Genomic DNA, 50266 nt, shown 5'->3' with positions numbered 1-50266 from the left:
CCGCTACGAAGCGACCGTGCTGGTCGCAGCCATCAACGAGTGGCTGTGACCAGCACTTTCACAACAGACCCTAGCGGACACCGCTACCAGCGCGCCTACGCCCAGGCCCTCGGCGAGCAGGCCCTGCACGACCTCGTCACCGCCCTCTACCAGCCCCTTTTCACGGCCCTGTCCAGGCGCCTGGGCATCCCACACCGCATCGAGACGTACGCCCAGCAGCAGGCCGGCGAGCACTACCGCCGCACCTGGCTCCGCCTGCTCCCCCGCGTTGACGCCGCCCGCTGGTGGCTCGCCCCCTCCACCGGCACCCCGCACCTCCGCGTCCCCTGCCCGCACCCCGACTGCGGCTGGGCCGAGAAACACGCCGAACGCACCCGGGTCCACCTCACCGCCCCCGAGTCGGCGGTGGTCTCTGCCGTCTGCCTCCACCACGGCCCGTACGAGGCCACCATCACGCCCACCGTCGGCGCGTACCTGGACCTGGCCACCCTGTACCGCAACCTGGTCAAGGAACTCGCCCTGACCAGTCCCCAGGGCACCCTGCACGTCATGGTCAAGGGCGGCGACTGGGTCTTCGGCTCCCACCTCGTCGACGAGGCCCTCCAGGCCGTGGGTCTGGCCCGAGCCCAGCTCCCGGCCCGCCTGTTCTGCCCCCAGGTCGTCACCGACACCGGCGCCAAGCTGTCGAAATCCCTCATACGAGAAGGCCGTGCCCCCTTGCCCGAGGGCACCGCCCCTTGGATGCTCGACACCCGGCAATGGCCCGGCACCGTCACCGAGTACGCCGACCGGCTGCTCGCCATGACCGAGACTCTGCTCTCCGACCCCCGCCACTTCTTCCGCTCGTACTCGGCCGCCGAGATCGGCCGCCTGATCATCGCACCGTCCCCCAGGAGCGTTCCCTCCCGATGACCGACCGCACCGCCCGCGTCCGCGAGCTCAACCTCTACCGCCAGTACTTCGAGCTCGTCGCCGCGGGCACCAAGACCATCGAGGTGCGGGTCAAGTACCCGCACCTCGCGGACCTCGCCGCCGGCGACACCATCCGCTTCCGCATCAAGAACACGGACGAGACCTGCGACGTCGAAGTCCTCCGAGTCACTGAGTATCCCGACTTCGAGGCCCTCCTCGACGGCGAAGGCCCCTCCAACGTCAACCCGACCGCCACCCGCGACCAGCAGCTCGCCAACATCCGCACGATCTACGGCCCCGAGAAGGAAGCCCTCGGCGCACTCGCCATTCAGGTCCACCAGGTCTCGACACCAAACTCGCGACGCGAGAGCGCGAGAACGGAAACCAGGTAAACCCATTGCCGCAACCAGCGGGCACACCTAATATGCGCCAATGGACTTGCGGCAAGAAGAGATGCTTGGGCGTTTCACCTCCATGGAGCAGGGCTCGTGGACAACTGTGTATGAAAGTTGGCACGAGCGGAACGAAAATGGTGGAATCTATTGCGCTTTCGCCCCGACCGCGATGCGCACGAGAATCCTCGAGTCTCCGTCCTGGGACGTGAGCATGGGCGATTTCCGCCCCGGTTTCTCGCAGCACCGAGAGAACGGTGAGATCGTAACCAGGTACTTCCGCAGCAGCACCGAGGACGGCATTGAGCCACTGGTTCTATGCCGGGAATACCATGGCGCAGTACCGTCAACCCGAGAGCTAACCGAACACTTTCGGCTGTACCATAATCTCTACTGGGATGAGCTCGGCACACAGTTCATGCAGCCTCTGGATGACGGCACCTCATTGGCTGCCGTCAAGGTGACCGCCAGCAGGATCGAGGTCCGCACAAAACTGCTGCGCCAATTCCAGGCCGCCCAAGGGTACGACCTGATCCTCTACATGGATTCCGTCCGCATCGGCGAGAAGGACGACACTCTCCCCGAAGCCCTCGATCTAACCACGGACACCGCGCGAATCTCCCTTTACCCAGGCGACCGCATCGGAACCGGAAAATTCACCCGCCTCCTCGGCACCCGAGTAGTTCCACCGCCACCGATCGAGAAGAGTGGGATCTGGCCGTTCGAGGAGGAAGACTCGCACTACCCGGATTTCATTATCGCGACGAGACCCGATGGCGACGAGATCCGGTACAGCTGTAACCCTGATTCTCTCAGTAACTATTTCGGAGCGAACCCCGACGCTCCGAACTATCTCACGCCCGTATACTTCCGCCGGGAAGTTCTGCAGAAGTACTACGAGAAACCCGAACTCTATACCGTATCGGATGGATATCTCAATTGCGCATCGCTATGGAGTCTGCGTCTGGATAACAGCGCCCAGGATTACATCATCGTCTTCCTCGGAGACCTTGGTCGCGATCTGCCTCGACAGGAGCGAGACTCCTGGCGGAGTTTCAACGTCGCAGAAGACGGCCCACCTAGCGAGACTCTGATTCGCCGAGCATTCCTGGGGCAGCCTTCCGAGCCGACCGCCGAGGACCTACTCACCCGCTCCAATTACGTGACCTTCAGGCGTACATGGGAGGAGGTCTACGGGTGGGAACTATTCCGGAAGCCCGAGGAGGCCGATACAGGGCTTCTACAGCGCCTACGCCTCCCCTTGAATGATTCACAGGCAGAATTCGAGTCTGCAATTCGCATCATGACACAGCTTTTCGTTGACGCTCTCAACGAACGGGAGATCCAGAAGCGCCTGCCAGACCGCATCGATAACGAGAAGGGCATCTCGAAACTCAAGCGCTGGCTGGATCAGGAAGGTTACCCACACGCCGATCGGGACACCCAGTTCTTGCGAAATCTCCAGGAGATCCGCTCGAAGGCAACGGCCCACCGCAAGAGCAGCGACTACGAGAAGACACTCACCAAGGTCTTCGGCGACTTGCGAGGACCGGCAGCCGTCAAGACCTTCTTCACGTCAGCTCTGTCCATGCTGACCGGCTTGAGCGAATGGGCGAGCGAACCCAAGCCCCAGCAAGAGTAGGGCTGTCTTGGTGGGCAACCACCGGTCAGGGCTAGGGCGTTGCCTGCCAGTCCGCACACAGTCCGCAGGACACCCGATCAGGACCGTCGCGCCCCATCGCCAGCCAACACCAAAAGGCCAGCTCAGCGACCTGCGGCACCCATCACCGCAGGTCACCGACCCGCCCCATTACTAGGAGACGAAGAAGGCCTGACCCAGGCCTCCCCTCTCCCCCTGCCCCACCGCAGGCCGGAGGACGACGGAACGGCCCGCCCGGGCACCCCGGCGCGGGCCGTTCCCGTTCCCGGGGGCGTCCGGAAAGAAAGACAAGAGGCGGTGTCAGGCGGGCGTGAGGCACGGGGGTGCCGTGCCGCCGGCGGCCAGCCAGGCGCGGTACGGGGGTGCGCGGTGGGCGGCCTCGCGGTAGGCGTCGGCGAGGGTGGCGTGGAGGGGGGCCAGGGGGGTGGTGGGGCGGGCGTAGAGGAGGAGGCGGACGGCGAGGGGGTCGCCGCGGAGGGGGCGGACCGCCAGGTCCTCGCGGGGGACCGAGGTCGGCTGGCAGGGGGCCACCGCCTCGCCGAGCGCGATGAGGGAGGCGGCCGTGTGGTAGTCGCCGTGGAGGAGCGGCGGGTCGATCCCGGCGGCCGTCAGGACGCGGCGCAGCCCGTCCCATTCGCCGTCCACCGCCGGGTCGACCATCCAGTGGTCGCGGGCCAGGTCCGCGAGGTCCACCACGGGGTGGGCGGCGGCCGGGTGGGCCGGGGAGAGGGAGACGAACTGCGGCTCGCGGGCGACGAGGACGCGGTGGTCCAGGCCCTCGGGCACGGGGAGGGGGCTGCCCTCCACCTCGTGGACGAAGGCCACGTCCAGGCGGCCGGCCACCACCTCGCGCAGCAGTGTCCGCGCGGAGACGTCGACGCGCAGACCGACGTCCGTGCCGGGGAAGCGGGCGCGCAGCCGCCGCAGCCAGCCCGGGAGGGCCCGGCTCGCGGTGGAGCCGACGCGGAGCCGGGGTCCGTCGGCGCGGGCCGCCTCGGCGCGGGTCTCGGTGACGAGCGCCGCCATGCCGTCGACCAGGGGGCGGGCCCGGCTGAGGACGGAGCGGCCGAGCGCGGTGGGGCGGCAGCCGGTGCGGCCGCGGGCGAAGAGCTCGGCGCCGAGCGCGTTCTCGATGCGGCGCAGCTGGGTGGTCAAGGAGGGCTGGCTCACGCCGAGTTGGCGCGCGGCCTTGTGCAGGCTTCCGGTGTCCGCGATGGCACAGAGCGCGCGCAGGTGTCTCACCTCCAGCTCCATGGAGCCGAGCGTAGGACGGGGTTCCGGCCCCGCACCAGACGGCCGGATCCGCTCAACTCCCATGAAAGTGGAGTCAATTGGAGAGAGGGCAGGGGTGGTGATGAGGTCGTGTTATCGGGGAGTGGCATTCTTCCCGGCGGGCCCGCGCGCACCGAGACTCTCTCCCGACCCCGATCAGGAGGAGCCCCCCATGCGTCACCCCAAGGTCCTCACCCGTACCCTGACCGCCGCCCTCGGGCTCGGTCTCGCGGTCTCGCTCGGCGCCGCGGCGCCGGCCGGCGCCGCGCCCGACGCCACCGCGCGCACGAACACCCCCGCCGCCCAGGCCGCTTACGCCGCTTACGCCGGTTCGGCCGAGGAGGCCAAGGCCAACCAGGCGTTCTTCGACGCCGTCATGAAGTCGGTGGCGAAGAAGCGGGCCGCGAACCCGAGCACCACCGCGGCCGTCACCGTCGTCTACAGCGCCGCCAACGCTCCCAGCTTCCGCACCCAGATCGCCCGTTCCACGCAGATATGGAACAGCTCGGTGGTGAACGTGCGGCTCGTCGAGGGGTCCAACCCGGACTTCCGCTACTACGAGGGGAACGACTCCCGTGGCTCGTACGCGAGCACCGACGGGCACGGCAGCGGCTACATCTTCCTCGACTACCGGCAGAACCAGCAGTACAACTCCACCCGCGTGACGGCCCACGAGACCGGGCACGTGCTCGGGCTCCCGGACCACTACAGCGGGCCGTGCAGCGAGCTGATGTCGGGCGGCGGCCCCGGCACCTCCTGCCAGAACGCCACACCGAACGCCCAGGAGCGGGCCCGCGTCGACCAGTTGTGGCGCTACGGGCTCGCTTCCGCCTTCAAGGGCTGACCGGTCGGCGCCCCGGAGGCCGCCCGGCCCCGGGGCGCCGCCGTCGTCACGCGACCGACAGGACGCGTCGGCCGAAGTCGGCGCCCTCCGGGAGCTGGCCGCGCAGCCGGGCCAGCGCCCCCTCGAAGTCGCCGCCGGCGACGACCGCTTCGAGGGCGGTGCCGCCGTAGTGCAGGGTCAGGCTGAGGTCGGCGCGCTCGCCGAGGGTGAGCAGGCAGCCGAGCGTGGCCTCCTGGGTGGTGCCGCCGGCGACGACGGGGAGGGGCAGGTCCCACTCCAGGACGCAGCCGGTGAGGACCTCCCCGCCCTCGCCCGCGGCGGTGAGCGCGGCGAATCCCGCGCCCGTGTACTCGATTCCCCTGACGCGGACGGTGACGTGCCCGCCGTCGGCCGTGATGACGATCGCTTCCGCGCCACGGCGGTCCCGGTACCAACCGGTCCAGACTTCTGTCGACTCCGATGACATGCGCGGACTGTAGCGGTATGACCGGCTCCGGCGCGCGGCCGGTCACCCTGTGGCCGGACTTCTCCCGTTCTCGCCGTTCTTGCCGGTGACCTGCGTGGTAGTGGCTTCCGTGCCGCCGGGATCCACCGGTTCGCGGAGTGGGCACCGGGCGTTCCGGCAGGGCCGCACCTCCCGCTCGGACACCCGGACCCCGAGGGCCCTGTGCCGAGTGGCGGCGGTGGCCCGGGGGCGTCCGCAGGCCGGGCGCTTCGGCGCGGCCGGCGGGCCCCGGGTCGTACGGGGCGTCTCGTCACCCGTGCCTCCGGGGCAGGCCGCCCCGCCGCGGTGCGTCCGCTACCGCTTCCTGGTGTACGTGCGGACCAGCACGCCGTTGTCGAAGGCGCGGACGGAGCCGAGCGTGAAGTCGCGGGGTTCGAAGCCGGCGCCGAACATCGGCATGCCGGAGCCGTACACCTGCGGGTACGTCTTGATGACCAGCTCGTCGATCTCGTCGACGAGGGCGCCGGCGACGGTGGAGCCGCCGCAGAGCCAGATGCCGAGCCCGCCCTCCTCGGCCTTGAGCTCCCGGACGCGGCCGACGAGGTCGTCGGCGATGAGCTCGACGTTCGGGTCGGGCGACTCGGTGAGCGAGCGGGTCGCGACGAGTTCGCGGAGGTGGCCGAACGGGCTGGTGACGCCGGCGTCCAGGGCGATGCGGTACGAGGCGAGGCCCTGCACCACGGTGTCGAAGTGCTTGTTGTCCGCGTCGATCCCGACCGCCTCCCGCATGTGGGTGGGGACGGTCTCGGGGTATTCGGCGTTCATCCACGCCTGGTACTCCTCGTTCACGAAGGAGTACATGGACGAGGCGTCGCCCTGCGGGTCACCGATGAAGCCGTCGATGGAGCAGGCGATGTAGTACGTCAGCTTGCGCAAACCGGGTCCTGGTTCTGTCGGGGGCGTGACCGCGAGCGCGACCACGACAGACATAGTGCTTCATCTGTAGTGGTCGCGCAACCCCTCGCGGCGCTCTCGTCAACGGGACCCCGTCGGCGGGTGAGCGGCGACGTCTCCCCGTCAGCGGCTCCTGCGGGTCACGAACTCGGCGAGGGCCAGCAGGTCCCCTGCCGCCGAGAGGTCCGGCACGGCCCGCGCCAGGTGCTCGACGGCGCGGCCCATCCGCTCGGCCGCCTGGGCCTGCGCCCAGTCCCGGCCGCCGGCCCGCTCGACGGCCGCGGCCGCGGCCCGCACGGCCCGTTCGTCCAGGGTCGTACGGGAGTACAGCTCGGCCAGCTCCTCGCCGGCGGCGGTGCCGGAGGCGAGGGCGGCGACGACCGGCAGCGACTTCTTGCGCGCGACCAGGTCGGCGCCGGCCGGTTTGCCGGTCCGGTCGGGGTCGCCCCAGATGCCGATGAGGTCGTCGATCAGCTGGAAGGCGAGCCCGGCCTCGCGGCCGAAGGAGTCGAGGGCCGTGACCTCCTCCTCCCCCGCGCCCGCGTAGAGCGCGCCGAGCGCGCAGGAACAGCCGAGCAGGGCACCGGTCTTGGCCGTGGCCATGGCGAGGCACTCGTCGAGGGAGACCTCGCGGGGGCCGCGCGCCTCGAAGGCGCAGTCGGCCTGCTGGCCCGCGCAGAGCTCGATGACGCAGGCGGCGAGGCGGGCGGTGGCCGCGGCGGAGGCGGGGTGCGGGTCCTCGACGAGCAGCCGGAGCGCCAGGGCGTTCATGGCGTCGCCGGCCATCAGGGCGTCGGGGATGCCGAAGACGGTCCAGGCGGTCGGCCGGTGACGGCGGGTCGGGTCCTCGTCGACGATGTCGTCGTGGAGCAGCGTGAAGTTGTGCGCCAGCTCGACGGCGGCGGCGGCCTTCACGGCCCGGCTCTCCTCGGCGCCGAGCGCGCGGGCGGCGGCGAGGACCAGGGCGGGGCGGATCGCCTTGCCCGCCTGGCCGGCGGCGGGGGTGCCGTCGGCGTCCTCCCAGCCGAAGTGGTACATCGCCACACGGCGTATCGAGCCCGGCAGGGTCTCGACGGTGGAGCGGATCTGGGGGTCGACGGCGGTCCTCGTCCGGTCGAGGAGCTCCACGGCGCCCGGCCCGTCGGTGACGGGGGCCGCGCTCGTCAAGGTCACGTCTGGTCGTCCTTCTCCACAGCCGACCGCGTCCACGGCGGCCGGGCGTCAGGCTGGTCATTTCCTCGGCGCCCCGCTTCGGGCGTGCCGCCCTTGCGGGGGGGGCACGGCTCGGCCGGGTGCTCGGCGGGGGCCGGGCGGGCCGGGGGTGGGGCCCCGGCCCGCCCGGGGTTCAGCGGCGGCGGCTGATCTCGACGTTCTCCAGGACGCCGAGGGCGTCGGGCACGAGGACCGCGGCGGAGTAGTAGGCCGTGACCAGGTAGGAGGTGATCGCCTGCTCGTCGATGCCCATGAAGCGGACGGACAGGCCGGGCTCCACCTCGTCGGGGAGGCCGGTCTGGTGCAGGCCGATGACGCCCTGGTCGGACTCGCCGGTGCGCATGCAGATGATCGAGCTGGTGCCGGCGGAGGTCACCGGGATCTTGTCGCAGGGATAGATCGGGACCCCGCGCCAGGTCGGGATCCGGGTGCCGGCCACGTCGAGGGTCTCGGGCACCAGGCCCCGGCGGTTGAGCTCGCGGCCGATCGCGGCGATGGCCTTCGGGTGGGCCAGGAAGAGCTTGGAGCCGCGGCGGCGGGAGAGCAGCTCGTCGAGGTCGTCGGGGCCGGGGACGCCGTCGTGCGGCTGGATCCGCTGCCCGTAGTCGCAGTTGGCGAGGAGACCGAACTCCCGGTTGTTGACCAGCTCGTGCTCCTGGCGCTCGCGCAGGGCCTCGACGGTGAGCCGCAGCTGGTGCTCGGTCTGGTCCATCGGGTGGTTGTAGAGGTCCGCCACGCGCGTGTGGACCTTGAGCACGGTCTGGGCGAGGCTCAGCTCGTACTCGCGCGGGGCGGGCTCGTAGTCCACGAAGGTGTGCGGGACGACGGCCTCGCCGACGTGCCCGGCCGAGAGGTCGATGGCGGCCTCGCCGTAGGCGTTGACGGCCCGCTCCGGGCGGTCCGCGACGCCCGCGAGGTGCGAGGCGAGGGAGCCGGCACGGGCGGCGAGCGCGGTCAGGTCGGCGCGGGTGAGCTCCAGGACCGTGCAGGCGGTGGCGGCGCGGGCGGTCCAGTCCCAGGTGGCGGCCTCGTCGAGGAGGGCGGCGTCGCCGAAGTAGGAGCCGTCGGCGAGGACGCCGAGCACCGCCTCGTCGCCGTAGGGGCCCTCGCCGAGCTGCTCGACGCGGCCGTGCGCGAGGAGGTAGGCGCGGTCGGCCGGGGTGCCGGCGGCCGCGATGACCTCGCCGGCGGCGATGTCGCGCTGGACGCAGCGGGCGGCGAGCTCCGCGAGGGCCGCCTCGTCCTCGTATCCGCGCAGGGCCGGCAGCTCGCCGAGCTCGGCGGGGATCACGGCGACCCGGTCGCCGGTCTGGACGAAGGTGACGCGGCCGTCGCCCACCGAGTGGCTGAGCCGCCGGTTGACCCGGTAGGCGCCGCCCTTGGCATCGACCCAGGGCAGCGTCCGCAGCAGCCAGCGGGAGGTGATCTCCTGCATCTGCGGGGCCGACTTGGTGGTCGAGGCGAGGTTCCGCGCGGCGGCGGTGCCGAGACTCTGCCGCGGGGCCCGCTCCGCGAGGACCTCGTCGCCAACCGAACCAACGGACATGGAACTCCCTCTCGTGCGTCTGGTTTGCGAAAGGAAGCCTTTCAGCACGGAGCGTGTCGACGCCATTACACAATCGGGTGGGACTGTTCGGGGACCTTCGGGGCATGTCGCCCGTTTTCCGGCCGACCGGCGGGCGTGCGACCCGGCCGGGTTGTCCGGTTCGGCTCGCACGGGGCTCGAACGGATGGCGGCGGAGGAACGGAGTCCGGTACTCCGGAAGTTCGTCCTCCCTCTGGAAGGAGCACGTCATGGCCGTTCCGCTGTCCGCGCGCAGGGTCCTCTCCGCACTGCGCGGCGAGGGCCTCTCGGTCGTCGAGGTCGGAGACTGGACCACCCACAACAGGAACCACAAGGGCCCCTGGGGGCCGGTGCACGGAGTGATGATCCACCACACCGTCACCCGGGGCACCGCGCACACCGTCCGCATCTGCCGGGACGGGTACGCGGGGCTGCCGGGCCCGCTGTGCCACGGCGTCATCGCCAAGGACGGCACGGTCCACCTGGTCGGCCACGGGCGCGCCAACCACGCCGGGCTCGGCGACGACGAGGTGCTGCGGGCCGTGATCGCCGAGCGGAGGCTGCCGGTGGACGACGAGGCCACCACCGACGGCAACCGCCACTTCTACGGCTTCGAGTGCGAGAACCTCGGCGACGGCGAGGACCCCTGGCCCAAGGTGCAGCTGGACGCGATCGCCAAGGCGTCGGCGGCGATCTGCCGGGCGCACGGCTGGACCCACCGCTCGGTGATCGGCCACCGCGAGTGGCAGCCGGGGAAGGTGGACCCGCGCGGCTTCGGCATGGCCTCGATGCGCGAGCGGATCGCCGACCTGCTGCGCTGAGCCCCGCCCCGGGCACGGCTCCCGGGCCACGCGCGCGTACGGCGGAAGGCACCGGTACGCGCGTGTGCGGGCGGGGAGCGTACGGCGGAGAGATCCGGCACGCTCACGGACGGACGGACGAACGAACGGAGCCGGCGCCCGACCCTTCCCCGCGCGCGTGACCCGGGAGAATGGCCGGGTGGACACGTACGACCTCTCCGCCCTGCGGCCCCGGCTCCCGTCCCCCCTGGAGCCGGTGGCGGACGAGCGGTTCACCCGGCGCGGGCTGACGCTGCTGCTGAAGCGGGACGACCTCATCCATCCCGACCTCCCCGGCAACAAGTGGCGCAAGCTCGCGCTCAACCTGCGGGCGGCGGACGGACGGCCGGTGCTGACCTTCGGGGGCGCGTACTCCAACCACCTGCGGGCCACCGCGGCCGCCGGCCGCCTCCTCGGCTTCCCCACGATCGGGGTCGTGCGCGGCGACGAGCTGGCCGGACGTCCGCTGAACCCCTCGCTCGCGCGGTGCGCGGCGGACGGGATGCGCCTCGCGTTCGTGGACCGCGCCACGTACCGGGCGAAGCACGAGCCGGAGGTGCTCGCCGGGCTCCTGGAGCGGGCCCCCGAGGGGGCGTACGTGGTCCCCGAGGGCGGCAGCAACGCGCTCGCGGTGGAAGGGTGCGCGGCGCTCGGCCGGGAGCTGGCCGGGCAGGCGGACGTGGCGGCGGTGGCCTGCGGCACGGGCGGCACCCTGGCGGGCCTGGCGGCCGGTTTCGACGGCCGGACGCTGGGCGTACCGGTGCTGAAGGGCGGCTTCCTCGGCGACGAGGTCCGGCGCCTCCAGGAGGCGGCCTTCGGCGGCCCGCGCGGCGACTGGTGGCTGGACGAGCGCTTCCACTGCGGCGGCTACGGCCGGACGTCCCCGGAACTCGACGCGTTCGCACAGGACTTCGAGGCGCGGCATGAACTCGCCATCGAGCGGCTGTATGTCGCCAAAATGCTCTTCGCACTGGTGTCCCTCGCCGAGGAGGGCGCCTTTCCGCCCGGGAGCAGGATCGCGGCGGTGGTCACGGGAGCCACCGGGCCCGCGGATCAGCCGAGCTCCTCCCGGTAGGCGGCGGCCTCCTCCAGGTCGAGGCGGCGCAGCAGGGTGCGCATCATCTCGTCGTCGATCCGGCGCTCGTCGCGGAGCCGGACGAAGACCTCCCGCTCGGCCTCGATCATCTCGCGCGAGAGGCGGCGGTAGGTGTCGTCGGCGGTCTCGCCGGTGAGTTCGCTGACCGCGCCGAGCCGCTCCCAGACGCTGTTGCGGCGGCGCTCCAGGACCGCGCGGAGGCGGTCGGCGAGGGGGCCGGGCAGCGTGTTGCGCTCGTCGGCGAGGAGTTCGTCGAGGCGGGCCTCGGCGGCGCGGGAGGCCTCGCTCTGGGCCTGGGCCTCGGCCAGCGTCTCCTGGTGGCGGTCGCGGCCGGGGAGCTTCAGGGCCCGGATCAGCGGGGGCAGGGTGAGGCCCTGGACGACGAGGGTGGAGATGACGGTGGTGAAGGTGAGGAAGAGGACGAGGTTGCGGGCGGGGAACTCGACGCCGTCGGTGACGACCGGGATGGAGAAGGCGATGGCGAGGGAGACCACGCCGCGCATGCCGGCCCAGCCGACCACCACCGGCGCCCTCCAGTCGACGCCGGGCTCGCGCTCCCGGACCCCGGCGGAGAGCCGGCGGGGCAGGAAGGTGGCGGGGAAGACCCAGACGAAGCGGACCACGACCACGAAGACGAAGACCCCGAAGGCGTACCAGAGCGCCTCCCCGACGCCGTACGGGCCGAGTCCCTGGACGACGTAGGGCAGCTGGAGGCCGATGAGGGCGAAGACGGCGGACTCCAGGACGAAGGCGACCATCTTCCACACGGCCTCCTCCTGGAGCCGGGTGGCGAAGTCGACCTTCCACGCCTTGTGCCCGAGGAAGAGGCCGACCACGACGACGGCGAGCACCCCGGAGGCGTGCGCCTCCTCGGCCGCCGCGTAGGCGATGAAGGGGATGAGCAGGGAGAGGGTGTTCTGGAGCAGCGGTTCGGTGAGCCGGGTCCGCAGCCAGTGGATGGGCACCATGAGGACCAGGCCGACGCCGACGCCGCCGACCGCGGCGAGGGCGAACTCGCCGAGGCCGCCGGCCCAGCTGACGCCCTCGCCGACGGCGGCGGCGAGGGCGACCTTGAAGGCGGTGATGGCGGTGGCGTCGTTCACCAGGGACTCGCCCTGGAGGATCGTGGTGATCCGGTGGGGCAGGCCGAGCCGGCGGGCGATGGCGGTGGCGGCCACCGCGTCCGGCGGGGCGATCACCGCGCCGAGGACGAGCGCGGCGGTGAGCGGCAGGTCGGGGACGAGGACGTGGGCGAGCCAGCCGACGGCCACGGTGGCGAAGAGGACGTACCCGACGGAGAGCAGCGCGACCGGCCGGATGTTGGCCCGCAGGTCCAGGTAGGAGGACTCGACGGCGGCCGTGTAGAGCAGCGGCGGCAGGATCAGCGGCAGCACGATGTGCGGATCGAGGGTGTAGTCGGGGACGCCGGGGACGTACGAGGCGACCAGTCCGACCGCCACGAGGAGGAGCGGGGCGGGTACGGGGGTGCGGCGGGCGAGCCCCGCCACCGCCGCGCTCGCCGCCACCAGTCCCACCAGCCGCAGTGCGTCCATGCCGCCCCTCCACCGTCCCGTCTCGCCGTTCGCCCGGTACGCCCGGGATTCCTCCGGCCCGGTCCGGGGGATCCGTCGGGCCCTCCGGTCCGGGGCGTCCGCCACGTACCCTGGCCATCATGATCGAGTGCCCGCACGTAGCAGAAATGCCGCGCCCCGAGCCGGCCCCGCTCCACGAGACCTGCGCCGAGTGCCTGGCCGACGGGACGAGCCCGGTACAGCTGCGGCTCTGCCTGACCTGCGGGCACGTGGGCTGCTGCGACTCCTCACAGGGGCGGCACGCGACCGGGCACTTCGACGCGACGGGGCACCCGGTGATGCGGACCTTCGAGCCGGGCGAGGCCTGGCGCTGGTGCTTCGTGGACGAGGCGCTGGTCTGAGACGGCCCCGAGGCCACGGGACGGTCTCGCGGGAAGGGACGGTCTCTTGGGGGCGGGGCGGTTCGAGGGGCGGGCCGTTGGGTACGTCACCCCTCCGCCGGTCACCGCTGCATTTCGGTCCCGCACACCCCTGGCCACGGTCCGCGCCCATGGGCCTACCATGAGTGACGGGCCGGGATCGGGGGCCCGGGGACTTGCGGCGACACGGCAGGATGGATCGCGATAGCGTCACCGCGGACCGCGCAGCCCTGCGTGACCGCAGGTCCGGGGGTCTCTCCCCCCGGACCCCGATTGAGCTTGTGCCACCTTGGAGGTGAGGGTGTCCCAGATCGCAGGCGAGCCCGGGACCCAGGACTTCGTGGAAGTCCGGCTGCCCGCTGCGGGTGCCTATCTGTCCGTGCTGCGTACGGCCACGGCCGGCCTCGCGGCGCGCTTGGACTTCACCCTCGACGAGATCGAGGACTTGCGGATCGCGGTGGACGAGGCGTGCGCGATCCTGCTCCAGCAGGCGGTGCCCGGCTCGGTCCTGAGCTGCGTCTTCCGGCTGGTGGACGACTCCCTCGACGTGACCGTGTCCGCGCCGACGACGGACGGCCGGGCCCCCGAGCGGGACACCTTCGCCTGGACGGTGCTCTCGGCACTGGCCGGCAAGGTCGAGTCCTCGGTCGCGGACGACAACACGGTCTCGATCAGCCTGTACAAACAGCGCGGCGCGGGGCCAGGCCCGGCGTGAGGAGCGGGGACGCGACGGCCGGCATCCCCGGCCAGCAGGCAGCACGGTCGCATGAGGTCGCTAGGGAGCAGCAGGCGGACCAGATGAGCGAGCACGAGCAGCAGCACGACGAGGCTCCCCCGGTGCCGGTCCCGCCCCCGGAGGAGACGCGCGCGGAAGGGGCGCCCTCGGACGGGGAGCTCCCGGGGGACGCGCTTCCGGTCGAGGTCGTGACCGAGGGTGACGGAGCGGTACGGGGTCACCACCCGCAGGACCGCAGCGGTGCCCGCGCGCTCTTCGTGGAGCTGCGGTCGCTGCCCGAGGGCTCCCCGGAGAAGGCCGAGCTCCGCAACCGTCTGGTGCGGATGCACCTGCCGCTGGTCGAGCACCTGGCGCGGCGCTTCCGCAACCGCGGCGAGCCGCTGGACGACCTGACGCAGGTGGCGACGATCGGCCTGATCAAGTCGGTCGACCGCTTCGACCCGGAGCGGGGCGTGGAGTTCTCCACGTACGCGACGCCGACGGTGGTCGGCGAGATCAAGCGCCACTTCCGCGACAAGGGTTGGGCGGTACGGGTCCCCCGCCGCCTCCAGGAGCTGCGGCTCTCCCTGACGACGGCGACGGCGGAGCTGTCCCAGCAGCACGGGCGCTCGCCGACCGTGCACGAGCTGGCCGAGCGGCTCGGGATCTCCGAGGAGGAGGTCTTGGAGGGCCTGGAGTCGGCCAACGCCTACTCGACGCTCTCCCTGGACGTGCCGGACACCGACGACGAGTCGCCGGCGGTCGCGGACACGCTGGGCGCGGAGGACGAGGCCCTGGAGGGGGTCGAGTACCGGGAGTCGCTCAAGCCGCTCCTGGAGGGCCTGCCGCCCCGGGAGAAGCGGATCCTGCTCCTTCGGTTCTTCGGGAACATGACCCAGTCGCAGATCGCGCAGGAGGTCGGCATCTCGCAGATGCACGTCTCCCGGCTGCTCGCCAGGACCCTGGCGCAGCTCCGGGAGAAGCTCCTCGTGGAGGAGTGAGGCTCAGGAGGCGTCCTGGCCGGGACGCCGGATGCCGAGCGCCTCGGTCGTGGCCGGGTTCACCAGGAGGACGAGCCCGGTCACGGCGAGGACGGCGAGCACGATCCCGTACGGGATCACGCCCTCGGTCTGGAGCATCTGCCAGGCGACCGGCAGGGCGAGGATCTGGGTGATGACGGCGGGGCCGCGGCTCCAGGAGCGCATCCGCCACAGGCCGCGGGCGGCGGCGAGCGGGATCAGCCCGAGCGCGATCATCGTGACCGCGCCGGTCGCCCCACCGGTGAGGTCCCCGCCGTCGGTCAGCGTCCGCACCAGCATGTAGACGCCGCCGGCGAGGAGCCCGAGGGCCTCGACGAGGGCCACCCCCGCGGCGGCGGCCAGGCGGGCGGGACGGGGGGTCTGCTCCGTACTGCTCATGCAAGGCAGCGTACGGGGCCGGTGGCGGTGTCCGGGGACCGGGCGGGGCTGGGATCGGTACCGCCGGGTAGGTACGCTGGCGGTCATGCGCGCACTTCTCGTGGTCAACCCGGCAGCCACCACCACCAGTGCCCGCACCCGTGACGTGCTGATCCACGCACTGGCGAGCGAGATGAAGCTGGAGGCCGTCAGCACCGAGTACCGCGGGCACGCCCGGGACCTCGGGCGGCGGGCCGCCGAGTCGGGCGAGATCGACCTGGTCGTGGCGCTCGGTGGCGACGGCACGGTGAACGAGGTCGTGAACGGCCTGCTGCACGGCGGGCCCGATCCGGACCGGCTGCCGGGGCTGGCGGTGGTGCCGGGCGGCTCGACCAACGTCTTCGCCCGCGCGCTCGGACTGCCGAACGACGCGGTGGAGGCGACCGGCGCCCTGCTGGACGCGCTGCGCGAGCGGAGCGCCCGGACGGTGAGCCTGGGGCTCGCCTCGGGGACGCCGGGCACCCCGGACGAGGAGGTGCCGGCCCGCTGGTTCACCTTCTGCGCCGGACTCGGCTTCGACGCGAGCGTGATCGGCCGGGTCGAACAGCAGCGCGAGCGCGGGAAACGGTCCACGCACGCGCTCTATCTGCGCCAGGTGTTCCGCCAGTTCCTGGAGGAGCCGAACCGGCGGCACGGGACGATCACGCTGGAGCGGCCCGGCGCCGAGCCGGTCGAGGATCTGGTCCTCTCCATAATCTGCAACACCTCCCCCTGGACCTACCTGGGCAATCGCCCGGTGTACGCGTCCCCGGAGGCGTCCTTCGAGACCGCGCTCGACGTGCTCGGACTGAGCCGGCTCTCCACCCCGGCGGTGGCCCGCTACGCCACCCAGCTGCTCACTTCCAGCCCCGAACGGGGCCCTCGCGGCAAGCACGCGACGACTCTGCACGACCTGACCGACTTCACCTTGCATTCGAAGGTTCCCCTCCCGCTCCAGATGGACGGAGACCACCTCGGACTGCGTACGAGCGTGACGTTCACAGGCGTACGCCGTGCACTGCGTGTGATTGTGTGAGTGGAAGGGCCCAAAGTCCTTGCACTCGAACGTTTAGGCGCGCATCCACCCCTTAGAAGTACGGCTGTGACCTAGCCGACACCGAGGAATCAAAAAAAACTTTCCAGAAGGGGTTGTATCCGCTGCCGAGGTTTGCGAGTCTCTTCTTGGCGATCGGGACGGCCCGCAAGACCGGCCTCCACTGAAAGCCAGAACCCCTCCTCAAACCACGGACCACACCGGTTCATCCGGCAGTCGGCCCTTCACTTGTTGAGGGATTCGTGAAAGCGTTCACATTCACAAGCAACTTGCACGTAATAACCAAGAGAGGTAGCAGCCATGGACTGGCGTCACAACGCCGTTTGTCGTGAGGAAGACCCCGAGCTGTTCTTCCCCATCGGCAACACCGGTCCTGCGCTGCTGCAGATCGAGGAAGCCAAGGCCGTCTGCCGCCGCTGCCCCGTCATGGAGCAGTGCCTGCAGTGGGCGCTCGAGTCCGGCCAGGACTCCGGCGTCTGGGGTGGCCTCAGCGAGGACGAGCGCCGCGCGATGAAGCGCCGCGCCGCCCGCAACCGGGCGCGCAACGCCAGCGCCTGAGCCACCTGCACAGCCTGAGGCACGCGGCGCGTACACCGCGTACGCATTCACCGCCCCCGAGCCGCAGCGCGCAGCAGTAAAGCAGTGCCCCACAGCATTCGAGCCCCGGACCGATTCACTTCGGTCCGGGGCTCGCTGCTGTGCGCGGCCAAAGGTACGGACCACGGGGGCGGTTCACTTCTGCGGGCGCACCGGGATGTCCAGGACCACCTTGGTGCCGCCCTCGCTGCCGGGCCGCATGTCGAAGGTGCCGCCCAACTCCCCCTCCACCAGGGTCCGTACGATCTGGAGGCCGAGGTTGCCGGCCGTCTGCGGGTCGAAGCCCTCGGGCAGGCCCCGGCCGTCGTCGCGGACGGTGATGAGGAGGCGGGAGTCGGGGCGGGGCTCGCCGCGGACCGCGCTGACCTCGACGGTGCCGTGCTCACCGGGGGCGAAGGCGTGCTCCAGGGCGTTCTGCAGGATCTCGGTGAGGACCATGGAGAGCGGGGTGGCGACCTCCGCGTCCAGGATGCCGAAGCGGCCGTTGCGCCGGCAGGTGACCTTGCCCGGGGAGATCTCGGCGACCATCGCGATGACCCGGTCGGCGATCTCGTCGAACTCCACCCGCTCGTCCAGGTTCTGGGACAGCGTCTCGTGGACGATGGCGATCGAACCGACGCGCCGGACCGCCTCGTTGAGCGCCTCGCGGCCGCGGTCGGAGTCCATCCGGCGGGCCTGGAGCCGCAACAGGGCGGCCACCGTCTGGAGGTTGTTCTTCACCCGGTGGTGGATCTCCCGGATGGTGGCGTCCTTGGTGATCAACTCGCGCTCGCGACGGCGCAGTTCGGTGACGTCCCGGAGCAGGACGAGCGAACCGATCCGGGTGCCCTTGGGCTTGAGCGGGATGGCGCGCAGCTGGATGACCCCGCCGCTTCCCTCCACCTCGAAGTTCCTCGGGGCGTAGCCGGAGGCGAGTTTGACCAGCGCCTCGTCGACCGGGCCGCGGGAGGGGGCCAGTTCGGCGGTGATCTGGCCGAGGTGCTGGCCGACCAGGTCGGCGGCGAGGCCGAGCCGGTGGTAGGCGGAGAGGGCGTTGGGCGAGGCGTACTGGACCATGCCGTCGGCGTCCAGCCGGACCAGGCCGTCGCCGGCCCGCGGCAGCGAGTCCATGTCGGACTGCTCGCCGGGGTAGGGGAAGGAGCCGGCCGCGATCATCTGGGCGAGGTCGGAGGCCGACTGGAGGTAGGTGAGCTCCAGCCGGGAGGGGGTGCGGACGGTCAGCAGGTTGGTGTTCCGGGCGATCACGCCGAGGACCCGGCCCTCCCGGCGGACGGGGATGGACTCGACCCGGACCGGGACCTCCTCGCGCCACTCGGGGTCGCCCTCGCGGACGATCCGGCCCTCGTCGAGGGCGGCGTCCAGGAGCGGGCGGCGGCCGCGCGGCACCAGGTGGCCGACCATGTCGTCCTGGTAGGAGGTGGGGCCCGTGTTGGGCCGCATCTGGGCGACCGAGACGTACCGGGTGCCGTCGAGGGTGGGGACCCACAGGACGAGGTCGGCGAAGGAGAGGTCGGAGAGCAGCTGCCACTCCGACACCAGCAGGTGGAGCCACTCCAGGTCGGAGTCGCTCAGGGCGGTGTGCTGGCGGACGAGGTCGTTCATGGAGGGCACGGTGCGAGCGTACCCGCGGAATTAACGGCCGGTGAACCTGGCTCTTCGGGGCTGCGTGTTGGAGGATGGCCCCGGAAACACCGCGTTCAGGCGGATGGACAGACGAGAATGGTCTAGTCCACAATGAACGCGTCGAACTTCATACAGCCTCCATCCTCCCCGCACAGGAGGATGGACGAGGTTCCCGGCGCTCTCTGCCCTGACTGCGCCGAGACCTCCCATCACGGCCGTGGGACCGCACACCCCCGGCCGAGCACACCCGGGCTGCGGTGCCGGGCGGGTTGAGGGTCCCGCCGGGCGCCGCGGCCCGCGGTCTTCTCCGGGGCCGGGGCCCCGGAGGCCCGGGCCCCGGCGTCACGCCGCGGGCCAGAGCCGCATCGCCGCCCCGGCCACCGCCGCCAGCTCCTCCTCCGTCGCCCCGTCGCGGGCCTGCTGGGACATGCCCTGGAGCACGGCCCCGCTCAGCCGCGCGAGGGTGCGGGCGTCGGTGGCGGCGGGCAGCGCGCCGGTCTCCACGTCCCGGCGGATCCGCTCCTCGATGGCGGCCAGGTTCGCGTTGCGCCGGTTCCGCAGGGCCTCCTCCACCTCCGGGGTGGAGCAGTTGACGGCGGCGGAGATCACCAGGCAGCCCGGCGGGTGGCCCTCCTCGGTGTACGCGACGGCGGCCTCGCGGAGCATGCGCGCGACGGCCTCGCGGGCGGTCGGCTCCTCCTCGAAGGCGCGGGTGCCGAAGGCGCCGTGGGAGAGCGTGTAGGCCGCCACGACCTCCTCGAAGAGCGTCCGCTTGTCGCCGAAGGCCGCGTAGAGGCTCGGGGCGCTGATGCCCATGGCCCGGGTGAGGTCGGAGACCGAGGTCGTCTCGTAGCCGTGCTCCCAGAAGGCCATCGTCGCCCGCTCCAGGGCCGTGGGCCGGTCGAAGGAGCGGGGGCGGCCGCGCCGTTTCGTCGCCATGGAGCGAATTCTATAGCGCTCGTTACGGATCATGGGGTACGGTCTTTCTGTAATGACCACTACGGAATGAGGGGGGCGTCGCCATGGGCGTGCTCACGGGGAAGACGGCACTGGTCACGGGCGCGAGCCGGGGCATCGGGCGGGGGATCGCCGAGCGGCTGGGCCGGGACGGGGCCCGGGTCGCGGTCCACTACGGGACGAACGAGGCGGCGGCGAAGGAGACGGTCGCCGCGATCGAGGCGGTCGGCGGCGAGGCCTTCGCGATCGGCCAGGAGCTGGGGGTGCCGGGTGACGCGGAAGCGCTGTGGGCGGCCTTCGACGCGCGGGCGGAGGGGCTGGACATCCTGGTGAACAACGCGGGGATCGGAGCGTCGAGCCCCTTCGCCTCCATCGAGGAGGCGGAGTACGACCGGATCTTCGCGGTGAACGCGAAGGCGCCGTTCTTCCTGGTGCGGTCGGGCGCGGAGCGGCTGCGGGACGGCGGCCGGATCGTGAACGTGTCGACGGGGCTGAGCAGGACGGCACTGATGCCGGACCTGATCGCCTACTCGATGTCGAAGGCGGCGCTGGACGTCTTCACCCGCGACCTGTCGAAGCTGCTGGGTCCGCGCGGGATCACGGTCAACTCGGTGGCACCGGGGGTCGTGGCCACCGACAACACCGCCTGGCTGGAGGGCGACGAGGAGGCCCGGGCGCGGGCGGCGGCGTACTCGGCGCTGGGCCGGGTCGGGAGCACGGCCGACATAGCCGACGTGGTGGCCTTCCTCGCCTCGGACGACGCGCGCTGGGTGACGGGGTCGTGGATCGACGCGACGGGCGGTTCGCTGACCTGAGGCGGGCGAGCCGGACGGCCCGGACGGGGGTCGGGCCGTCCGGGCGGGGGCGCGCGGGGCGGGGGTGCGGTGCAGGAGGGGGCGAGGGGGTTCGAGTGGCTGGGGAGTAGCGGGCGGATGACGATGGAGGGGCCGGGAGGCGCGGGTCGTCCGGGGTGCGGAACGGCATGAGGAGGCGGGCCTCCCTCTGCTAGATTGGGACTTTGATTGGTCTATACCACACGGCCCCTCCCTAGCCCCTCACCAGATCGGCAGGCACAGCGTGGAAGTTGTCATCGTCAAGGACGCCAAGGCGGGCGGAGAGCTCATCGCGGACGGCATCGCCGACCTCCTGCGCCGCAAGCCCGACGCGCTGCTCGGCGTGGCCACGGGCTCGACCCCGATCCCGATCTACGACGCCCTGATCGCCCAGGTCCGGGCCGGCTCCGTGGACGCCTCCCGGGCCCGCATCGCCCAGCTGGACGAGTACGTGGGCCTGCCGGCCGGGCACCCGGAGTCGTACCGCTCGACCGTGCTGCGCCAGGTCGTCGAGCCGCTCGGGCTCACCCAGGACCACTTCATGGGCCCCGACGGCTCCGCCGAGGACGTCCAGGCGGCCTGCGAGGCGTACGACAAGGCGCTGGTCGACGCCGGCGGCGTGGACCTCCAGATCCTCGGCATCGGCACCGACGGCCACATCGGCTTCAACGAGCCCTGCTCCTCGCTCGCCTCCCGCACCCGGATCAAGACGCTCACCGAGCAGACCCGGGTGGACAACGCCCGCTTCTTCGACGACGACATCGAGCAGGTCCCGCACCACGTCATCACCCAGGGCATCGGCACCATCCTGGAGGCCCGTCACCTGGTGCTGCTCGCCACCGGCGAGGGCAAGGCCGAGGCCGTGGCGCAGAGCGTCGAGGGCCCCGTCTCCGCCTTCGTGCCGGCGTCCGCGCTCCAGCTCCACCCGCACGCCACCGTGGTCGTGGACGAGGCCGCCGCCTCCGAGCTGAAGCTCGCCGACTACTTCCGCCACACGTACGCGAGCAAGCCCTCCTGGCAGGGCATCTGATCCCCGGACCACCCACCGGCAGACGACGAGGGGCCCGGCACCTGGATCAGGTGCCGGGCCCCTCGTCGTCGCGCGCCGTCAGGCGCCGGTGCCGACCACGGCCTCGGCCGCGGCACGGCCGCAGACCCGGGCGGCGCCGTGGGTGGCGATGTGCAGGGCCCCGCGCGGCTCCGCCTCGTCGAGGCCCATCTCGACGACGACGGTGTCCGGGCGGACGGCGACCAGGCCGTCCAGGGCCGCCGTCATCCACGGGTGGCGGTGGAGGTCGCGGACGACCGCGACGATCCGCCGCTCCCCCGCCGCGGCGAGCACGGAGTCCACCGTGGCCTCGGCGCCGAAGGAGCCGGAGCCGGTGCCCGGCAGCAGCCGGTCCAGCTCGGCCGCGACGCCCCACGGGGTCTCGTCGCCGACCGCGAAGTTGGCGACCGGGGTGAAGGAGGCGACGAAGGGAGCGCTCGACACGGGGACGTAGAGCCCGTCCCCCTTGGTGATCCGCAGGGCCCGGCGGGCCGCCACGAGTCCGATGTCGGCGCCGGGCGCGGTCCCCTCCTGCACTGCCGCGCCCGGCACCGATCCAGCCCCCCTCGCCCGGTGCGCCTGGGTCCAGGCCGCCAGGGCGCGCACGCGCGCCGCGGCGTCGGCCAGCCGCTCCTCGGGCAGTTCACCGGTCCGTACCGCGGAGACCAGCGCGTCGCGCAGCCGCAGCACGGTGTCCTCGTCGCAGAGCCCGCCGCCGACGCAGATGGCGTCGGCGCCCGCGGCGATGGCGAGGACGGATCCGCGCTCGATGCCGTACGTCGCCGCGACGGCCTGCATCTCCATGCCGTCGGTGACGATCAGGCCGTCGAAGCCCAGCTCCTGGCGGAGCAGACCGGTGAGGATCTGCGGGCTCAGGGTGGCCGGACGTTCGGTGTCGAGCGCGGAGAGAAGGATATGCGCGCTCATGACGGCTTTGGTACCCGCGGCGATGGCCGCGCGGAAAGGCACCAGCTCACGGGCGTGCAGTGTGGCGAGGTCCACATCGATCCGGGGCAGCGCGTCGTGCGAGTCGACGTTGGTGTCGCCGTGTCCGGGGAAGTGCTTGGTGCAGGCCGCGACCCCGACGGCCTGGAGGCCGTCGACGTACGCCACGGTGTGCCGGGCGACGAGGTCCGGGTCGGGTCCGAAGGAGCGGACGCCGATGACCGGGTTCTCCGCGTTGGAGTTCACGTCGGCCGAGGGGGCCCAGTTGAGGTCGATCCCGCAGGCGACGAGCCGGCGGCCGAGCTCGCGGGCGACGGCCCGGGTCAGCTCGACGTCGTCGACCCGGCCCAGGGCGTAGTTGCCCGGGAAGGACGAGCCCTCGTTGACCTCCAGGCGGGTGACGTCGCCGCCCTCCTCGTCGATGGCGACGAGGACGTCCTCCCGCTCGGCGCGCAGCCGCGCGGTGAGCCGGGCGAGCTGCTCGGGGTCCGCGACGTTGCGGCCGAAGAGGCCGACGGACGACAGGCCCTCGCCGATCCGGCGGAGCAGCCAGTCGGGGGCGGTGGTGCCGACGAAGCCGGGCTGGAGCACCGTGAGCGCGTCACGGGTCAGCGTGTCCGAGCCGTGTACCAGTGTGGTCATGGGGCGCCGTTATCCCTTCACCGCGCCGGCGGTCATGCCGCCGACGGCCTTGCGCTGGAGGAAGAGGAAGACGATGAGCACGGGGAGGGCGAAGAGCGTGGAGGCGGCCATGGTGGCGCCCCAGTCGTCGCCGAACGCGGTCTGGAACTGGGTGAGCCAGAGCGTCAGTGTCTGGTTCGTCTTGTCCTTGTTGAGCACGAGGACCATGGCGAACTCGTTCCAGGCCGTGATGAAGCCGAAGAGCGAGGTCGACATCAGGCCCGGGGCGAGCAGCGGGAAGATGACCTTGCGGAAGGCCTGGCCGCGGGTGCAGCCGTCGATCTGGGCGGCCTCCTCCAGCTCGACCGGGACGGCGGCGATGAAGCCGCGCAGGGTCCAGATGGTGAAGGGCAGGACCATCACGAAGTAGATCGCGGTGAGCAGCGGGATGCTGTTCAGCATCTCGTTGTCGCGGGCGATCATGTACATCGCGATGACCATGACCTCCCAGGGGGCCATCTGCGCCATCATCACGACGAGGACGATGCCCTTGCGGCCCTTGAACCTCATGCGGGCGATCGCGAAGCTCGCGGCGAGGGCGACGAGCAGGGCCAGGAGGACGGCGCCGACCGTGACGATCAGGCTGTTGGTGACGTACGTCCAGAAGAGGTCGACGCCGGTGGCCGTCGAGTAGTTCTCGAAGGTCGGGGTGAAGAAGAAGACCGGGTCCTTGGCGAGGATCTCGCTCTGCGGCTTCAGCGAGGACGAGAACATCCAGTAGACCGGGAAGACGAAGATCACGGCCAGGACGAGCGCGGCGGCGTTCTTCGCGACGGCGCCGACGGTCAGCGGCTTGCGGGTCCGCAGCTTCTGCGGGGCCGGGGCCGCGGCCTTGGGGGTCTGTGCGGTGGTGCTCAACTCTCGTCCTCCTGCTTCAGGATCAGGCGGAAGTAGAAGGACATGGCCACGAGGAGCATCACGATGGTGAGGATCGAGATGGCCGCCGCGACGCCGTAGTGCTGCTGGCTCATGCCTTCGATGTAGGCGAAGACGGGAAGGGTCTCGGTGGCGCGGTCGGGGCCGCCCTGGTTCATGGCGTAGACCTGGGTGAACGCCTTGAAGACCCAGATCACCTCCAGAAAGGTGGTGATCATGAAGAACGGCTTCAGGTTCGGGAAGACCACGGACCAGAAGGTCCGCCAGCCGCTCGCGCCGTCCATGCGGGCCGCCTCGTAGAGCTCGGTGCCCACGGTGGTGAGGCCGGCGTACATGTTGAGGGCGACGAAGGGGACGGAGCCCCAGACGACGAGGGCCGTGATGATCACGAAGGTGGAGAAGCCGGTCTCGAACCAGTTGTGCTGGTCGTAGCCGGAGAAGCCGAGCGTGCGCATCAGCCAGTTGGCGACGCCGAACTGCTCGTCGAACAGCCAGCGGAAGACCGTCACGGAGGCGACGATCGGCATGGCCCAGGCGAAGGCGAGCGCGAGCGAGAGCACCAGGCGCATCTTCTTGCCGAGGCGGTTGAGCAGCAGGCCGATGCCGGTGCCGATCGCCATGATCAGCGCCACGTTGGCGGCGGTGAAGGCGACCGAGCGGAGGACGACGGTCCAGAACTCGGAGTTCCCCAGCAGCTCCGTGTAGTTGTCGAAGCCGACCCAGGGGGTCTCGCGGCGGATCAGTTCACGCCGGTTGACCGACTGGAAGGAGAGGATCAGGTTGCTGATCAGGGGGTAGAGCAGCAGCACCGCCATGGACAGCAGGGCGGGCGTGACGAGCAGGTACGGCAGTAGCCCACCGGGCAGCGAACGTCTGCCGCGCGAGGGCTGAAGGGCTTCCTTCGCGCCGGAAGGGGGTGGCGGAGTCTGCGACTTCCCTGCCGCCCTCCCGGGCGCGTCCTGGGAACCGGCGGTCGCCGTCCCCTGGGAGTCCACGGTCATGGTCTTCTTCCTCGCGGTTCTGGGGCTCCCGCGCCCACCGGGGCGCGGCCCGGGGGAGCGGGCCGCAAATCACTGCAACGCCCGGGTGGCGCGGCCGGGGGGAACCGGCCACGCCACCGGGGGTGGGATCACTGCTGGTTGATGCGCTCGGCGATGACCTTGTCGGCCTCTTCGCCGGCCTTCTGCGGGTCCTCGCCCTTCAGGACCTTGGTCATGTAGCCCTTGATCGGGTTGGGCTCGGTCTCGACGTTCGCCCAGCCGCCGGTGATCGGGGTGATGCGACCGACCTCGGCGACCTTCACCATGGCCTCGGCGAAGGAGCCGGCCTCGGGGGTGACCTGCGCGGAGGTGTCGACGGGGATGATGCCGCCCTTGTTGGCGGTGCCGTACGACTGGAGCTGCTTCTTGTTCGTGACGAAGGCCAGCCACTCCTTCGCGAGCTCCTGGTTCTTGGAGCGCTCGGCGACGGCGAGGTTCGAGCCGCCGAAGAAGACGGAGCCCGGCTTGTCGGCCGTCTTGCCCGGGATCGGGAAGTAGCCGAAGTCGGCCTTCTTGCCGGCCTTCTCGATGGCGGCGATCGCGCCGCCGGCCTCCCAGCCGAGACCGATCCAGGAGGAGACGCCGCCCTTGGGGACGATGTCGACGGACTGCTGCGGGGTGGCCTCGTCCTTGTCCTTCGGAGCGGTCGAGAAGGACTGCAGCTCCTTGTAGAAGTTCATGGCGGCGGCGGCCTGCGGGGTGGCGAGGCCACCCTTCCACTTGTCGCCGTCCTTGACCGCGAGCTCGCCGCCCTCGTCCCACAGGAAGCCGGCGAGGACGTACCAGCTCTGGCCCGGGAGGTAGATGGGCTGCGACTTGGCGTCGGCGGCCTTGAGCTTCTTCAGGCCGTCGATCCACTCGGTGCGGGTCTTCGGCGGGGTGACGCCGGCCTTCTTGAAGGCGGCCTTGTCGTAGATCACGACGCGGCTGGCGGCCCACCACGGAGCGGCGTAGAGCTTGCCGTCCAGCTCGGCCGAGGGCAGCATGCCCTTGCTCCAGTTGTTGTACCCGAGCTTGTCCTTGTCGCCCGTGAGGTCGGCGAGGCCGCCGGTGACGGCGTAGCCCGTGGTCTGGGTGTTGCCGAGCTCCAGGACGTCCGGCGGGGTGTCCTCGGAGAGGGCCGTGGTGACCTTGGTCTGGATGTCGGTCCACTGCTGGACCTCGACGTTGACCTTGACGCCGGGGTGGGCGGCCTCGAACTCCTTGTTGACGCCGTCGATCCACTCCTTGGGAGCGGAACCGTCCATGACCCAGACGGTGAGCGACTTGTCGCCGCCCTCGGCCTTGTCCTTCTTGTCGCCGCTGTCGGAACCACCACACGCGGCAATAGAGACCATCATGCCCGCGACGCCGATCGCCGCGATGAGCTTGCGCTTCACGCCACCCTCCTCAGGGATGCCTGCAACCCCTGCCCACCGCGCGAAGACATACGTCAGGTAGTGCTCGTGGGGCTGGGACCTGGTCTTTAATGGTTTAGACCAGTACCCGGAGCTTGGCCTAGACCTTTAGGGGTGTCAAGGGTGTATAAGAAGGGCAGTCGCGTCCGTTATCGGACCGACACCTGAGGGAGGCCGACGACCCGTGACCGGTCCGTGCCACCATGTGAGCCGCGACAGACGGAGGAGCCGGTGACGGCAGCAGCACAGTCGGGAAGGCAGGCCATGGCCACGGAGGCGGGCAGCACGGAGACAGAGGGCGGGGCGGCGACCCGCACCGCGCGCGTGCCCAAGTACTACCGGCTGAAAAGGCACCTCCTCGACATGACGGAGACCCTGCCGCCCGGCACCCCGGTGCCGCCCGAGCGGACGCTCGCGGCCGAGTTCGACACCTCGCGCACCACCGTGCGCCAGGCCCTCCAGGAACTGGTCGTCGAGGGCCGCCTGGAGCGCATCCAGGGCAAGGGCACCTTCGTGGCGAAGCCCAAGGTCTCCCAGTCCCTCCAGCTCACCTCGTACACCGAGGACATGCGCGCCCAGGGCCTCGAACCCACCTCGCAGCTCCTCGACATCGGATACGTCACCGCCGACGACACCCTCGCCGGGCTGCTCGACATCGCGGCCGGCGGCCGGGTGCTGCGGATCGAGCGCCTCCGCCTCGCGAACGGCGAGCCGATGGCGATCGAGACCACCCACCTCTCGGCCAAGCGCTTTCCCGCGCTGCGCCGTTCGCTGGTCAAGTACACCTCGCTCTACACCGCGCTCGCCGAGGTCTACGACGTGCACCTCGCCGAGGCCGAGGAGACCATCGAGACCTCCCTCGCCACCCCGCGCGAGGCGGGCCTGCTCGGCACCGACGTCGGCCTGCCGATGCTGATGCTCTCCCGCCACTCGCTGGACGCCCAGGGCGAGCCGGTGGAGTGGGTGCGCTCGGTCTACCGCGGCGACCGCTACAAGTTCGTCGCCAGGCTCCAGCGACCGAACGGCTGAACGGCGAACGGCCGAAGGGCGCGCACGACCGAACGGCCCGACGGCCGAAAATCGATCTGAACCGGTACCCCGGCACATCCGTGTGATGTGTCGGGGTACGTCTCTTTCGGCCAGAACCCGGAGGACATCGGGTTTCGCTCGAATGTCCTTCCCGATACAAGTCCGTTATTCGGACCAGGGTTCCCAAGGGCTGGACGGTCCCCTAGATTTCCACGGCATCAGCCGGTGATCAGCGAGGGGACTTCTTCACCATGTCAGAAACCGGAACCGGGAAACAACCGGTCGTCACACCGGTCAGGGTCGTCATCGCGCTCTGCCTGTTCGCCCCGTTCGTGGCGATGCTCTGGGTCGGTTCCTACGCGAAGGTCGATCCCCTTCTCGCCGGCATCCCGTTCTTCTACTGGTACCAGATGCTGTGGGTGCTGCTCTCGACCGCGCTCACCGTCGTCGCGTACAAGCTCTGGCAGCGCGACCAGCGCGCCCGCCGCGGCCGTGAGGGTGGTGAGGAGCGATGAAGGACGTCAACGTCGTCGCGCTCTGCGTGTTCGTGTTCTTCTTCCTGGCCGTCACGGTCATGGGCTTCCTCGCCGCCAAGTGGCGGAAGGCGGAGAACGAGAACAGCCTCGACGAATGGGGCCTGGGGGGCCGCTCCTTCGGCACCTGGGTGACCTGGTTCCTGCTCGGCGGGGACCTCTACACCGCGTACACCTTCGTCGCCGTCCCGGCGGCCATCTACGCGGCGGGCGCGGCCGGGTTCTTCGCCGTCCCCTACACCATCCTGGTCTACCCGCTGATCTTCACCTTCCTGCCGCGCCTCTGGTCGGTGTCGCACAAGCACGGCTACGTCACCACCTCCGACTTCGTCCGCGGCCGCTTCGGCTCCAAGGGCCTCTCGCTCGCGGTGGCGGTCACCGGCATCCTCGCCACGATGCCGTACATCGCGCTCCAGCTCGTCGGCATCCAGGCCGTCCTGGACGTGATGGGCGTCGGCGGCGGCGAGGACACCCACTGGTTCATCAAGGACCTGCCGCTGCTCATCGCCTTCGGCGTGCTCGCCGCGTACACCTACTCCTCGGGTCTGCGCGCCCCGGCGCTCATCGCCTTCGTCAAGGACACCCTGATCTACATCGTCATCGCGGTGGCGATCATCTACATCCCGATCAAGCTGGGCGGCTTCGGCGAGATCTTCGCCTCCGCCGACGAGAAGTTCACCACCGCCAAGGCCGGCGGGCTCGTGCCCGGCGAGGCCGGACAGTGGACGTACGCGACGCTCGCCCTCGGCTCCGCGCTCGCGCTCTTCATGTACCCGCACTCCATCACGGCGACCCTGTCGTCCAAGAGCCGCGAGGTCATCCGCCGCAACACCACGATCCTGCCGCTCTACTCGCTGATGCTGGGCCTGCTCGCGCTGCTCGGCTTCATGGCGATCGCCGCCGGGATCAAGGTCCAGAACGGCCAGCTCGCCATCCCGCAGCTCTTCGAGGACATGTTCCCCGCCTGGTTCGCGGGCGTGGCCTTCGCCGCCATCGGCATCGGCGCGCTCGTGCCGGCCGCGATCATGTCGATCGCCGCGGCCAACCTCTTCACCCGGAACATCTACAAGGACTTCATCAAGCCCGAGGCCACCCCCGAGCAGGAGACCAAGGTCTCCAAGCTGGTGTCCCTCCTGGTGAAGGTCGGCGCCCTCGCCTTCGTCCTCACCATGGACAAGACGGTCGCCATCAACTTCCAGCTCCTCGGCGGCATCTGGATCCTCCAGACCTTCCCCGCCCTGGTCGGCGGCCTCTTCACCCGCTGGTTCCACCGCTGGGCGCTGCTCGCCGGCTGGGCCGTCGGCATGCTGTACGGCACGATCGCCGCGTACAACGTGTCGACGCCGAAGCAGAAGCACTTCGGCGGCTCCTCCGCCGAGATCCCCGGCATCGGCGAGATCGGCTACATCGGCCTCACCGCCTTCGTGCTCAACGTCGTGGTCACGGTCGTCCTCACCTTCGTGCTCAAGGCCGTCAAGGCCCCCGAGGGCGTCGACGAGACCTCGCCGTCGGACTACACGGCCGACGCCGGCGACACCGGCGTCCGCCCCCTCCCGAAGGTCGGCGTCGGCCACTGAGCCGTCCCGCACCACCCCGCAGGCCGCCCGCCTCCCAGGCCGGGCGGCCTGCCGCGTCCCCACCACCGAAGGGCCCCATGCGACCGCGGACCACTCCCCCGCAGCTGCTCCTGCTCGCCGTCGGCCTGGCCGCGCTCGCCGGCTGCGGCACCGTGACGGCCGCCGACCCGCCGGCCCCCGACCGCGCGGCCCTGGAGGCCCGCGCCCGGTACGCCCAGACCCGCGTCGAACACGTCTACGTCACCGAGGCCGAGGGTTACGCGCCGGCGCTCCAGTCCGCCGGCGTCGTCGGCGACGACGGCTTCCGGATCGTGTACGTGGACAAGGACGGCGGCAGCCTCACGCTCAGCGCCGAACGGCGGCCGTTCCGCGCCGAGGAGTGCGTGGCCGGACCCCCGGACGGCGACGGCTGCGAGGCCGAGGGCGACGGCTGGTACCGCCGCACCGGCGACCGGCACGCCTACCTGCGCAACGAGAACGGGCTGCGCGTCGAGGTCGCCGCCCCGCTCGCCGTCCCCCGCGACCTGCTGAAGCGGGCCGCCGCCGAGGCCCACCGGGCCGACGACGCCGAACTCGACGCCGTCCTGCCGAAGTCCACCGGACCGGACGGGCCCGTGGAGCGCGGCGACCTGCCGCCGGCCGGCGACGGGGCGCCCGACAACTCGGTGGGCGCCGGCGGCTGAGCGCGGCACACTGCGGGGATGGACTTCACGATCAGGGCCGTACGGCCGGAAGAGCACGAGGAGGTCGGCGAGCTCACGGCCCGCGCCTACCTCGACGACGGACACCTCACCTTCGGGGAGGACGACGACTACCTGCCGGTGATGCGGGACGTCGCCCGGCGGGCCGCCGAGGCCGAGGTGCTGGTCGCCGTGGGCGACGACGGGACGCTGCTCGGCGCGGTCACCTTCACGGCCGGCGGCGGGGAGTGGGCGGACATCGCCGGCCCCGACGAGGCCGAGTTCCGGCTCCTCGCGGTGGCGCGCGCGGCCCGCGGCCGGGGCGTCGGAGAGGCGCTCGTCCGGGCCTGCGTCGACCGGGCGCGGGCCCTCGACGGCTGCGTCCGGCTGGTGCTGTCCACCCAGGACGGGATGACGACCGCGCACCGGATCTACCGCCGCCTGGGCTTCGTCCGGATCCCCGAGCGGGACTGGACCCCGGTGCCGGACCTGTCGCCCCTGTGGGCGTTCTCCCTGGACGTCTGAGCCCGGACATCTCAGCGAGAGGACACAACATGTGGGGGGTGCCGAGATCGGCGCCCCCCACATGTATGCTCGTGCTCGCTGTCGCCGCAGGGGAATCCGGTGCGAATCCGGAACTGTCCCGCAACGGTGTGCTTCGTGCGCTTTCGCACGGAGGGAGTCCGAAGACCTGCCGACGGTGCGCCCGGTCCGTCCGTTCCGGGTGCCGACGACGTCCGGGCCTCGCGGAATGGGCCGGTGGACGCGGGCGCTTCCGCGCGTACGGAAGCCTGCCCGCCCCCCTCCCCCGCCATGGCCCCGGGCCGAGCGAGGGAGAGCCCCCACGTGACCATCGCGCCTGCGGGTCCGTCAGTTGCCGAGGCCGCCGCGACCGACGGCGACGGCCCCGGGACCGTACTGCTGCGGACCCTGACCGACCTCACCGCCGACCTCACCGACACCGACCCCGGCCGGGTCGCCGCCGCCGCGCTGCGCGGCCGGCACGCCGGCTCGGACGAGGCGGAGCTGCGCGAACTGGCCACCGAGGCCGCGGCCGGACTCATCTCCGAGGACCCCGCCTACTCCCGGCTCGCCGCCCGCCTGCTCACCCTCACCATCGCCGAGGAGGCCGTCTCCCAGGGCGCCGTCTCCTTCTCGGCCTCGGTCGCCACCGGCCACCGCGAGGGCCTGATCGCCGACCGCACCGCCGCCTTCACCGCCCTGCACGCGGAGCGCCTGGACGCGCTGGTCGACCCGGCCGCCGACGACCGCTTCGGCTACTTCGGCCTGCGGACCCTCTACTCGCGCTACCTGCTGCGCCACCCGATCACCCGCAAGGTCATCGAGACCCCGCAGCACTTCATGCTCCGGGTGGCGGCCGGCCTCGCCGAGGACGACTCGGTCCGCGCGCTGGACGAGGTGGCGGCGCTGTACGGCCTGATGAGCCGGCTCGACTACCTGCCCTCCTCCCCCACGCTCTTCAACTCCGGCACCCGCCACCCCCAGATGTCCTCCTGCTACCTGCTCGACTCCCCGCAGGACGAGCTGGACTCGATCTACGACCGCTACCACCAGGTCGCGCGCCTGTCGAAGCACGCCGGCGGCATCGGCCTGTCCTACTCCCGGATCCGCTCGCGCGGTTCGCTGATCCGGGGCACCAACGGGCACTCCAACGGCATCGTGCCGTTCCTGAAGACGCTCGACGCCTCCGTGGCGGCGGTGAACCAGGGCGGCCGCCGCAAGGGCGCCGCCGCCGTCTACCTGGAGACCTGGCACGCGGACATCGAGGAGTTCCTGGAGCTCCGCGACAACACCGGCGAGGACGCCCGGCGCACCCACAACCTGAACCTCGCCCACTGGATCCCGGACGAGTTCATGCGCCGGGTGAACGCCGACGCCGAGTGGTCGCTCTTCTCCCCCGCCGACGTCCCCGGGCTCGTCGACCTGTGGGGCGAGGAGTTCGACGCCGCCTACCGCGCCGCCGAGGCGAAGGGCCTGGCCCGCCGCACGATCCCGGCCCGCGACCTGTACGGCCGGATGATGCGGACCCTGGCGCAGACCGGCAACGGCTGGATGACCTTCAAGGACGCCTCGAACCGTACGGCCAACCAGACCGCCGAGCCCGGCGCCGTCGTCCACTCCTCCAACCTCTGCACCGAGATCATCGAGGTCACGAACGACGGCGAGACGGCCGTCTGCAACCTCGGCTCGGTCAACCTCGGCGCGTTCGTCGCCGACGGGGACATCGACTGGGAGCGCCTGGACGAGACCGTCCGGACCGCCGTCACCTTCCTCGACCGGGTCGTCGACATCAACTTCTACCCGACCGAGCAGGCCGGGAACTCCAACGCCAAGTGGCGCCCGGTGGGCCTGGGCGCGATGGGCCTCCAGGACGTCTTCTTCAAGCTGCGGCTGCCCTTCGACTCCGCCGAGGCCCGCGCGCTCTCCACCCGGATCGCCGAGCGCATCATGCTCGCCGCGTACGAGGCCTCCGCCGACCTCGCCGAGCGCAACGGTCCGCTGCCGGCCTGGGAGAAGACCCGTACCGCCCGGGGCGTCCTCCACCCCGACCACTACGACGTCGAGCTCAACTGGCCGGAGCGCTGGGCGGCCCTGCGCGAGCGGATCGCCGCGGTCGGCATGCGCAACTCCCTCCTCCTCGCCATCGCCCCGACGGCGACCATCGCCTCGATCGCCGGCGTCTACGAGTGCATCGAGCCGCAGGTCTCCAACCTCTTCAAGCGCGAGACGCTCTCCGGCGAGTTCCTCCAGGTCAACTCGTACCTCGTCGACGAGCTGAAGGCGCTCGGCGTGTGGGACGCGCAGACCCGCGAGGCGCTGCGCGAGGCCAACGGCTCGGTGGCAGGCTTCGGCTGGGTCCCGGCCGAGGTGCGCGAGCTGTACCGCACGGCCTGGGAGATCCCGCAGCGCGGCCTCATCGACATGGCGGCGGCCAGGACCCCGTTCCTGGACCAGTCGCAGTCGCTGAACCTCTTCATGGAGACGCCGACCATCGGCAAGCTGTCGTCGATGTACGCGTACGCCTGGAAGCAGGGCCTGAAGACGACGTACTACCTGCGTTCCCGCCCGGCCACCCGGATCGCCCGCGCCGCCCAGGCGTCCGCCACCGCCGCCACCGTCCCCGTCCAGCAGGTCGCCGACCCCGACGCGGTCGCCTGCTCCCTGGAAAACCCCGAGTCCTGCGAGGCCTGCCAGTGATGAGCTCCGACGATCAGAAGAACCTCCTCGACCCGGGATTCGAGCTGACCCTCCGTCCGATGCGCTACCCGGACTTCTACGAGCGCTACCGGGACGCCATCAAGAACACCTGGACCGTCGAGGAGGTCGACCTCCACTCGGACGTCGCCGACCTCGCCAAGCTCACCCCGGGCGAGCAGCACATGATCGGCCGACTCGTCGCGTTCTTCGCGACGGGCGACTCGATCGTGGCGAACAACCTGGTCCTGACGCTGTACAAGCACATCAACTCCCCCGAGGCGCGGCTCTACCTCTCGCGCCAGCTCTTCGAGGAGGCCGTGCACGTCCAGTTCTACCTGACCCTCCTGGACACCTACCTGCCCGACCCGGACGACCGCGCGGCGGCCTTCGCGGCCGTCGAGAACATCCCCTCCATCCGCGAGAAGGCGCAGTTCTGCTTCCGCTGGATGGACTCGGTCGAGAAGATCGAGCGGTTGGAGACGGCCGCCGACCGCCGCCGCTTCCTGCTCAACCTGATCTGCTTCGCCGCCTGCATCGAGGGCCTGTTCTTCTACGGCGCCTTCGCGTACGTCTACTGGTTCCGCTCGCGCGGCCTGCTGCACGGCCTGGCGACCGGCACCAACTGGGTGTTCCGCGACGAGACCATGCACATGAACTTCGCCTTCGAGGTCGTGGACACGGTCCGCAAGGAGGAGCCGGAGCTCTTCGACGACGCCCTTCAGCAGCAGGTCACCGACATGCTGAAGGAGGCCGTCGAGGCGGAGCTCCAGTTCGGCCGCGACCTGTGCGGCGACGGCCTGCCCGGCATGAACACGGCGTCCATGCGCGAGTACCTCCAGTGCGTCGCCGACCAGCGCCTGGTCCGCCTCGGCTTCCCGCCGGTCTACGGCTCCGAGAACCCCTTCGCCTTCATGGAGCTCCAGGGCGTCCAGGAGCTCACCAACTTCTTCGAGCGCCGCCCCTCCGCCTACCAGGTGGCGGTCGAGGGCTCGGTCGACCTGGACGAGGACTTCTAGTCCGTCCGGACGCGCGAGAGGGCCCCGCACTCCACGAGTGCGGGGCCCTTCGCCGTGCGTACGGGGCGCGTCAGTCGTTGGCGACGACCGGGTAGCGCGGGGTGCCCTCTTCCATCTGGCGCAGCGCGTCCTTGCGGTCGCGCTTGGAGAGCTTGTCGATGTAGAGGAAGCCGTAGAGGTGGTCCGTCTCGTGCTGGAGGCAGCGGGCGAAGTAGCCGGTGCCGCGGACCTTGATCGGGTTGCCGTGCAGGTCCTGGCCGTGGACCTCGGCGAAGTCGGGGCGGGCCAGCTCCGCGTAGGCGGTGGGGACCGAGAGGCAGCCCTCGTTGGAGTCGTCGAGGTGGCGGCGGTCGGCCGGCAGCTCCTGGAGCACCGGGTTGACCACGTGGCCGGTGTGGCGGACGCCCTCGTCGTCGGGGCAGTCGTAGACGAAGACCTTGAGGCCGACGCCGATCTGGTTGGCGGCGAGGCCGACGCCCTCGGCGGTCTTCTGGCTGGCGAACATGTCGTCGACCAGGGCGGCCAGTTCGGGGCCGAAGTCGGTGACGTCCGCGCACTCGTGGTGCAGCACCGGGTTGCCGACGACCGTGATGGGACGGGAGGTGCCCCGCTCGCGGTGGGCGAGCTCACGCGCCTCGCAGTCCTCGGTGTCCACGATGTAGCCGTCGTCGTCCAGGGCGTAGCCCGTGAAGATCTGCTCGCCCGTCTCCTGCTGCGCCATGTGCCGCCGCGCCTTCCTGAAAACCCGATTCCGTCGGGGACAGCCTACGGGGCCGGGGCGGAAGGCTCAGCAGACCTCTTCGAGATCGCGCCATTCCCGGCTGTCGGGGCTGTCGGCGACCCAGCCGTCGAGGAGGCCGCGGACGAGGTCGGCCGGGGCGGCGATGCCGCACTCGCGCTCGGGCACCCACAGCTCGCCGGGCGTGCGGTGGCCGAGCGGTCCGGGGTGGCCGGGCTCGCTGTGGTCGTGCGGGTCGACGTGGTCGCCCTCGCCCTCGGCGCTGGGCATGGTCGACTCGGAGCAGGCGCGGCACAGGAGCCGTACCGACGAGGACCAGTCCTCGGCGGCGAAGCCGGCCTCGGCGGCGAGCTGCTCCAGGGCGTCCCGGTCGGCCTCGGTGGCGGCCTCCAGGAGGACGACCCAGGTGGGGACGGGGGACGGCGCCCACAGCTCGATCTCGTCGAAGACGGGGTAGGAGGGGCCGGCCGTGGTGGTCCGCTCGCCGTTGGGGACGCCGTCGTGGAGGACGACCTCGCCCCAGCGGCGGCCGGAGGACGGCAGCGGGATGGAGAGGACCTCGATGCGGGCCGGGTCGAGCCGGCGGCCCCAGACGACCTCGGCCTCGCCCTCGGGCGAGAGGCGGACGGCGGCGCTGCCGAGCTCCATGCCGGCGGGCTCACCGGTGGCGGAGGAGGCGCCGGGCACCTTCAGGCCGTACGCCTGCCAGGCGCGGCGGGCCAGCGGCCAGTCCTGGAGGGCGGTGGCGGCGATGCCGACGTTCCACCAGTCGGGGGCGCCGGTCTCCTTGTCGAGCAGGGCCACGGCCCGCAGTCCGGCGGCGCGGGCCTGCTCCCAGTCGTGGCGGAACTTGTGCAGCAGCGCCAGGTTGAACCAGGACTCGGAGAGCCAGGGCTCCAGATCGGCCGCCCGGGTGAGCAGCGCGCCCGCGTCCTCGTACCGGCCGTCGCCGATCAGCGTGAACGCGCGGTCGGTGGCCTGCCGCCACGAGGCGGAGGGCCGATGCCGTACCTTCCCGAAGATCCTCACGATTCCCGCCTGCCGGTCGCTTCACCCTCTTGTTCGCATCCAACCATGCCGGGTCGGACGCGCGCTCATTACCCATCGGTTACCCCGTGGGGACCGAGGTCACCCCAGGCAGTCCGTCGCGGGCGAGGACCCGGGCCAGGCCGGCCACGACCTCGGGGTGGTGGTCGCGTGCGGTGCCCAGCCTGAGCGTCTCCAGGGCCTCCAGGGCGGCGCCCGCGCCCTCGCCCGCGAGGTCGTCGTAGGCGTTCACGGTCCGGACGATCCGGGCCGGGAGCGGCTGTTCGCGATACGGGTCGGCCTGCCGCTCGACCACCTGGGCGACGGCCGCGGGGACGCCGGTCATCCGGACCACCTCGCCGCCGAGCAGGGCGATCCGGCGCTGGTCCTCGGCGGGCAGCGGGGCGGTGGCGCCGCCGGGGACGGGGTCGACGAGGGAGAGCTGGCCGATGTCGTGCATGAGGGCGGCGTACTCCAGGACGGTCAGCTCGGAGCCGCCGAGGCCCAGCTCGCGGCCGACGGCGGTGGCGAGGGCGGCGACCCGGCGGGCGTGCCCCGGCGGGGTGCAGCCGGCGATCTCGGTCGCCCGGGCGAGGGAGGCGATGGTCTGCCGGTTGACGGTGCGGACGGCCGCGTACCGGCGGTACGAGACCTGGGTGAGGAGCAGCGGCACGGCGAGGACGGGCAGCGCCCAGAGTCCGGCGGCGGCGACGCCGAGGGCCATGACGACGCCGGTGGCGCAGACGGCGGAGCCGATGCCGAGGAGGGCGCGCAGTTCGTCGCGGAGGAGGGGGCCGTACGGGTAGGAGGTGCGGGCGCGCAGCAGCAGGGCGGCGAGGACGGCGTCGCAGAGACCGGTGAGGACGAGGACGAGGAGGAGGAAGAGGACGTAGGGGGCGCCGGTGCCGAGGGGGCCGGTGAGGGCGCCGGCGTTGTAGAGCGGCTGGAAGCAGAGGGCGGCGAAGCCGACGGTGAGTACCCGGCGGGCGAGGTGGTCGGGGTCGGGGCCCCGGTCGTCGCCCCGGGCCCGGCCGCGGGCGACGTGGGGCACGATCCCGGCGAGGCCGCCGGCGCAGACGACGGCGGTGGTCTGGAGGACGCCGTGGGTGGTGGGGGCGCCGGCGTCGGCGCCGAGCAGGGCGTAGGCGAGGGCGGCGGCCGCGGCGACCGGAGCGGGTTCGCTCCCCCGGAGCGCTTCGGGATGCCCCGCGCCGCGGCGGGCCAGCTCGCCGAGGGCGATGAGGGTGCCGAAGGCGAGGGCGTTGCCGGGTTCGGCGAGGCCGTGCCAGAGGGTGGCGGCGAGACCGGCCGCGCCGAGGAGGAGGGCGGCGGCGCGGACGGCGCCGACGGTGGCGGCGCCCGGTCTCATGCGGGCTCCTTCGGCTGGGGCGCGAGCGGTCCCGGGGTGCGGGGCTCGGGGACCGGCGTACCGGCCTCGTCGGCGGTGACGGCGGTCCGCCAGCCCCAGCGGTCGAGCGCGCGGGCGAGGGCGGCGACCATCCGGGGGTCGAAGTGGCTGCCGGCGCACCGCTCCAGTTCGGCGAGGGCGGTGGCGACGGGCCGGGCGCGGCTGTAGGAGCGGGTGGAGGTCATGGCGTCGAAGGCGTCGGCGACGGCGACGACGCGGGCGCACTCGGGGATCTCCTCGCCGCGCAGCCCGTAGGGGTAGCCGGTGCCGTCGATCCGCTCGTGGTGGTGGAGGACGGCGGCGCGGGCCTCGCCGAGGAAGCCGATGCCGCGGACCATCTCGTGGCCGTACTCGGGGTGGAGTTCGATGACCCGGCGTTCCTCGGGGGTGAGCGGGCCGTCCTTGCGCAGGACGCGGGTGGGGACGCCGAGCTTGCCGACGTCGTGGAGGATGCCGGCGAAGCGGACGGTGTCGAGCCGGTCGCCGTCCATGCCGAGCTCACGGGCGATCAGGACGGAGGCGTGGCCGACGCGTTCGCTGTGGCCCCGGGTGTAGCTGTCCTTGATGTCGACGGCCTGGACGAGGGCGCGGATGGTGGCCTGGTGGGCGGCGCGCTCGTGGTGGTACTGGGCGAAGACCCAGCAGGAGAGGTACATGGGCAGCAGGACGAGGAGGGCGGCGGCGGGGCCGTGGGGGCTGCGCCAGAGGACGGCCATCATGAGTCCGGCGAGGCCGTGGACGAGGTGCGGGGCGAGGGCGCGGGCGAGGAGACCGCGCCAGGCGGCGCGGGGCGGGAGGCCGTCGGCGGTGGCGCGGATGGAGCCGTCGAGGGCGGCGAGGACGAGGCAGAAGGCGAGGGCGGCGCCGAGGGCGGGGAGCAGCGCGTGGGGTAACGCGGCGGCGGGGGCGCCGAGGGCGGCGGCGGTGCGGGCGGCGGCCCAGACGGCGAGGGCGGTGGCGGCGGTGCGCCAGGTGCGGCGCCAGCGGGCGGGGGGCTCGTCGACGCGGGCGAGGAGGCCGCCGGGGAGGGCGGTGAGCGCGGCGGCGGCCGGCGGCAGCAGCAGGGCGGCGGCGAGGAGCACCGGGGAGAAGGGGCCGGTGCCCACCGGGACGGAGCCGCCGGCGGAGCGGCCGAGGAGGCGGCGGCGGGCGGGCAGCTCGCAGAGCGCGTACAGGGCGGCGAGGAGACCGGCGGTCGCCCAGGGGGTGGGCGACGGGGGGAGGAGGGCGGGCAGGGCGCACGCTCCGGCGCCGAGGGCGGCGCAGACGATGTACGCGCGGGCCGTTCGCGGGAGGGGCTTCACGACCGTCACCCGGTGCACGCTAGCGAGGACGGCGGCCGCTCAAGGCGGGCCGCCGTCGATTCCTACCATCGGGTGATACAAGCTGACGGATGCGCGGCGGAAGGCCCGCACACGCGTCCGGTCACTCCTGGACGGCCGGGGTCTGCGGCGTCTGCGCCTCGGGCGCGACCGCGTCCTGGTCGGGCACCAGGTGCCCGGCGCGGATCAGGTCGATCCGGCCCATGACCTTGGCGCGCAGGTCGGTGGGGACCTCGTCGCTGCCGCAGCAGCGCTTGACGAGCTTCTTCACCGCCTGCTCCAGGCCGTACTTCTCCAGGCACGGGGAGCACTCCTCGAAGTGCACCTCGAACTTGGTGCACTCACCGTCGGGCATCTCCCGGTCGAGGAACTCGTAGAGATGGTCCAGGACTTCCGAGCAGTCCGTCTCGTGCGGGTCTCCGCAGCTCATGAGTCCGCGCCTTTCAGATCCTTGGACGACTCTCCGGCGCCGGCGGGGACGAGGCCGCGCTCGCGGGCGTAGTCCTCGAGCATGCCGCGGAGCTGGCGGCGGCCCCGGTGCAGGCGGGACATCACCGTACCGATGGGGGTCCCCATGATGTCGGCGATCTCCTTGTAGGCAAAGCCCTCGACGTCGGCGAGGTAGACCGCGATGCGGAACTCCTCGGGGATCGCCTGGAGCGCGGCCTTCACGTCCGAGTCGGGGAGGTGGTCGAGGGCCTGCGACTCGGCGGAGCGCAGTCCGGTCGACATGTGCGACTCGGCGCGGGCGAGCTGCCAGTCCTCGATCTCCTCGGCGGCGCTGCGCTGGGGCTCGCGCTGCTTCTTGCGGTACGAGTTGATGAAGGTGTTGGTGAGGATGCGGTACAGCCACGCCTTGAGGTTGGTGCCCTCGCGGAACTGGTGGAAGGAGCCGTACGCCTTCGCGTAGGTCTCCTGCACGAGGTCCTCGGCGTCCGCGGGGTTGCGCGTCATCCGCAGCGCGGCGGAGTACATCTGGTCGAGGTAGCCGAGGGCGTCCCGCTCGAAGCGCGCGTTGCGCTCCTCGGTCGTCTCCTCGGGGCCGTCGTCGGTCCCTGTGTCGGTCCCAGTGACCGGACCCACCTCCTCCAGCGCGGTGACGGGGCCGGTGCCGGACCCGCTCGTTTCGGAGGATAGACGAGGAACGGCTCCGCCCGCCGCCCGAACGGGGGCGGCCTTGGGGGCGGGCAGCACGGTCCAGTCGAGCTCCGCGGACCTGGCCCGCTCCGGGCAGATGGTCGTACCCATGCGACGGACTCCCTCTCTCGCTTCTCACACCGACGCTCTCCACAACAGCGCCCCGGCCCCCGGCATTCCCGGGTCCGCGGTGGGGTTCAGCGCGGTGCGGCGAGCCAGTCGGCGACGGCTCCGACGATCCGTCGGACGGCCTCCTCCTGGTCGATCGGGGCGCGCTTGGGGACGGCGAAGCCGTGGTCGCCGTACGGGATCTCGACGAGTTCGTACGGGCCTGCGGGCGGGAACTCGGCGGGCTTGCCGAAGGGGTCGTTGCCGCCCTGGACGACGAGGGTGGGGAGGCCGGTGGAGAGGAGTTCCGCGGCCCGGGAGCTCTCCGGCCTGCCCGGCGGGTGGAGCGGGAAGCTCAGGGCGAGGACGGCGGCGGCGCCGAGTTCGGCGCCGGTGCGGCAGGCGACCCGGGCGCCGGCGCTGCGGCCGCCGGCGACCACCGGGAGGCCGGGCTTCGCGAGGGCCGGCCAGAGGCCGCGCCAGCCGGTGTCGAGGGTCTTCGGGGCGGGCGCGACCTTCTTGCCCGCGACCCGCCAGGGCTGCTCGACCAGGGCGACGGTGACGCCGTGGGCGGGCAGGGCGGCGGCGAGGGCGGCGAGGTCGCGGGCCTCGATGCCGCCGCCGGCGCCGTGGCCGAGGGCGAGGACGCGGCGGGCCTCGCGGGCGGGGTGCCAGGTGATGCGGGCCTCACCGGCGTCGGTGGGCACGGTCTCGATCTTCGTCACGTCCCCATCCTGCCGCCCGGGGCCGCTCCGGGGGCCGTGCGGAGCGCGTGCCTCAGAACCCTGCCTCAGAACCGTGCCTCAGAACAGCGTGCCGAGCTCCGGTCCCGCGAGCTCGGCGAGCAGTTCGGGGCCGTTGTTGCGGACGTTGCTGACGGCGGTGGCGACCGGGAAGGCCCGCATCAGGCCCCACGGCGGCGGGGCGAGCAGGGCGCGCAGCTCGTCGAGGCCGGTGGTGGCCGGGTCCAGCCAGGCGTCCCAGCGGTCCTCGGTGAGCATCAGCGGCATCCGGGGGTGGATCTCGGCGAGCGAGCCGGGGCCCTCGGCGGGCGCCACGCCGAGCGGCGCGGTCTCCGCCTCGGTGGTGATCACCGAGCAGGTGGCCCACCAGGCGCGCGGGTGCTCGGGCGGCAGCGCCGGGTCGCGCCAGAACTCGTACAGGCCCGCCATGGCCATGACGGAGCCGTCGGCGGGGGTCACGAAGTACGGCTGCTTGCGGGGCCGCTTCCTCTTCCCCTCGACCTCCAGGTCGCGCTCGGCGGCGCCGGTCACCCACTCGTAGTAGCCGTCGGCGGGCAGGATGCAGCGGCGGGACCGGAAGGCGTGCTTGAAGGAGGGCTTCTCGTGCAGGGTCTCGGCCCTGGCGTTGATCATCCGGGCCGCGCCCTCCGGCGACGTCGACCAGGACGGGACCAGTCCCCACTTCAGGGCACGGAGCTGGCGAACCGGGCGCCGGCTCTCCGCGTCCTTCAGGGGGCGTTCGAGAACGACGTGGACCTCCTTGGTGGGGGCCACGTTCCAGTCCTGTTCCAGGGTCTCCGCCGGCTCCCACTTCTCGATCCCGAAGGTCTCGACGAGCTCCTCGGGCCGCCGGCCGGCCGCAAAACGTCCGCACATGCGTGCCACACTGCCACGATCCCCGAGCCCGAGAGGAGCGGACCGAAGGATGGACCTCTTCAGCCCGCAGGCCGCCCCGCCCGAGTGGCTGGTGATCGCCACCGGCGTCGCCGCGCTCGCCGTCACCGTGCCCCGCCGGATCTGGCTGCTCGCGCGGAACGCGATCACCATCGCCCACGAGGGCGGCCACGCCCTGGTGGCGCTCGCCTGCCGCCGCCGGCTGCGGGCGATCCGGCTGCACTCGGACACCAGCGGCCTCACCGTCACCCGGGGCCGCCCGACCGGCCTCGGCGTCGTCCTCACCCTGGCCGCCGGCTACACGGCGGCCCCGCTGCTCGGCCTCGGCGGGGCGGCGCTGCTCGGCGCGGGCCTGGTCGCCGTGCTGCTGTGGGCGGCGACCGCGCTGCTCCTCGCGGTCCTCGTCATGGTCCGCAACGCGTACGGGGTCCTCAGCGTCGTCCTCACGGGCGGGCTCTTCGTCCTGGTGTCCTGGCTGGCCGCGCCGGAGGTCCAGGCGGCCTTCGCGTACGCGGTGGTGTGGTTCCTGCTCCTGGGCGGGGTGCGGCCCCCCTTCGAGCTCCAGTCCGCGCGCCGGCGCGGCGGTGCCCCCGACTCGGACGCCGACCAGCTCTCCCGGCTCACCCATGTGCCCGCCGGGGTGTGGCTGGCCTTCTTCCACGTCGTGTCGCTCAGCTGCCTGATCGGCGGCGCCACCTGGCTTCTCGGTCTCTGACACCCCCGTACAGTGAGGGCATGACCGCAGCTTCCCCCGCGCACCCCGATCCGTCGCACCCCGCAGCCCAGGACCTGTGGCCCGCTCCGTACGCGAGCGGCCCCGTCGACGCGACCGTGACCGTGCCCGGCTCGAAGTCGGTCACCAACCGCGCCCTGGTGCTCGCCGCGCTCGCCGCCGAGCCCGGCTGGGTGCGCCGCCCGCTGCGCTCCCGCGACACCCTCCTGATGGCCGAGGGGCTGCGCACCCTGGGCGTGAAGATCGACGAAGGCGTGGGCCCGGACGGCAGCGGCGAGGCCTGGCGGATCATCCCCGCCCCGCTGCGCGGCCCCGCGACGGTCGACGTCGGCAACGCCGGCACGGTCATGCGCTTCCTGCCGCCGGTCGCCGCGCTCGCCGACGGCGCCGTCCGCTTCGACGGCGACCCCCGCTCCCACGAGCGCCCGCTGCACGGGGTGATCGACGCGCTGCGCGCGCTCGGCGCCCGGATCGACGACGAGGGCCGCGGCGCCCTCCCGATGACCGTGCACGGCACCGGCGGCCTGGAGGGCGGGGTCGTGGAGATCGACGCCTCCTCGTCCTCCCAGTTCGTCAGCGCCCTGCTGCTCTCCGGCGCCCGCTTCAACCAGGGCGTCGAGGTCCGGCACGTCGGCGGCCGGCTGCCGTCGATGCCGCACATCCGGATGACCGTCGACATGCTCCGCGCGGTGGGCGCGAAGGTCGACGAGCCGGAACACGGCGGCGAGCCGGACGTCTGGCGGGTGGCCCCGTCGGCGCTGCGCGGCCGTGACCTGGTCATCGAACCGGACCTGTCGAACGCGCAGCCGTTCCTGGCGGCGGCGCTGATCACCGGCGGCCGGGTGACCGTCCCGGACTGGCCGGCCCGCACCACCCAGCCCGGCGACGAACTGCGCCGGATCTTCACCGAGATGGGCGGCGCCTGCGAACTCACCGACGCCGGCCTCACCTTCACCGGCACGGGCCGGATCCACGGCATCGACGTGGACCTGGGCGAGGTCGGCGAGCTGACCCCCGGCATCGCGGCCGTCGCCGCCCTCGCCGACTCCCCCTCGACCCTGCGCGGGGTGGCGCACCTGCGGCTCCACGAGACCGACCGCCTCGCGGCGCTCACCCGGGAGATCAACGGCCTCGGCGGCGACGTCACGGAGACCGGGGACGGCCTCCACATCCGCCCGCGCCCGCTGCGCGGCGGCGTCTTCCACACGTACCACGACCACCGGATGGCGACCGCGGGCGCGATCATCGGCCTCGCCGTGAAGGGCGTGGAGATCGAGGACGTGGCGACGACGGCCAAGACCTTGCCGGACTTCCCGGGGATGTGGACCGAAATGCTCGGAGCCTGAACCATGCGGCGCTACGGGAAGCACACCGACGAGGACGACATCCGCCAGCGGCCCAACCGCAAGGGCACCCGGCCCCGGACCTCCATCCGTCCCAAGCACGAGGACGCCGTCGAGGGCATGGTCCTCACCGTGGACCGCGGCCGTCTGACCTGTCTGGTCGAGGACCGGACCGTGATGGCGATGAAGGCCCGCGAGCTGGGCCGCAAGGCGGCGGTCGTCGGCGACCGGGTCTCCCTGGTGGGCGACCTGTCCGGCGAGAAGGACACCCTGGCCCGGATCGTGCGGATCGGGGAGCGGGACTCGGTGCTGCGCCGCACGGCCGACGACGACGACCCGTACGAGCGGGTGGTCGTCGCCAACGCCGACCAGCTGGCGATCGTCACCGCGCTCGCCGATCCCGAGCCGCGCCCCCGGCTGATCGACCGCTGCCTGGTGGCCGCGTACGACGGCGGCCTGGAGCCCTTCCTGGTGATGACGAAGTCGGACCTGGCCCCGCCGTCGTCGCTCCTGGAGCTCTACGGCGATCTGGACATCCCGCACGTGGTGGTGAACCGCGAGGAGCTGTACGACGGCGGCGCGGCCGACCGGGTGCGGGAGCACCTGGACGGGCGGGTCACCGCCTTCGTCGGCCATTCCGGCGTCGGCAAGACGACGCTGGTGAACGCGCTGGTGCCGGAGGAGAAGCGGCGGATCACCGGGCATGTGAACGCGGTGACCGGCCGCGGCCGACACACCACCACCTCGGCGCTCGCGCTGCCGCTGGACGTGGTGGACGGCTGGGTCATCGACACCCCGGGCGTGCGCTCCTTCGGGCTGCACCACGTCGACCCGTCCCGGGTCATCCTGGCCTTCCCCGACCTGGTGCCGGGGACGGAGGGCTGTCCGCGCGCGTGCAGCCACGACGAGGCGGAGTGCGCCCTGGACGCCTGGGTGGCGGACGGACACGCGGATCCGGCGCGGCTCTTCTCGCTGCGGCGGCTGCTCGCCACCCGGGAGCGCCACGAGGGCGACTGACGGCCTCCCGCCGGTGTTTACGCCCGCCCCCAGCCCGGTATGGACATAACCGCACAAGTGCGAGGAATCCGACCGGGTGGGAGGCGGGAGCGATGGCGTGGCTGCTGGTGGTGGTCGCCGGGGTCCTGGAGACGGGGTTCGCGGTCTGCCTGAAGCTCTCCCACGGCTTCACCCGGCTCTGGCCGACGATCGCCTTCGCCTGCTTCGCCCTCGGCAGCTTCGGGCTGCTGACCCTCGCCCTGCGGAAGCTCGACGTGGGGCCCGCGTACGCGGTGTGGACGGGGATCGGGGCGGCCGGCACCGCCATCTACGGCATGGTCTTCCTCGGTGACGTGGTCTCCACGCTCAAGATCGTCTCGATCACGCTGGTCATCGCGGGGGTCATCGGCCTCCAGCTGTCCGGCTCCGCCCACTGACCCTCCGGCGGCAGGGCCGGGGCCACCACGTGGCTGACGGCGAGCCGCAGGGCCAGCTCGCAGCCGGCCGCCCGCCGCTCCCCCGCGCACAGCGCCGCCGTGGCGAGCAGCTCCCCCGGCGCCGGCGGCCCGGCGTCGGCCCTGCGCTGCGCCGGTACGGGGGCGGGGCGGGCGCCCGGCCGGGCGGGCCGGGGCCGGGGCAGGCCCTCGGTCCAGGCGCCGGTGAGCAGCGCGCGGAGTATCGGCCGGTCGCCGGCCCGGGCGACGGTCCACTCGGCGACGGCCGCGAGGGTCCGTGCGGACGGTCCGGGGGCGTCCGGGCCCCGGCCCGGCTGCCCGGAGGCGGGCGGTCCGGGAACGGCGAGGAGGCGGCGTACGCCGTCGAGGTAGGCGTCGGCCTCGTGCCGGACGAGGGCGCGGGCCAGCCCCTCCTTGCTGCCGAACTCGTTGTAGAGGGTCTGTCGGGAGACCCGGGCGGCGACGGCGAGGTCGGCCATCCGGACGGCGGACCAGGGGTGCCGCGCCAGGGCGGCGAGAGCGGCGTCGAGGAGGGCCTCGCGGGCGGTCGGCATGGGCGCCTCCGGACCGGGACGGTGGCCCCCCAGCGTCGGCAAGCCGTACGGGCGCTGTCAAGGGACCGGGGGTCCGCACGGCCGCACGAGACGGTTCGACGGGTGGCGTCCGGGCGGCGCTAGAGTGCCGGGCATGGCCGATTACCACGATGACCTGCGTCTTGCCCATGCCCTCGCGGATGCCGCCGACGCGGCCACCATGGCCCGCTTCCGGGCCCTCGACCTCAAGGTCGAGACCAAGCCCGACATGACCCCGGTGAGCGAGGCGGACCGGGACGCCGAGGCGCTGATCCGCGCCGGGCTCCAGGACGAGCGGCCCGGGGACGCGATCCTGGGCGAGGAGTACGGCGTCGAGGGCACCGGTCCGCGCCGCTGGGTGATCGACCCGATCGACGGCACCAAGAACTACGTGCGCGGGGTGCCGGTGTGGGCGACCCTGATCGCGCTGATGGAGGAGGGCGAGTCCGGCTTCCAGCCGGTGGTGGGCGTGGTGTCGGCGCCCGCGCTCGGCCGCCGCTGGTGGGCGGCGAAGGGCCTGGGCGCCTTCACGGGCACCGGACCGGAGTCGGGGACCCGGATCGGGGTGTCGCGGGTGGCCTCGCTCGCCGACGCCTCGTTCGCGTACTCCTCGCTGAGCGGCTGGGAGGAGCGCGGGAAGCTGGACGCCTTCCTGGACCTCACGCGCGCGTGCTGGCGGACCCGGGCGTACGGCGACTTCTGGCCGTACATGATGGTGGCCGAGGGCACGGTGGACCTGTGCGCGGAGCCGGAGCTGTCGCTCTGGGACATGGCGGCCGTGGCGATCGTGGTGCAGGAGGCCGGCGGTTCGTACACCGGCCTCGACGGGCAGCCGGGCCCGCACAGCGGGAACGCGGCGGCCTCCAACGGCCTGCTGCACGGGGAACTGCTGGGCCGGCTGGGGTCCGCGGGGACGCCCGGCGCCTGAACGCGCCTCCGCCCGCCCCGGGGGATGCTTGCGCGCCCCCTTGTCGGACCCCTCTCCCGGTGCAACTCTGGAGCCTCCACTTGTGCATTTGTGAACCGCCTTTCCGGGCGGTTCGCCGAGGAGGTGGTTCCCTTCATGCTCGTCCGTGACGCCATGAGCACGGTGGTCCTCACCATCGGTCCCGCCCACACCCTCCGGCAGGCCGCCCGGCTGATGTCGGCCCGCCGGGTCGGCGCGGCCGTCGTCCTGGACGGCGACGCCGGGCTCGGCATCCTCACCGAGCGCGACATCCTCAACTCGATCGGCCGGGGCGAGGACCCCGACCGGGAGCCGGCCGGTTCCCACACCACCCACGATGTGGTCTTCGCCGCCCCCGGCTGGACCCTCCAGGAGGCGGCCGGGGCGATGACCCGCGGCGGCTTCCGCCATCTCGTGGTCCTCGACGACCTGGGGCCGGTCGGCATGGTCTCGGTCCGCGACATCATCCGCTGCTGGCTCCCGGCCCACAGCGTGGCCGACTGATTTGTCCCCCGCTGTTACCCTGGCCCTCATGAGCGACCTGTTGGAACGACTGCGCGGACGCGGCTGGCGGATGACCGCGCAGCGCCGTGTCGTCGCCGAGGTCCTCGACGGCGACCACGTGCACCTCACCGCCGACGAGGTGCACGCCCGCGCCGTCGAGCGCCTGCCCGAGATCTCCCGTGCCACCGTCTACAACACGCTGGGCGAGATGGTGACGCTCGGCGAGGTCATCGAGGTCGCCACCGACGGCCGCGCCAAGCGGTACGACCCCAACGCCCACCGACCGCACCAGCACCTGGTCTGCGCCGGCTGCGGCGCGATCCGGGACGTCCACCCGGCGGGCGATCCGCTGAGGGACCTGCCGGACGCGGAGCGCTTCGGCTTCACGGTCTCGGACGTCGAGGTCACCTACCGCGGCCTCTGCCCGAACTGCGCGGCGGCCTGACCGTCCACCGGAGAAGGGGCGCCCCACCCGGGGCGCCCCTTCTTCGCGTCCGCGCATTTGAGCGTCCGCATCCGTGCGTCCGTGCGTCCGCCCACGGAAACGCCGAAGGCCCGGACCATGTGGTCCGGGCCTTCGTGCTACTGAGTAGCGGGGACAGGATTTGAACCTGCGACCTCTGGGTTATGAGCCCAGCGAGCTACCGAGCTGCTCCACCCCGCGTCGGTAAACACAACCTTACGGGACGCGTGCGACAGGAGCAAATCGCATTACGCCGTCAGCTCCTGGTGGAGCGCCTCGCTGAGCCGCGCCGCCCGCTCGGCGACCTCGGCCGGTCCGAGCTCCACGGCGCGGGCGCACCACTTGCGGCCCTCGGACAGCTCGCCCCGGCGGGCGGCGAGCAGCGCGAGGCGGAGCGCGGCGCGGCCGTGCCCGGCCCGGGCGGCCCGGGTCCACCAGAGGGCGGCCTCGCGCTCGCTGCCCTCGCGGGCGAGGAGCAGGCCGAGGTTGAAGGCGCCGTTGCGGCTGCCTGCCTCGGCGGCCTCCCGGTACCAGCGGGCGGCCCCGGTGAGGTCGCCCCGGCCGGCGGCGAGCATGCCGACCCGGACCTGGGCGCGCCGGTGGCCCTGCTGGGCGGCCCGCTCGTACCACTCCTCGCACTCGGTCTTCTGGTCCACGGGCGCGCCGAGGACCACCGGACCGGGCTCGGGGCGGCGGGCGTCGAGGAGGGTGGCGAGCCGGAAGGCGGCCTCGGCGCTGCCGCCGCCGGCCGCGCAGCGCAGGTGCCGCTCGGCGGTCTGCTCGTCGCCGTCGCGCAGGGCGGCGATGCCGACCTGGAGGGCGGCCTCGGTGTGCCCGGCGGCGGCGGCCCGCTCGTACCAGGCGAGCGCGGAGCGGTCCTCGTCGCGGCCGGCGTGGATGATGCCGAGGTTGAAGGCGGCGTCCACGGAGCCGGCCTCGGCGGCCTTGGAGAACCACGGCTCGGCGCCGCCGGCGTCCCCGGCCTGGAGGAGCAGCACGGCGAGCGCGTTGGCGGCCTCGCGGTGACCGGCGTAGGCGGCGCGGCGGTACCACTGCTCGGCCTGCGGGAGGCGGTCCTGGGCGGCGCAGAGCAGGCCGAGGTTGTAGGCGCCGTTGACGTCCCCGGCGTCCATGGCGGCGCGGTACCAGCGCTCGGCGGTCTGCTGCTCGCCACGGGCGGCGTGCAGGGCGCCGAGGGCGTTGGCGGCGTTGCCGTCGCCGTCCTGGGCGGCGCGCAGCCACCAGACGGCGGCGCTCTCCTCGTCGCCGGCGTCGCGCAGCAGGAAGCCGAGGGCGCAGGCGGCCTTGGCCTCGCCCTCCTTGGCCGAGCTGAGGTACCAGCGGCCGGCCTCCTTCAGCTCGCCGCGCTGTTCCAGGATGGCTCCGAGGTGCAGCGCGGCCCGCCGGTGCCCCCGGGCGGCCGCCTGCCGGAACCACTGCTCGGCCTCGGCGAGGGGCCCGGCGCCGCCGGTCTCCCCGGTCCTGGGCGGGGCGGGGGCTGCCGGCCGGTCCTCGCCCCCGCGTGCGGGGTCGGCCGCGCGGAGCCGGCCGGCCGTGTCGTACGCGTGGCCGGCGCGGCCCGCGGCGGCGGGGGGGCCGTAGGCGTGCGGGCCGCGGAGGGCCTCGGTGGCGCGCCGCTCCAGGGCGAGGGCGAGGCGGTACGCGGCCTCGCGGTGGCCCTGTTCGGCGGCGGCGCGCAGCCAGCGCTCGGCGCCGACGTCGCTGCGGTGCTCCAGGAGGTCGGCGAGGGCGTAGGCGCCGAGGGCGTGGCCCTGTTCGGCGGCCTGGCGGAGCCAGTACTCGGCGGCGGGCTCGTCGCCGCGCTCGCGGTGGTGGCGGCCCAGGGCGTGGGCGGCCGGCGCGGAGCCGGCGACGGCGGCGACCCGCCACCAGCCGGCGGCCTCGTCGGGGTAGCCCCGCTGGTGGAGGAGGACGCCGAGGTTGTTGGCGGCGGCGCGGTCGCCCTCGGCGGTGGCGGCGCGCAGGAAGGGCTCGGCGCCGTCGAGGTCGCCGCGGCGGAGCAGGAGGGCGCCGAGGGCGCTCATGGCGTCGGTGTCACCGCGCTCGGCGGCCCTGCGGTGCCGGCCCTCGGTCTCGGCCTCGGTCTCGGTGTCGGTGTCGGGTCCGGCGTCCGGGACGGCCCCGGCTCGGGAGGTGCTGTCGACGACGACCGCATCGACGGCCGGCACGGCCTCGATGATCTCGTCCGCGGCATTTCTGGCGTGCCGCTGCACAAACCGCCCTGTCTCCAACAGAGTTGCCCTGTCCCCCATAAATACCATCGTCGCACCACCCGCAACCCGCGCACACCCGGTATACCGCAGCCCGTGAGGTCACCTCAGCGTTTTGTCGACATGCCCACAGAGAGACAAGTCAAACACGTCCCGCCTCAACTCGCCCCTTCCGTACCGCCCTTCGGTGGCCTCCGTCATGCCGACACGCGACGAGGGCCCGGATCCTTATGGATCCGAGCCCTCGTG

50 protein-coding genes, 1 tRNA gene and 1 riboswitch are annotated in these 50266 nt (G+C 72.4%); of the genes, 27 read left to right on the top strand and 24 right to left on the bottom strand.

Annotation, left to right across the window (positions count from 1 at the left end; translation table 11 throughout):
• Positions 1-45: 45 nt before the first annotated feature.
• From IE245_RS11315 to IE245_RS11305, 3 genes are read left to right on the top strand one after another with little or no spacing between them, the layout of a single operon-like run.
• Positions 46-912 carry a hypothetical protein gene (locus IE245_RS11315; protein WP_229851210.1) on the top strand — a complete coding sequence of 289 codons (867 nt, stop codon included), beginning with the start codon at positions 46-48 and terminating at the stop codon, positions 910-912.
• Complete coding sequence (locus IE245_RS11310) at positions 909-1304, top strand: ASCH domain-containing protein (protein WP_189946655.1); 396 nt, start codon at positions 909-911, stop codon at positions 1302-1304. Before IE245_RS11315 ends, IE245_RS11310 begins: the two co-directional genes overlap by 4 nt.
• A gap of 40 nt (positions 1305-1344) precedes the next feature.
• The gene (locus IE245_RS11305) at positions 1345-2946 is read left to right on the top strand and encodes a hypothetical protein (RefSeq protein ID WP_189946654.1); all 1602 of its coding nucleotides are present in this window, start codon (positions 1345-1347) and stop codon (positions 2944-2946) included.
• A gap of 318 nt (positions 2947-3264) precedes the next feature.
• On the opposite strand, the gene IE245_RS11300 is transcribed toward IE245_RS11305, so the two are convergent.
• Positions 3265-4218 carry a LysR family transcriptional regulator gene (locus IE245_RS11300; protein ID WP_189946653.1) on the bottom strand — a complete coding sequence of 318 codons (954 nt, stop codon included), beginning with the start codon at positions 4216-4218 and terminating at the stop codon, positions 3265-3267.
• Positions 4219-4408: 190 nt separating this feature from the next.
• On the opposite strand from IE245_RS11300, the gene snpA reads away from it, so the two are divergent.
• Complete coding sequence (snpA, locus tag IE245_RS11295) at positions 4409-5080, top strand: snapalysin (protein WP_189946652.1); 672 nt, start codon at positions 4409-4411, stop codon at positions 5078-5080.
• 46 nt (positions 5081-5126) lie between these two features.
• Here snpA and IE245_RS11290 read toward each other — a convergent pair whose 3' ends face one another.
• The 4 genes from IE245_RS11290 to IE245_RS11275 all read right to left on the bottom strand — a co-directional run bounded on the left by IE245_RS11290 (position 5127) and on the right by IE245_RS11275 (position 9237).
• A complete protein-coding gene (locus tag IE245_RS11290) occupies positions 5127-5546 on the bottom strand; it encodes a DUF6304 family protein (protein ID WP_189946651.1) in 420 nt (139 codons plus the stop codon).
• 333 nt (positions 5547-5879) lie between these two features.
• Entirely contained in the window at positions 5880-6461 is a 582-nt protein-coding gene (locus IE245_RS11285) for a dihydrofolate reductase family protein (protein ID WP_189946650.1), read from the bottom strand.
• 141 nt (positions 6462-6602) lie between these two features.
• Positions 6603-7652, bottom strand: a complete 1050-nt coding sequence (locus IE245_RS11280) for a family 2 encapsulin nanocompartment cargo protein polyprenyl transferase (RefSeq protein WP_189946649.1) — start codon at positions 7650-7652, stop codon at positions 6603-6605.
• A gap of 172 nt (positions 7653-7824) precedes the next feature.
• Positions 7825-9237, bottom strand: a complete 1413-nt coding sequence (locus tag IE245_RS11275; protein WP_189946648.1) for a family 2B encapsulin nanocompartment shell protein — start codon at positions 9235-9237, stop codon at positions 7825-7827.
• A 248-nt stretch (positions 9238-9485) separates the two neighbouring features.
• Here IE245_RS11275 and IE245_RS11270 point away from each other — a divergent pair, with 248 nt between their 5' ends.
• Positions 9486-10076 carry an N-acetylmuramoyl-L-alanine amidase gene (locus IE245_RS11270; protein WP_189946647.1) on the top strand — a complete coding sequence of 197 codons (591 nt, stop codon included), beginning with the start codon at positions 9486-9488 and terminating at the stop codon, positions 10074-10076.
• Between the two features lie 178 nt (positions 10077-10254).
• A complete protein-coding gene (locus tag IE245_RS11265; RefSeq protein WP_189946646.1) occupies positions 10255-11169 on the top strand; it encodes a 1-aminocyclopropane-1-carboxylate deaminase/D-cysteine desulfhydrase in 915 nt (304 codons plus the stop codon).
• On the opposite strand, the gene IE245_RS11260 is transcribed toward IE245_RS11265, so the two are convergent.
• Positions 11148-12743 carry a Na+/H+ antiporter gene (locus tag IE245_RS11260; RefSeq protein ID WP_189946645.1) on the bottom strand — a complete coding sequence of 532 codons (1596 nt, stop codon included), beginning with the start codon at positions 12741-12743 and terminating at the stop codon, positions 11148-11150. The genes IE245_RS11265 and IE245_RS11260 overlap by 22 nt on opposite strands.
• 119 nt (positions 12744-12862) lie before the next feature.
• On the opposite strand from IE245_RS11260, the gene IE245_RS11255 reads away from it, so the two are divergent.
• The 3 genes from IE245_RS11255 (at position 12863) to IE245_RS11245 (ending at position 14857) form a co-directional block, all read left to right on the top strand.
• Positions 12863-13123, top strand: a complete 261-nt coding sequence (locus IE245_RS11255; RefSeq protein ID WP_189946644.1) for a UBP-type zinc finger domain-containing protein — start codon at positions 12863-12865, stop codon at positions 13121-13123.
• Between the two features lie 319 nt (positions 13124-13442).
• Positions 13443-13856, top strand: coding sequence for an ATP-binding protein (locus IE245_RS11250; protein ID WP_189946643.1), 414 nt, complete (start codon positions 13443-13445; stop codon positions 13854-13856).
• 83 nt (positions 13857-13939) lie between these two features.
• A complete protein-coding gene (locus IE245_RS11245; protein ID WP_444545732.1) occupies positions 13940-14857 on the top strand; it encodes an RNA polymerase sigma factor SigF in 918 nt (305 codons plus the stop codon).
• 3 nt (positions 14858-14860) lie between these two features.
• Here IE245_RS11245 and IE245_RS11240 read toward each other — a convergent pair whose 3' ends face one another.
• On the bottom strand, positions 14861-15274 hold the full coding sequence (locus IE245_RS11240; protein ID WP_189946642.1) for a hypothetical protein: 414 nt from the start codon (positions 15272-15274) through the stop codon (positions 14861-14863).
• Positions 15275-15359: 85 nt separating this feature from the next.
• Between IE245_RS11240 and IE245_RS11235 the strand changes: the two genes are divergently transcribed.
• Both IE245_RS11235 and IE245_RS11230 read left to right on the top strand, forming a co-directional pair.
• Positions 15360-16328, top strand: coding sequence for a diacylglycerol/lipid kinase family protein (locus tag IE245_RS11235; RefSeq protein ID WP_169086975.1), 969 nt, complete (start codon positions 15360-15362; stop codon positions 16326-16328).
• A gap of 318 nt (positions 16329-16646) precedes the next feature.
• A complete protein-coding gene (locus IE245_RS11230; protein ID WP_003953983.1) occupies positions 16647-16904 on the top strand; it encodes a WhiB family transcriptional regulator in 258 nt (85 codons plus the stop codon).
• Positions 16905-17078: 174 nt separating this feature from the next.
• Here the strand turns inward: IE245_RS11230 and IE245_RS11225 are convergent, their stop codons facing one another.
• Complete coding sequence (locus IE245_RS11225; protein WP_189946641.1) at positions 17079-18545, bottom strand: sensor histidine kinase; 1467 nt, start codon at positions 18543-18545, stop codon at positions 17079-17081.
• Positions 18546-18908: 363 nt separating this feature from the next.
• Complete coding sequence (locus tag IE245_RS11220) at positions 18909-19505, bottom strand: TetR/AcrR family transcriptional regulator (RefSeq protein WP_189946640.1); 597 nt, start codon at positions 19503-19505, stop codon at positions 18909-18911.
• Between the two features lie 83 nt (positions 19506-19588).
• On the opposite strand from IE245_RS11220, the gene IE245_RS11215 reads away from it, so the two are divergent.
• Together IE245_RS11215 and nagB are read left to right on the top strand one after the other, a co-directional pair.
• Positions 19589-20338, top strand: coding sequence for an SDR family oxidoreductase (locus tag IE245_RS11215; RefSeq protein WP_189946639.1), 750 nt, complete (start codon positions 19589-19591; stop codon positions 20336-20338).
• Positions 20339-20600: 262 nt separating this feature from the next.
• The gene (nagB, locus tag IE245_RS11210; RefSeq protein WP_189946638.1) at positions 20601-21386 is read left to right on the top strand and encodes a glucosamine-6-phosphate deaminase; all 786 of its coding nucleotides are present in this window, start codon (positions 20601-20603) and stop codon (positions 21384-21386) included.
• Between the two features lie 78 nt (positions 21387-21464).
• Here the strand turns inward: nagB and IE245_RS11205 are convergent, their stop codons facing one another.
• The 4 genes from IE245_RS11205 to IE245_RS11190 form a co-directional block, all read right to left on the bottom strand.
• On the bottom strand, positions 21465-22991 hold the full coding sequence (locus tag IE245_RS11205) for a glycoside hydrolase family 3 protein (RefSeq protein WP_189946637.1): 1527 nt from the start codon (positions 22989-22991) through the stop codon (positions 21465-21467).
• Positions 22992-23000: 9 nt separating this feature from the next.
• Positions 23001-23837: a carbohydrate ABC transporter permease gene (locus IE245_RS11200; protein WP_189946681.1), complete on the bottom strand. Its 837-nt coding sequence runs from the start codon at positions 23835-23837 to the stop codon at positions 23001-23003.
• Positions 23838-23884: 47 nt separating this feature from the next.
• On the bottom strand, positions 23885-24907 hold the full coding sequence (locus IE245_RS11195; protein ID WP_189946636.1) for a carbohydrate ABC transporter permease: 1023 nt from the start codon (positions 24905-24907) through the stop codon (positions 23885-23887).
• Positions 24908-25035: 128 nt separating this feature from the next.
• A complete protein-coding gene (locus IE245_RS11190) occupies positions 25036-26325 on the bottom strand; it encodes an extracellular solute-binding protein (protein WP_189946635.1) in 1290 nt (429 codons plus the stop codon).
• A 282-nt stretch (positions 26326-26607) separates the two neighbouring features.
• Between IE245_RS11190 and IE245_RS11185 the strand changes: the two genes are divergently transcribed.
• The 7 genes from IE245_RS11185 to IE245_RS11155 all read left to right on the top strand — a co-directional run bounded on the left by IE245_RS11185 (position 26608) and on the right by IE245_RS11155 (position 34397).
• The gene (locus IE245_RS11185) at positions 26608-27372 is read left to right on the top strand and encodes a GntR family transcriptional regulator (RefSeq protein WP_189946680.1); all 765 of its coding nucleotides are present in this window, start codon (positions 26608-26610) and stop codon (positions 27370-27372) included.
• 251 nt (positions 27373-27623) lie between these two features.
• Positions 27624-27887, top strand: a complete 264-nt coding sequence (locus IE245_RS11180; protein WP_189946634.1) for a DUF3311 domain-containing protein — start codon at positions 27624-27626, stop codon at positions 27885-27887.
• Entirely contained in the window at positions 27884-29482 is a 1599-nt protein-coding gene (gene mctP / locus IE245_RS11175; protein WP_189946633.1) for a monocarboxylate uptake permease MctP, read from the top strand. Before IE245_RS11180 ends, mctP begins: the two co-directional genes overlap by 4 nt.
• Before the next feature lie 77 nt (positions 29483-29559).
• On the top strand, positions 29560-30165 hold the full coding sequence (locus tag IE245_RS11170) for a hypothetical protein (protein ID WP_189946632.1): 606 nt from the start codon (positions 29560-29562) through the stop codon (positions 30163-30165).
• A gap of 18 nt (positions 30166-30183) precedes the next feature.
• A complete protein-coding gene (locus tag IE245_RS11165; protein ID WP_189946631.1) occupies positions 30184-30687 on the top strand; it encodes a GNAT family N-acetyltransferase in 504 nt (167 codons plus the stop codon).
• 65 nt (positions 30688-30752) lie between these two features.
• Positions 30753-30875, top strand: a riboswitch (cobalamin riboswitch).
• Between the two features lie 133 nt (positions 30876-31008).
• Positions 31009-33381, top strand: a complete 2373-nt coding sequence (locus IE245_RS11160) for a ribonucleoside-diphosphate reductase subunit alpha (protein ID WP_189946630.1) — start codon at positions 31009-31011, stop codon at positions 33379-33381.
• Positions 33381-34397 (top strand): ribonucleotide-diphosphate reductase subunit beta, encoded by a 1017-nt coding sequence (locus IE245_RS11155; RefSeq protein WP_189946629.1) that lies wholly within the window; start codon positions 33381-33383, stop codon positions 34395-34397. The genes IE245_RS11160 and IE245_RS11155 overlap by 1 nt, the downstream gene beginning before the upstream one ends.
• A gap of 70 nt (positions 34398-34467) precedes the next feature.
• Here the strand turns inward: IE245_RS11155 and def are convergent, their stop codons facing one another.
• The 8 genes from def to IE245_RS11115 form a co-directional block, all read right to left on the bottom strand.
• Entirely contained in the window at positions 34468-35118 is a 651-nt protein-coding gene (gene def / locus IE245_RS11150) for a peptide deformylase (RefSeq protein WP_189946628.1), read from the bottom strand.
• Between the two features lie 66 nt (positions 35119-35184).
• Positions 35185-36165 carry a tetratricopeptide repeat protein gene (locus IE245_RS11145; RefSeq protein WP_189946627.1) on the bottom strand — a complete coding sequence of 327 codons (981 nt, stop codon included), beginning with the start codon at positions 36163-36165 and terminating at the stop codon, positions 35185-35187.
• Positions 36166-36244: 79 nt separating this feature from the next.
• The gene (locus tag IE245_RS11140; RefSeq protein WP_189946626.1) at positions 36245-37531 is read right to left on the bottom strand and encodes an HD-GYP domain-containing protein; all 1287 of its coding nucleotides are present in this window, start codon (positions 37529-37531) and stop codon (positions 36245-36247) included.
• Positions 37528-38874 carry an HD-GYP domain-containing protein gene (locus tag IE245_RS11135; protein ID WP_189946679.1) on the bottom strand — a complete coding sequence of 449 codons (1347 nt, stop codon included), beginning with the start codon at positions 38872-38874 and terminating at the stop codon, positions 37528-37530. The genes IE245_RS11140 and IE245_RS11135 overlap by 4 nt, the downstream gene beginning before the upstream one ends.
• 121 nt (positions 38875-38995) lie before the next feature.
• Positions 38996-39322, bottom strand: a complete 327-nt coding sequence (rsrA, locus tag IE245_RS11130; RefSeq protein ID WP_189946625.1) for a mycothiol system anti-sigma-R factor — start codon at positions 39320-39322, stop codon at positions 38996-38998.
• A complete protein-coding gene (locus IE245_RS11125) occupies positions 39319-39975 on the bottom strand; it encodes a sigma-70 family RNA polymerase sigma factor (protein ID WP_189946678.1) in 657 nt (218 codons plus the stop codon). Before IE245_RS11125 ends, rsrA begins: the two co-directional genes overlap by 4 nt.
• A 251-nt stretch (positions 39976-40226) precedes the next feature.
• Positions 40227-40862 carry an alpha/beta hydrolase family protein gene (locus IE245_RS11120; RefSeq protein ID WP_189946624.1) on the bottom strand — a complete coding sequence of 212 codons (636 nt, stop codon included), beginning with the start codon at positions 40860-40862 and terminating at the stop codon, positions 40227-40229.
• Between the two features lie 78 nt (positions 40863-40940).
• Complete coding sequence (locus IE245_RS11115; RefSeq protein ID WP_189946623.1) at positions 40941-41756, bottom strand: SOS response-associated peptidase; 816 nt, start codon at positions 41754-41756, stop codon at positions 40941-40943.
• A 49-nt stretch (positions 41757-41805) separates the two neighbouring features.
• Here IE245_RS11115 and IE245_RS11110 point away from each other — a divergent pair, with 49 nt between their 5' ends.
• From IE245_RS11110 to IE245_RS11095, 4 genes are all read left to right on the top strand, one after another.
• The gene (locus IE245_RS11110) at positions 41806-42489 is read left to right on the top strand and encodes a M50 family metallopeptidase (RefSeq protein ID WP_189946622.1); all 684 of its coding nucleotides are present in this window, start codon (positions 41806-41808) and stop codon (positions 42487-42489) included.
• Between the two features lie 20 nt (positions 42490-42509).
• Entirely contained in the window at positions 42510-43853 is a 1344-nt protein-coding gene (gene aroA / locus IE245_RS11105; protein WP_189946621.1) for a 3-phosphoshikimate 1-carboxyvinyltransferase, read from the top strand.
• 3 nt (positions 43854-43856) lie between these two features.
• On the top strand, positions 43857-44867 hold the full coding sequence (gene rsgA, locus IE245_RS11100; RefSeq protein ID WP_189946620.1) for a ribosome small subunit-dependent GTPase A: 1011 nt from the start codon (positions 43857-43859) through the stop codon (positions 44865-44867).
• Positions 44868-44959: 92 nt separating this feature from the next.
• Positions 44960-45283, top strand: a complete 324-nt coding sequence (locus IE245_RS11095; protein WP_189946619.1) for a DMT family transporter — start codon at positions 44960-44962, stop codon at positions 45281-45283.
• Here IE245_RS11095 and IE245_RS11090 read toward each other — a convergent pair.
• The gene (locus IE245_RS11090) at positions 45175-45855 is read right to left on the bottom strand and encodes a TetR/AcrR family transcriptional regulator (protein ID WP_189946618.1); all 681 of its coding nucleotides are present in this window, start codon (positions 45853-45855) and stop codon (positions 45175-45177) included. The two genes, IE245_RS11095 and IE245_RS11090, sit on opposite strands and share 109 nt — an antisense overlap.
• A gap of 133 nt (positions 45856-45988) precedes the next feature.
• On the opposite strand from IE245_RS11090, the gene hisN reads away from it, so the two are divergent.
• The 3 genes from hisN (at position 45989) to IE245_RS11075 (ending at position 47768) form a co-directional block, all read left to right on the top strand.
• Positions 45989-46801 (top strand): histidinol-phosphatase, encoded by an 813-nt coding sequence (hisN, locus tag IE245_RS11085; protein WP_189946617.1) that lies wholly within the window; start codon positions 45989-45991, stop codon positions 46799-46801.
• 135 nt (positions 46802-46936) lie between these two features.
• Positions 46937-47323 carry a CBS domain-containing protein gene (locus IE245_RS11080; protein WP_189946616.1) on the top strand — a complete coding sequence of 129 codons (387 nt, stop codon included), beginning with the start codon at positions 46937-46939 and terminating at the stop codon, positions 47321-47323.
• Positions 47324-47351: 28 nt separating this feature from the next.
• Positions 47352-47768, top strand: coding sequence for a Fur family transcriptional regulator (locus IE245_RS11075; RefSeq protein ID WP_189946615.1), 417 nt, complete (start codon positions 47352-47354; stop codon positions 47766-47768).
• A 145-nt stretch (positions 47769-47913) separates the two neighbouring features.
• On the opposite strand, the gene IE245_RS11070 is transcribed toward IE245_RS11075, so the two are convergent.
• A tRNA-Met gene (locus IE245_RS11070) sits at positions 47914-47987 on the bottom strand.
• 47 nt (positions 47988-48034) lie between these two features.
• The gene (locus tag IE245_RS11065) at positions 48035-50068 is read right to left on the bottom strand and encodes a tetratricopeptide repeat protein (protein ID WP_189946614.1); all 2034 of its coding nucleotides are present in this window, start codon (positions 50066-50068) and stop codon (positions 48035-48037) included.
• Positions 50069-50266 lie beyond the last annotated feature (198 nt).

Source organism: Streptomyces roseolus (assembly GCF_014649855.1).
GTDB classification, from domain to species: domain Bacteria; phylum Actinomycetota; class Actinomycetes; order Streptomycetales; family Streptomycetaceae; genus Streptomyces; species Streptomyces roseolus.
Note: the sequence above shows the minus strand (reverse complement) of the source record. Positions and strands in the feature narration are given on the sequence as shown.

Coding starts and splice junctions, on each gene's coding strand:
- aroA (WP_189946621.1), top strand. CDS start 42,510: ATGACCGCAGCTTCCCCCGCGCACCCCGATCCGTCGCACCCCGCAGCC.
- IE245_RS11165 (WP_189946631.1), top strand. CDS start 30,184: ATGGACTTCACGATCAGGGCCGTACGGCCGGAAGAGCACGAGGAGGTC.
- IE245_RS11300 (WP_189946653.1), bottom strand. CDS start 4,218: ATGGAGCTGGAGGTGAGACACCTGCGCGCGCTCTGTGCCATCGCGGAC.
- IE245_RS11140 (WP_189946626.1), bottom strand. CDS start 37,531: ATGAGACCGGGCGCCGCCACCGTCGGCGCCGTCCGCGCCGCCGCCCTC.
- IE245_RS11245 (WP_444545732.1), top strand. CDS start 13,940: ATGAGCGAGCACGAGCAGCAGCACGACGAGGCTCCCCCGGTGCCGGTC.
- rsrA (WP_189946625.1), bottom strand. CDS start 39,322: ATGAGCTGCGGAGACCCGCACGAGACGGACTGCTCGGAAGTCCTGGAC.
- IE245_RS11235 (WP_169086975.1), top strand. CDS start 15,360: ATGCGCGCACTTCTCGTGGTCAACCCGGCAGCCACCACCACCAGTGCC.
- IE245_RS11220 (WP_189946640.1), bottom strand. CDS start 19,505: ATGGCGACGAAACGGCGCGGCCGCCCCCGCTCCTTCGACCGGCCCACG.
- IE245_RS11170 (WP_189946632.1), top strand. CDS start 29,560: ATGCGACCGCGGACCACTCCCCCGCAGCTGCTCCTGCTCGCCGTCGGC.
- IE245_RS11075 (WP_189946615.1), top strand. CDS start 47,352: ATGAGCGACCTGTTGGAACGACTGCGCGGACGCGGCTGGCGGATGACC.
- IE245_RS11290 (WP_189946651.1), bottom strand. CDS start 5,546: ATGTCATCGGAGTCGACAGAAGTCTGGACCGGTTGGTACCGGGACCGC.
- IE245_RS11080 (WP_189946616.1), top strand. CDS start 46,937: ATGCTCGTCCGTGACGCCATGAGCACGGTGGTCCTCACCATCGGTCCC.
- snpA (WP_189946652.1), top strand. CDS start 4,409: ATGCGTCACCCCAAGGTCCTCACCCGTACCCTGACCGCCGCCCTCGGG.
- IE245_RS11205 (WP_189946637.1), bottom strand. CDS start 22,991: ATGACCACACTGGTACACGGCTCGGACACGCTGACCCGTGACGCGCTC.
- IE245_RS11270 (WP_189946647.1), top strand. CDS start 9,486: ATGGCCGTTCCGCTGTCCGCGCGCAGGGTCCTCTCCGCACTGCGCGGC.
- IE245_RS11305 (WP_189946654.1), top strand. CDS start 1,345: ATGGACTTGCGGCAAGAAGAGATGCTTGGGCGTTTCACCTCCATGGAG.
- IE245_RS11195 (WP_189946636.1), bottom strand. CDS start 24,907: ATGACCGTGGACTCCCAGGGGACGGCGACCGCCGGTTCCCAGGACGCG.
- IE245_RS11115 (WP_189946623.1), bottom strand. CDS start 41,756: ATGTGCGGACGTTTTGCGGCCGGCCGGCGGCCCGAGGAGCTCGTCGAG.
- IE245_RS11185 (WP_189946680.1), top strand. CDS start 26,608: ATGGCCACGGAGGCGGGCAGCACGGAGACAGAGGGCGGGGCGGCGACC.
- IE245_RS11110 (WP_189946622.1), top strand. CDS start 41,806: ATGGACCTCTTCAGCCCGCAGGCCGCCCCGCCCGAGTGGCTGGTGATC.
- IE245_RS11065 (WP_189946614.1), bottom strand. CDS start 50,068: ATGGTATTTATGGGGGACAGGGCAACTCTGTTGGAGACAGGGCGGTTT.
- def (WP_189946628.1), bottom strand. CDS start 35,118: ATGGCGCAGCAGGAGACGGGCGAGCAGATCTTCACGGGCTACGCCCTG.
- IE245_RS11095 (WP_189946619.1), top strand. CDS start 44,960: ATGGCGTGGCTGCTGGTGGTGGTCGCCGGGGTCCTGGAGACGGGGTTC.
- IE245_RS11310 (WP_189946655.1), top strand. CDS start 909: ATGACCGACCGCACCGCCCGCGTCCGCGAGCTCAACCTCTACCGCCAG.
- IE245_RS11260 (WP_189946645.1), bottom strand. CDS start 12,743: ATGGACGCACTGCGGCTGGTGGGACTGGTGGCGGCGAGCGCGGCGGTG.
- IE245_RS11230 (WP_003953983.1), top strand. CDS start 16,647: ATGGACTGGCGTCACAACGCCGTTTGTCGTGAGGAAGACCCCGAGCTG.
- mctP (WP_189946633.1), top strand. CDS start 27,884: ATGAAGGACGTCAACGTCGTCGCGCTCTGCGTGTTCGTGTTCTTCTTC.
- IE245_RS11215 (WP_189946639.1), top strand. CDS start 19,589: ATGGGCGTGCTCACGGGGAAGACGGCACTGGTCACGGGCGCGAGCCGG.
- IE245_RS11240 (WP_189946642.1), bottom strand. CDS start 15,274: ATGAGCAGTACGGAGCAGACCCCCCGTCCCGCCCGCCTGGCCGCCGCC.
- IE245_RS11225 (WP_189946641.1), bottom strand. CDS start 18,545: ATGAACGACCTCGTCCGCCAGCACACCGCCCTGAGCGACTCCGACCTG.
- hisN (WP_189946617.1), top strand. CDS start 45,989: ATGGCCGATTACCACGATGACCTGCGTCTTGCCCATGCCCTCGCGGAT.
- IE245_RS11275 (WP_189946648.1), bottom strand. CDS start 9,237: ATGTCCGTTGGTTCGGTTGGCGACGAGGTCCTCGCGGAGCGGGCCCCG.
- IE245_RS11255 (WP_189946644.1), top strand. CDS start 12,863: ATGATCGAGTGCCCGCACGTAGCAGAAATGCCGCGCCCCGAGCCGGCC.
- IE245_RS11180 (WP_189946634.1), top strand. CDS start 27,624: ATGTCAGAAACCGGAACCGGGAAACAACCGGTCGTCACACCGGTCAGG.
- rsgA (WP_189946620.1), top strand. CDS start 43,857: ATGCGGCGCTACGGGAAGCACACCGACGAGGACGACATCCGCCAGCGG.
- IE245_RS11090 (WP_189946618.1), bottom strand. CDS start 45,855: ATGCCGACCGCCCGCGAGGCCCTCCTCGACGCCGCTCTCGCCGCCCTG.
- IE245_RS11155 (WP_189946629.1), top strand. CDS start 33,381: ATGAGCTCCGACGATCAGAAGAACCTCCTCGACCCGGGATTCGAGCTG.